Origin of the sequence: Clostridium puniceum (assembly GCF_002006345.1) — a bacterium.
Lineage (GTDB): Bacteria > Bacillota > Clostridia > Clostridiales > Clostridiaceae > Clostridium > Clostridium puniceum.
On the sequence record NZ_LZZM01000187.1, the window covers coordinates 1 to 45,576 of the forward strand.

The window sequence follows — 45,576 nt, forward strand, 5'->3', positions numbered from 1 at the left end:
CTAGTAAGACCCCTTGAAGACTACAAGGTTGATAGGTCAGAGGTGTAAGTATGGTAACATATTTAGCTGACTGATACTAATAGGTCGAGGGCTTGACCAATATATAATCAAGTTGTAAATATACATTGATAGAGAGGAAACTTAGATTTACTAGCGTTTGCTGAGTAAGTTCGAGGAACTAAATATAAAATTTGGACTCTCACTTATATGCAATTTTGAAGGAACATTGTTCTTTCAATAATGACGTTCCGCGATAGCTCAATGGTGGAGCACTCGGCTGTTAACCGATAGGTTGGAGGTTCGAGTCCTCTTCGCGGAGCCATTTTTATTTTATAAAGAAATTTATAGTTTGACTTTTATTTAAACTTGTGTTTACTCAAAAAGTTATAGTTATGAAGAGAATTTTTAGTCGAGGAATCGGCTTTTTTTTATGTTTAAGAAAGGCTAAGAATTTTAAAGCAGATAAAATTTGAGAAATAGAAAATATAAAAAAATAATCTTGAATAGAACATCATATGAAATTTTGTTATATCTAGAAAGTATAAAATTTATAAAGTGAAAAAATTTATTTGAATGTAGCTTTAGGAAAAGATATATAAAGATAAAAACGTAAAAGTTTAAAAATTTTAACTAAAAATCAATATTAAATAGTTACTTTATTGTTGTATAAAATTATAGAAAAACTTATACTATATATAGATAGAGAACAAAATGTTTTAATTTTAAATATTTAATGTTTATATGTTCAAGATACAAGAATAAGAATAAAACAAAGAAAGCATTTTTTTTATTAAGTTGTAGTATAAATAGTAAGATAAAAATATAAATAAAATTGCTTAAAGCATAGGAGTATACAATGAGGTATGATAAAAAAAGTAGAAATAGAGCAAGAAAGATTAAAAGAGCTAGAGCCACCATATTATTTATTATAACAGCTGCATTTGTGATTGGAGGAAGTGCTATAATGGCTCAAAAAATTGCAGAAAGTAAACAATCAGTACAAGCAGCAGAAGTTGTTAATGAGCAAAATAATTTGGATTCAAATAATCAAAATAAGACAACTGATAAAAGCGTACTAAATAATAATTCAAGTAAACAATCCTCCGATAATGATTATACAGAAGATGTAGCTTTTGTTGAAAAATATTTAGGACAGCAAATGAAAGGTCAAATGCCAGATGGTGTTGATGGAAAAAAAGTTGTTTATTTAACATTTGATGATGGACCATCAGAGACTGTAACTCCATCTATATTAGACACACTGAAAGCTGAAAATGTACATGCAACTTTTTTTGTTGTTGGAAAAGCTGTAGATGAAAGTGAAACTAATAAAAATTTACTAAAACGCGAATTAGCCGAGGGTCATGAAATAGGAAATCATACTTATTCACATAATTATAACTATCTATATCCCAAAGGATGTATAAATGTGGATAATACAATGGCTGATATTGAAAAAACAAATCAATCATTAAAAAATGTTTTAGGACAAGATTTTTCTACAAGGGCTATTAGATTTCCAGGCGGACATATGACATGGGCCAAAAAAGATGCTAAGGGGATGGCAGCAATGGACAAAGCTTTAGCGGATAAAGACTATCATCAAGTAGATTGGAATTCATTATCTAAAGATGCGGAAGGTCCTCATAAAAATGCAGCACAATTAAAGCAAGAAGTTATAAATACTATGGGTAGCAAACAAAAGCTAATAATATTAATGCACGATACTTATGGAAAGGAGGAAACAGCAAAAGCTTTACCTGAAATAATAAAGTATTTAAAAGAACAAGGATATGAATTTAAAACTCTAAAATAAAAATATTTATAGATTATGTTAATTTAAGTTATATATTAGAATATTATTGCAACTACGTGTATAATATTAATTATTACTTAAAAAATAGCATAGTCTATTTTTTTATGTATTTGGAGATAAATAAACTAAATATATAAAATATATAAGAAATGAGGAGGAACAATATGTTATCAAAGAATGTTGTAGTAGAAGTATTGGCAAAGTGCTTAGTGACAGGTGGAGATTTTGCTGAAATATTTGAAGAGGATTCAATAAATAATTCTATATCATTAGTAGATGGTAAAATAGATGATGCCATAGGTGGAAGAAGTTATGGTATAGGAATTAGAATTTTTAAAGGCTTAAATAGTGTATATGCTTATACAAATAATAATAGTTTAAGTAGCCTTTTAGATACTGCATATAGATCAGCCTTAGCACTAGGTGAAGTTAAAGAAAGCAGTATAAATGAAATTTTATTAAATGAAAAAAAAATAACTACAATACATCCAATAATTTATTATCCTAAGGATGTAGCTTATGATAGAAAAATATCTGTATTAAAAAGTGCTTATAATGGGGCAAAGAATTTTAACCAGGATATTTCACAGGTAGTTGCAAGTTATGCTGATAGAGAACAAAATGTTTTAATTGCAAATACTGAAGGTTTATATGTTCAAGATACAAGAATAAGAACAAGACTTGGAGTAAGTGCTATTGCATCAAAGGGGTCAGAAAACCAAACTGGTTTTGAAGGTCCAGGAAGACACATGGGAATTGAAATGTTTGATGCTATTGATCCTGAATATCATGGAAGAGAAGCTGCTAGAATAGCGTATACTATGCTTCATGCTAAGAATTGTCCAGCAGGTAATATGACAGTTGCTATAGATAATGGATTTGGTGGAGTTATATTTCATGAAGCTTGTGGTCACGCGTTAGAAGCAAGTGCAGTGGCTAAAGGAAATTCGGTATTTGCCAATAAGCTTGGAGAACAAATTGCATCAGCTAAGGTAACTGCAATAGATGATGGTACTGTATCAAATGCATGGGGATCATTAAATATAGATGATGAAGGTAATAATACTCAAAAAAATGTATTAATTGAAAATGGTATTTTAAAAGGATATTTGATTGACAAGTTAAATGGAAGACGTATGAATATGAAGGCAACAGGCAGCTCAAGAAGACAAAGCTATAAGTTTCAACCAACTTCAAGAATGACTAACACTTATATAGCAGCAGGAAATGATAAACCAGATGCGATAATTAAATCTATGGAAGATGGATTATATGCTAAGAAGTTAGGTGGAGGATCTGTTAATCCTGTAACTGGCGAATTTAATTTTGCTGTTCAAGAAGGATATTTAGTTAAGAATGGAGAAATTCAAGAGCCAGTAAGGGGCGCAAGTCTTATTGGTAAGGGGAGTGAAGTACTTATGGATATAGATATGGTTGGAGATAATTTAGAGGTGGCCCAAGGAATGTGTGGATCATCTTCTGGGAGTATTCCAACTAATGTAGGTCAGCCTATGATTAGAGTAAAGAAAATGACAGTAGGAGGTAGATAGATTATGGATTTTAAATTATTTAAGGAAGAATTATTTAAAGAAGCTAAGAATTTAGGATTTGAAGAATGTGAAATATATTATTCTGATGCTGAAAATTTGAGTTTAAATGTTTATGAAGGTGAAGTTGAAAAGTATAAATTAAACAATGCTTTTGGACTTTCATTTAGAGGAAAAATAAATGGTAAGATGGGATATTCTTATACTGAAATATTAGATGAAGATGCAATAAAAACTCTTATAGAAAATGCAAAGGGAGCAGTACTTGCTATAGAAAATGATGATGTACAATTTATATATGAGGGTGACAAGGTGTATAAAGAGCTTAACGGCTATAAAAAAGAATTAGACAATGTTAAGCCAGATGAGCTTATTTCATTAGCTTTGGAAATGGAAAAGGAATGTAAAAAACAATGCGATAAAATTGTCAATTTTCAAGGTTGTGGAATTGGATATGGCAAATCTACTTATGGAATAATAAATTCAAAGGGACTTAACTTAAGGAATGAAAGAAATAGCTTGACGGCATATGTGGTTCCTATAGTAGAGGAAAACAATGAAAAATATGATGGAATGGGATATGTTCTAGCTAAAACTATCGAAGATATTAAACCAAGTGATTTAGCAAGGCAAGGACTTGAAGAAGCGCTTTCTAAAATTGGTGGAAAGAGTATTCCATCAGGGAAATATAAGATAATTATAAATAATGAAGCAATGGTATCATTACTTGGAGCTTTTTCAGGAATATTTAATGCAGAGCAAGTACAAAAGGGATTATCTTTATTAAAGGGAAAAGAAGGCGAAATCATAGCAGCAGATATAGTAACTTTAATTGATGATCCTCATTTAGAAGATGGACTTGGAACAACTTCTTTTGATGATGAAGGGGTTGCAACTTATAAAAAAGAGATTATAACGAAAGGAAAATTAAATACACTTTTATATAACTTAAAAACTGCGCATAAAGCTGGAGTTAAGTCTACAGGAAATGGATTTAAAGGTTCATATGCATCAACTGTAGGTGTAAGTGCAACAAACTTTTATATTAAGTCAGGAGAAAAATCTTTTGAAGAACTTTGTAGTTACGTGAAAGAAGGTTTAATAATAACAGAATTTGCAGGACTTCATTCAGGAGCTAGTTCAGTAACAGGAGATTTCTCTCTAGCAGCCAAGGGATTTATGATTGAAAAGGGAAAGAAGAGTTTCCCTGTAGAACAAATTACAGTAGCAGGCAATTTTTTTACAATGCTTAAGGATATAGAGAAAGTGGGAAGTGATTTAAAATTCCCTATGAGCAGCATAGGCTGTCCATCAGTTGTTATAAGAGAACTTTCTATAGCAGGAAAATAATTAAGAAATAAAAACTGGAAATAATGAATGATTAAAATCAATGATAAAGGCATAAAATTATAAAAACTTTTAAATATATATCTTTCAACGAATTAACTATATATTTATATAGTATATATGAAATTAGTGTAACAAATTAATTAGAATATATATAATTTAAACTTTAAATCATTTACTGTTGATCATTCATTATTAATTTATAAATAGGCGCTTCAAGGCAGGAGATAAGAATGAATACAATTTATATATATTTTTTTTACTTTATAGTTTATAGCTTTTTAGGATGGGGATGTGAAACAATTTATTGTACTATAATTGACAAAAAGTATGTAAATAGAGGATTTTTAAAAGGACCATTCTGCCCAATATATGGAACAGGTGCACTTATAGTAATTACAATATTAGCTCCAGTTTCAGACAATATTATGCTCGTTTTTTTCTTTGGGATGGTTTTAACAAGCATATTAGAATATTTTACAGGTTTTTTATTAGAAGTAATATTTAATCTTAAATGGTGGGATTATTCTAACTATAGATTTAATATAAAAGGAAGAGTATGCTTATTAAATTCAATTTTATTTGGATTTTTATCTGTTATTACTGTTAATTTTATAGATCCTATTATGGTAAAGCTTATACAAAGAATACAAACTAATACGACTATATTTATTTGTTCGACACTAGCAATAGTTTTTGTTATGGACGCAATAATTACAGGTTATAATATTTTGCAGTTAAGTGAAAAATTACAAGAAATAAATATACTTTATCGAGAACTTAAAGAAAAGAGTGAAATATATAAAGATATTGTACATAAAAATATAGAAAAACTTGATGAATTAATAGAACATGAAAAAATTGCTCATACTAAAGATTTAATTGATAAATTAAAAATTAAATGGGAAGGTGTAATGCTAAAAGACAAATCAGTTAATAAACGTATTATTAAAGCTTTTCCTAATATAAAATCTTTAAAATATAACTATTCTCTTGAACGATTTAAGGAAGAATTAAAGAAGATAAAGAAAAAATAAAATTAAAATATATGCAATAGCCATCAGCTATTTGTAAAATTACATACAAATAGTTAATGGCTATTATAAATGTTTAAACCATATATATTGTTTAATTTGTACAATAGATTTTCAAATAAATTTCACTTTTTATATGTATAAGATCTAATTAAATTGCTAAATCAAAAACATATACAGTAATTAAATATTATGTAGTCTATTTATCGGAACAAATATATATTAATTGTGAGCATAATTTGCACGTATCATTTTATCTGAAATATCTAAGGAGTTTTTGTAAATTTCTTTTTCTTTATCTGTAAGATTTTCTCCGCCTTTAAGGGTTCCGTTAGTTATTACTGCAAAAGATTTTTGTGTATTTAATAAATTTTTACCTAATGCAGAATTTTCATATTTATCTTTATCAATACCAAGTAAATATAGGAGTGTTGGCATTACATCAATTTGTCCACCATATAAATCAAAAGTTTGTCCTTCTTTCAAGGATGGATTATAAATTATTAAAGGAACTACTGGATTTCCAGTGCTTAAATACCAATCTTGTTTATTTGATAATTGATCTATACTACTATTATAATATTTGTGAACTCCAGTGTGGTCCCCCATTATTGCAACTACAGTATTTTCAAGAAGTCCTTCTTTATCTAATAAGTCAAGGAAATTTCCTATTTGCTTATCTGTATAATGGACACTTTCAAAATATCCTCCAAGCTCACTCTTATCTAGCTCAGGGTCAAGACCAAGTTCTCTATATTTTTCAGGTAAATCGAACGGTCCGTGACTAGTTAAGGTTACAGTTTCAACATAAAATGGTGATTTCTTTTCTTTTATCATAGGAACAACTTGCTCGAAATAGGTTCTATCACTAATACCAAGTCCAATTTGCTCATCTGTATTAAAAGAATAATAATCAGTAAACTTATCAAATCCAATTCCAGTTAAGCCATTTGCATAATTCCAAAATGAACCTTTATCAGGATGAATTGCAGTAGTAGAATAACCTTCATCTTCTAATATATTTGGCAATGAATTATAGTTAGTATTAGGATATCTGAAGAATGTACTTCCTTTTCTTAAAGGAAGCATAGAAGCATTAACCATTAAATCAGCATCAGAACTTGTCCCTTCGTTAACTTGCTCAAAAACATTTGGAAAGTAAAGACCATTTTGTGTTAATTTATTTAAATTAGGAGTAATTTCTTTTCCATTAATTTTCTGTCCAATAACAAAGTTTTCTAAAGATTCAACTTGAATGTAAATTAGATTCTTTCCTTTTGCCATGCCAAAGTATTTATTATTAGGTAAGTCTTCTTTCTTTAATTCAAATAATTCTTTAATATCTGATTTATCTTGTTCTGTAAGCTCATATGGTTTAGAGTCATTGTATACTGTATAAAAATCAATAATATGATATCCAATAGGTGAAAAATATCTAGCTGTATTTGACTTATCATAACCATCAAACAAATAAGCATTTTCCACAGATTTGTTGTTAAGTACACTTATACTAAAGGGAACATAAATTACAAATACTATTGATAAAATGAAAGCACATAAGGATGTTTTTATAGCTCTATAATGCTTTGGTGTAAAAGATTTTCTAGTTAAATATACATATATGATTAATATTATGAAATCAAATAAGAAAATAACATCTAATTTACTTAGCATAGAAAGAATACTTCCAGACATATTATCTAAATTAGACATTTGACTTAATACTAATGCTGAAGGAACTGTTAAAAATCCCCTGAAATACCAAATATCAATTAGAATTAATAAGGTTAAAAGTCCATCAATTGCAAAAGTATATATTATTCTGCCTTTTCCTTTAAATAGTAATGAAAAGCTTAAAAATATTAAAGTAAAAGCTATATAATAATTTAAGCATGGCTTAGCAGCATAATAACCAGCAAAAAAATCAAATTTATATGGATCTTGATTTGTAACAAATCCTTGAAATATAATTCCCTTTAAAACTATAGAAAATAAAGGAATTAAGAAAAATATTATTCTTATAACAGTATCTTTTGTTACATTATGTTTTAAAAAATCTTTAACTTTAGAGTTCAAAATAGTCATATTTCACCTCAAACTAATATATTACACATTATAGTATACATAAATTTATAAATTAAACAAACATATAATTTTAACAGGAAGAAGAAATATTTACAAATATAAAACTAATATTAATAATATATATTATCTAAAAATAAGTTACACTAAAATGTGTAACAACAGCTTAATTCATTAGATAATCAAAGTTGCAGCATATATATTAATTTTATACGTAAAAAAACTGTGTTAATGTTAAATAAATTATAAGATATTAATTTAACAGGGTATATTATTAATGTAAGAAAATTTGTATAATAAAAGTATAATAAATTAAATGAATTTAATATATAATTGTCATAAAATCTTAATATATTAAATTAAATATTGTAAAGGAGCTATAGCTATGAAAGAAATAGATTGTAGAGGATTCGCATATTTAAAAATTATAAGAGAAATAAAGAAGTATTTTAATTCAATAGGTGAAGGCGAAGCTATAGTATTAGTAAGCAATGAACTGGAGCGCTCTAATGTTATAAGATATGCAACACATAAGGGATATCATGTAGAACAAGAAGATGAAGAACATAGATTTATAATAAAGATAGAAAAAAGAGGATGCTTAGAACTTGAAGAAGAGGAAAATATTTTTTCTATATTAATAACAAGTGAAAAATTAGGTGAAAGTGATGAGGAACTAGGAATAATTTTAATGAAGGAATATTTTGAACTATTAAATGAATGTGATCAGCTTCCTAGAGAAATTTTATTTTTGAATTCAGCTGTTAAGTTATTTTACAAGGATTCTAAAGTTTTAGAAGAAATAAAAATGTTACATAAAAAAGGAGTATCAATTTTATTAAATGATACTTCAATAAAATATTATAATCTAAAGGAAGAAATCTCCTTTGGAGAGATAGTTAGTATGTATGATATGCTTATTGTTATGAAGAAATCAAGAAAATTGGTAAAAGTATAGTGAAAATACAGAATAAAAACTTATTAGAATAATGGGGGGATTGAAATGCCAAGTTATGATTTGATTGTTATTGGAGCTGGAATAGCTGGAATGACAGCAGCAATGGGTGCTGTAAATTCAGGAGTTAAAAAAATACTTATTATTGAAAAAGAATATTCTGTTGGTGGAATAATTAATCAATGCATTCATAATGGATTTGGAGAGAAATTTTTAGGTGAAAAAGTAACAGGACCAGAATATATTGATTATATACAAAAACAATTAGAAAAATTGTCTATAGAAATAATGTTAAATACTACATTACTAGATGTTACCAGAGAAAAAGTGATTACATATGTAAATTCTGATGAGGGTGTTAAGGAAGTCACAGCTGGAGCTGTAATATTTGCTATGGGTTCAAAAGAAAGATATTCGGGGAATGTTGTAATACCAACTAATGGAATTACTGGCGTATTTACCATTGGAGAAGCACATAGAATAATTAATTTAGAGGGATATCTACCAGGTAGAAATACTTTGATTATAGCTAAAGATAAATGGGGATTTATAGTTGCTAGAAGATTAATAATAGAAGGGGGAAATATAGAAGGCGTAGTAATTGAAAATTCTTATGAAGATATAACTAATTCAGAAATACATAATATAATAGATGGTTTTCATATTCCTATAATTGAAAATTCTAGAGTAGTTGAAATTGAAGGAAATACTAGAATTCAAAAGGTTAAAATTATGAATTTAAAGGATAATAAAATAGAAGAAAAAGAATGTGATTCTTTACTTTTATCAGTTGGTTTTATTCCTGAAAATTCTATGTTAAGAAAATTGAAAATTGATATTAATAGTGAAATTTTAGGTCCAGAGGTGGTAGATTTTAAAACTTCACTAGATGGATTCTTTGCATGTGGAAATATAATATATGGGGAAAATGCTATGTACATGCAAGAAACTGATGGAGTGGAATGTGGAGTAAATGCAGCTGAATATATAAAAAAATATATATACTAAAAGTAGGGGGAAAAATTTTTAAAAGTAGAGAGAGCTTCTTCAAACATTAATGAGTGGCCTAATGATGTAAGGTGAATTCCATCTAAATAAATATCATCGTTATTTGGGGTTATGTCGTAGAAATTAATGAATTTTAATTTATATTTATTGCACAACTTAATAAGCTCATTTTTTAAAATTAAGAGTTCATTTTCAGCATAGTCATACAAATGAGAAGGACAAAAGAGTTCATTTGCCATTTTGCCTATAATTTTAGGTGGTATGCCAATAATTGTTTTTGAATTAATATCTAAAGCATCTTTAATCATTAATTCTATATTATCTATTATTGAACTTACAGATCTTCCAAGAAGAAGGTCATTAGTTCCACACATTATGAAGATTTTAAATGGATTATGGATTAATACATCATTATAGTAACGAGAAAGCATAGAAGTCGTAGTGTCACCATTACATGCTTTATTTAATGATAAAAATGAAAATTCCTGGCTAATTTTATATACCCAGGAATTTTGTTTTGGGACACCATATCCAAAGGTTAAGCTATCACCGAAAAAAATAATATCAAAAGAATCAGTCATAATAAAAGTCCTTTCTATAAGTTTTATATATGATGGATTTTATTTCAATTAAATATTCTAAAATAATTTTTTAAAGCATTTTTTACAGATCAATGTTTTTCCGTTATCAGCTTTTAAATAATCATCTGACAGGATGATTTTATTACAAATATTACAGAAATTGTTATCTTTAGACGCTGTGTTTCTAGAAACTTCCTCAGTTTGTTTCAAACAATTATCTATAGGTTTTGGATTAATTTTATTTTTACCTGTATTAATTGAAGCGTGATTATCAGAGATATCATTTATTACACTCCTTTTTATTGGAGAATATAATTTAGCTTTTGTAGGAACAATTTTTTTTGTGATTTTATAACTAAAATCATATTCACTTTCAGAAAAAAGTTCTAATTCAAATCTAGGATTTTGCTTATCATAATATTCTTCAGTAAAAATTTTAGTTATTTGAGCATCATTAACTATAAGACCGCTTTTTTCTATGCCATCAAATATACTTTTGGTAATGTTAATAGTATCTGGATGACGCTTTTCACTTTTATAATAAACTTTTAATAAAGCGATTAGACTTTCGGAAAAAACTATATCTGGATTTTGACTTCTTGCAAGTAGTGCTATTTCTTGCTCATACAGTGCATATCTATCATGGTATTTTCCAGAACTATGTGGCAAAATTGCACGACCATCTGCATTATGTAATTTGAAATTTGATTTTGTAATCGGTGATCCTTTAATTATTACCTTGGCATAATTAGACATTTAAAATCTCCTTGAATAAAAATTTAGTTAGTAATTCCAATATACAGCATATGAGTTTTTTATACAATAAGCACAATATTATAAATTTTAAACAAAACTTTAATTTTGAACATTATTAATTTTAGATGAATCATAACCTTTTTAAAATATATATTATAATGATTATGCAAATTGCACTTTGATAATATTATATATATAAAGTATAATATTTGGAGACTTGATATAAATAATAAGTTTTTGATGTTGGTATACAACTAAATATTACGAATATATTAAACAATGTCAAAGAATAGAGAAATTATTTATGTTATGCGATAAAATAGATTTAGTAGAAGAAAATATTTCAATTCATTGCATCTAAATATAATAACTTTAAATTAATTTGCTAAATTAAAAATATGTATAATAGCTAAGGAAATGAAGTTTATTTGTTTGAACATATATACATTAAATATTGTTTATCATGGATTGAAGTTAAATAAAAAAAGAGGTAATAAATATGAATAAAAAAATAATTTTAGCAATAGAATCTAGCTGTGATGAAACCTCTGCAGCAGTTGTCGTAAATGGTAGAGAAGTTTTATCTAATGTAATTGCATCACAAATAGATACACATAAAAAATTTGGAGGTGTAGTGCCAGAGGTTGCATCAAGAATGCATATAGAAGTTATAGATAGTGTTGTAAAAGCTGCTCTTGAAGAAGGAGAAGTTTCTTTAAAAGATATTGATGCAATAGGGGTTACTTATGGACCGGGACTTGTTGGAGCACTTTTAGTTGGACTTCAATATGCAAAAGGACTTTCTTTAGGTTCAAATAAGCCATTAATTGGAGTTAACCATATTCAAGGACATATTAGTGCAAATTTTATTGAACATAAAGATTTAAAGCCACCTTTTGTATCTTTAGTAGTTTCTGGTGGTCATACATTTATAGTACATGTAAAAGGATATAGAGATTTTGAAGTTATAGCTCAAACAAGGGATGATGCGGCTGGAGAAGCTTACGATAAGGTAGCTAGAGCATTGGGTCTTGGATATCCAGGTGGTCCTAAAATTGACAAATTAGCTAAGGAAGGAAATGAAAATGCAATAGAATTTCCAAGAGCTAAATTTCAAGATGACACATTAGATTTTTCATTTAGCGGAGTAAAATCTGCAGTATTAAATTACTTAAATAAAGCTAAAATGAAGGATGAAGAAATAAATACAGCTGATATTGCAGCATCTTTTCAAAAGGCAATTGTTGATGTATTAAAAACTAATTTATTTTTAACTTGTGAGAGAAGCGGGATTAAGAGAATTGCTGTAGCAGGGGGAGTTGCATCTAATTCATGCTTGAGGAAAACACTACAAAATGAAGGGGACAAAAGAGGAATTGAGATATTATTTCCATCACCTATCTTATGTACTGATAATGCAGCAATGATTGGAAGTGCAGCATATTTCAATTACCAGGAAGGAATAATATCTGATTTAGATATAAATGCAAAACCTAATTTAAAATTAGGGGAGGAGTAGATTCGAATATGAAGCTATTAGCACACTCTAATGTAGTTCATAAACTTGATAAAGATAAAGTTAGTAAGAGGAAAATTTTAAAAAAAATTATTATCTTCTTTCTAGGATTATTTATTTTAGGAGTTGCAGTACAAATTGTAACTAATTTTATAGATAATGAAAGATTAAAATCACGATTTAAGTATGGTAGAATAGATGGAAAGAAGATGGAGTATAAATTTAAATCTGGTACAGATTATACTGTGGTATTTGATGGGAAATTAGGTAATAATATGTATGAATGGGATAATATATGTAAGTTATTAGAAGATAAGAAATTATCAACATTTATATATAACAGAAGAGGATATGGATTTAATGATGGAGGAGATGTTAGAACTCCGGAAGAACAAGCAAAGGATTTGAAACTTTTACTTAGAAAAGCTGGAGTTTCAGAACCTTATATTTTGGTTGGTGAGGAATATGGAAGTTTAGTTATAACAAATTTCGTTAGTTTATATCCTAATTCAGTTGCAGGCGTTGTTTTAGTTGATCCAATATCAGAAGAAAAAATTAAGACCAGCGAATTTAAAGAAAGTATCAAATGCAAATACTACAGGAGTAAATTTGAGACTATAGGTACTAATTTTAGTTTAACTTCATTATTAAGTAATATGAGGCTAACTATTGAAAATAATACTTTTAAGGAACATTTAGCTGAAAGTGAATTAAGTGAATTTAATAGTTTTGAAAATAAAAAAAATTATAAAGAAGCAGTTTCAAATGAATTAAGAAATTTATATGAAGGTTCATCAAATAGTCAGGTAAATGGTCTTTTAGCTAATAAACCATTTTATTTAATAACTAGTGATGAAGAGGATTCAGCGAAAAAATTAGGGGACACAGCATCTACAACAGTATATAAAAAAGAAACAAGTGATTCGCCAGTTTCATTATTAGATCCAGATATAATCGTTAATGGAGTAAACAACATTATGAAGGAAGCTAAAAAATTAGCTAAGAAGTCATAAGGTTTATAATATGTTGAAAAAAGAAGTTTATATTAAGATTATTTATTATGATTTAATTTTGTGGAAAAATTAAAATGAGAATATATAATATTGTCATTTATTTGACACACAATGAATTTATAATAAGAATATAAAGTAGTAACAATAAAGATAAGCTTTAAGATATTTTAGAACTAAAACATATTATTTTATAGCAGGTTAAAAAATTAATAATTATATAGGAGGAAACTTTTATGAATAATAATGAAAATAATAATAAATTTATTGATGTAGAATCACTTCCAGTAAATGAAGGACAACAAGTTGCTTGGGATGATTGCTTTCAAAATAGTAATTCTGGTGAACCTAGAAAAAGAAAAAGAAAAGGGCTACGTACATTAGGTAAAGTTGCAGGAATTTTATTTATTACAATGATAGGTGGAGTATTCGGAAGTACAATTACCTATTCATTATTAAAAGCAAATAATGTTGTTGCTACAAAGCAAATAGTAAGCTCTATTCCTCAATCATTTACATCAAGTACATCAGATGCCATGTCAGCAGCAGATGCGTTTAATAAAGTAGCACCAGCAGTTGTTATTGTTTCAACTAAAAGTACAGCTAGTAATGGATTTACAACTGGAGAAGTAGACGGCATGGGATCAGGTTTTATTATAAATGAACAAGGATATATTTTAACTAATAATCATGTAATTCAAGGCGCTAAGGAAATTACAGTTACTTTAAGTAATAATACAGAGGTTAGTGCAACCATAATTAATTATGATCAAGAAAAAGATATTGCAATGATTAAGTTAAAAGAAGGAACTAAAGTTCCAGCAGTTGCAGAGCTTGGAGATTCGGATGAAATATATCCAGGTGCAGAAGTTATAGCAATTGGAACACCTCTTTCAAAGAACTTTGCTCAAACTCTTACAAAAGGAGTTATAAGTGGAAGTAATAGAACTATAGAAAGCCAATCTGGAACAAGTGTAAATTTAATTCAAACAGATGCAGCTATTAATCCAGGAAATAGTGGTGGTCCATTAGTAAATTCTAAGGGTCAAGTTATAGGGATTAACTCTATGAAGTTAGGTACTCAAGCTCTAGGGGAAGCTAGTATCGAAGGTATAGGATTTGCAATTCCTATAAATGAAGTGAAGGGAAAAATAAATGTTTTATCTAAACAAATATTAAATTTAGGAATTCAAATAAAAGATATTGATAGTGATATAGCTAAGAAATATAATTTACCAGAAGGAATTTATATTGTTTCAGTTGATGAATTCTCACCAGCTGAGAAGGCTGGATTTAAAATTGGAGATATAATTGTAAAATGTGATGGAAAATCAGTTAAGACAGCTAAAGAACTTAAAGCAATAAAAGAAGATAAAAATGCAGGTGATACTATTAATTTAGAAGTGATAAGAGATAAAAAAAATATTACAGTTTCAGTTGTATTAGAAGAAAAAAATAGTTAAAATAAAATTAGGAGAGACAAATAATGTATAAGTGTCATTCCTAATTTTTGGTGAATATTCACCTATAGTAATAAAATTTATTTCTTATATAATTTTAGATACAATAAATAAGGAAAGTGTCTCCCTTTAAGTAGAGTTCTATAAAATCGGGACACTTTCCTTTTTAAAAGTTCTCCAATATCAGATACACGAATTTTAATTGTTTGATGATTAGGATTGCAAAGCACTAAAGAGTCATATTCTTTGCTCACATTTCTAAGGGATTTTTGCTGATGCTTTGTTTGCTAAATTTATAGCTTGCTTAAGAATTGATTTTCTCAAAAAGATCAATATATAATGCTTCGTTCAATAAAAATGTTGTTTTGGATTCATTTCTGCTTATTTTATCTATATAGTATCCCATTTATAAGTCACACTACCAAAGGAAGTATTTATGTTACGTTTTTGTTTCTTTTTACATCTATAAATTCTTTTATCTCTGCTATTAAATATTTCATCGTCAATGCTTTCTAAAGTGTTTTCAAAAAACATCAGTATCTATTTCATAGAAAAATTTTGTAATTTTTTTTAGTAATATTGAATTTTAAATTGCTATATTCTATACTATTACTCATATAAATCCCTCCATTCAATATGTTTTGTTATTAATTATATTGTAATAGGGATTTATATGTTTAATAAGATATTCTTTAATTATTTAGTATATATTACTTGATTTTTGTCTACAAAAATTTTACGAACACATTTAAATATGTACTTTTCAATGTAAAAATAGGATTTTATTTAACTGATTTAAACAGTTGAATAAAATCCCATCTTTGTTTATCTGAAGCACTGAGAAAGCATATCTTTTTTCAATGGTCTCAAGCTTTATTCCTATATTTTTTCTGAATTACTTATAATTTTCTACACAGCGACATCTACATATGTAGTTGCAACATATCCTGATTTCCCTTTTAAAATTCCACTTGTCACTGTTACTTTATACCAGTAATAACCATCCGATGGACCAAATTCATTTAGTATAAGTACTGTATCTCCTTTTTTTAATTGAACATTATATACATTCCAAGTTTCAATTCCTGGGGTTGTCCTAAGATTTACATTACTAGAAGCTATTGTACCAGTAATATTTGCTAATCTGCGAGTACTGCTAGCAACAGTATTTTCAGTTGTATTAATATTAGTTGAGGCAAATACTGGTGTTGATGTTGTTATTACAGTTGCTAAAATTCCTAAAGCCAATAATTTTATTCCTATTTTTTTCATTCTTAACATCTCCTAAAATTTAGTATAAATTTATTATATATGAAAAATTAGAATAATAATATATATTTTTGTAAATTTAATAAAATATTTATTATTTTTATATTAAAGGTTTGGCGATTAAATCATAACACAGAATAATCATCATGGATTTTCTATTAGCTCAATTTAATTTTACAATGAGTTGATTAATAATGTATTATAGGATACAATTGTAAATTCTAATTTTTTCTTTTAGTTATCCTTTAAAAATTTAAAGAAAAGTAGTAATATTAATTAATAAGGGTAAGGTATCTTTAACTTTATATGTTTTTTTGATGATTAAAGTGAAGAAGGAGAAAATTATGGAAGAAATAATATTAAATATAATAATGCATAGTGGAGAAGCTAGAAGTTGTTCTATGGAAGCAATTTCTTTAGCTAAAACAGGGGATTTTAGTAAAGCAAAAGAATTAATAATAAAAGCTGATGAGGAATTAGGATATGCCCATAGTTCACAAACTAGTTTAATTCAAGGGGAAGCAGCAAATGATAAAATAGACTTTTCCTTACTTTTAATACACGCTCAAGATCATTTAATGACAACAATGACATTTAAAGATTTAGCAGTAGAGTTAATAGATGTACATGAAAAAATAAACTCCATTCATTAAGAGGGATAGAATATGAGAAATAAAATTAAATATGTTGTTATGTTTTTTATTTTCTTGGCATTGGGAATAATAAGCATTAATTTATTCCAGCCTACCAAGGAACAGCAAGTTAAAGGAACTATAGAGCTTTTAGTAAATGAAAATTCTTACGATTATTTAGTTGAATGTGCAAATGATTTTATGAAACTAAATGATAAAACATTAATTAGTATAAAGAAATTAGAAAATTATAATCAAATTGTTAATACATCAGAAAATACTAAAATAAAAACTGCGAATATCGCACAAATTGATAGATTTAATTTTGAACAATTAAAATTAGATGATTATGAATATTATAATAAGCATGATAAGCTTTTAAATAATTATGCCAAGAATTTTTCTGAATATAGGGTAAATCAAGTTAAGTATGGTGATAATTCAATAGGAATACCATTAACGTCTAGACCATTAGCTTTTTATATAAGAGAAGATATGTTAACGCAATATGGATTTAAAAGAGAGAGCATGAATACTTGGGATGATGTTATAAAGATTGGTAAAGATATTTATACAAAAAGTAATGGAAAAGTAAGTATAATAAGTGCAACTGGACAAGATTATGAAGATCTATTAGATTTATTGACTATGGAAACCTTTAATCCAGATAAGAGTGTAGATGATATGAAATTAGAAGTTCAAGCTATGGTTAAAAAGTTAAAGGACAATAACATTTTAAATTTAGCAAATGGAGGAGAATTTTTAGGAAGAATATCTTCAATTAATGCTATGAGCGAAATAATGAAAATTGAAACACCTTGTGAATGGAGTGTTGGAAATGTACCTAGCATTAAACCGGGTGGTAATAAATTTTTCGCAACAGAAGGAGATAATTTATTAGTATTAAATCAAAATGTGGATAATGAAAAGCTAATTGAGAAATTCATAACATATGTAATAACTAATAATAAGCAAACTGTTAAGTATGTAAAGGATGGAAAAATTTTTTCGAGCTATTTATATACTTATAGCACTAAAGAAATTGAGGATAGTGTGAAAAATTTTGCGGGCAAAAGTCCACTTGTAGTATTAAGTAACGTAGAAGAGAAAACTCCGAAAATCAATGACTATAATAAATACATAAAATTAAAGCAAGAACTTAGAGTACAATAGTACTTTGAGTTCTTGTTTTATTTTTATATTGAAAATTCATCTGATAAAGTTTTATAAATTTCTAAGGTAGTTTGGGCAGTTTTTTTCCAAGTAAATTCTAGACTTCTTATATAACCCTTTTGGCTTAGTTCAGTCTTTAACTTTTCATCATTTAAAAGAATTACTAGGGCCTTTTCTAATTCATCTATTTTATAGGGATTTATTAAGATTGCACTATCTTTTGTTACTTCTGGAATTGAAGTTAAATTAGAGGTTATTACAGGAGCTTTGCAGCTCATGGCTTCTAATGGAGGCAATCCAAAGCCTTCATAAAAGGAAGGATAAACAAAGGCATCACACCCACTATAGAGGATAGGTAAAAGTTTATCTTCTAGATACCCAGAAAAAATTATTTTATCCTCCATATTATTTTCTTTAACAAAGTTTAATAATTTCTCTCCTTCATCTTTTAAAGGGCCTCCAATAAGCAACTTATAAGGTTTATTTAAATCTTTATGAACTTTTATAAAGGCTTTAATTAATCCTAAAGCATTTTTTCTTAAACTAAATCCACCAATATAGAGTATATAGGGAGCTTTTACACCATAAGTATTTTCTACATATAGTTTACACGCATTTTTATTTAAGGGTTTAAAATTATTATTTGCAGCAAGAGGTGTCACAAATACTTTATCTTCAGGATAAGAACTAAAAAATTTTAGAATATCTTTTTTTGAGTATTCGGATACAGTTAAGATGCTGCTAGAGTTAGCAATTATGTTTGGCATGTCACGTAAAAATCTTTCTAAATAACTTTTTCCGACAGTGTCAGGCATTATATATGGTATTAAATCATGTATGGTAACTACAGTTGGGATTTCAGTATCAAAATCGAGGCCTATACCATTTTGAGGAATATGATATAAATCAATGTGAGATTTAGTTAATTCATTTGGAATATAATATTTCTCGTAAAAACCGCCATGCTTGCCAGAAGAATATACTATATTAGAATTTTTTTTATTAAATTTTTTACTAAACTTACCAGAACAAAATAAAGTGAATTGATCTTTTGAATTTAAAGAAAGCATTTCAGATATAAGATTTTCGGTATAAGTACCTATACCAGTTCCATGATGTAAATTAGAACTACGAGCATCGATGGCAATTTTCATATGAACACCTCTAAAATACATATATACTATAAAGTATTATAGACTTTTAAATTTTGTGAATATAAATCACAATAAATTATTTAATCACATATAATAAAAATAAATAATAGCTGGCAGGATGTTTTATGGAGAATAATAAGGATATACTTAAAATTAAAAGCTATGTTGAGGAATACTATAGCTTAAAGATAGATAACATAGAAAAAGTAAAAAATAGTTATAAAATTAGTACAAAAGATGGGGGATATTGTTTAAAAGTAATTAAATATGAATTCTCTCATTTTTATTTTATTTTATCTGCAATGAAGCATCTTCAAAGAAAAGGTTTTACGAATATTCCTGAATTTGTTCTGAATAATGAAAAAAAAGAATACGGGTGTATAAATGATAAATTTGTTTATTTAACTAAATGGATTCCATCTAGAGTAAGTAATTACGATAATCCTTTAGAATTAGCAACCGTATCAAGAGAACTTGCAAAATTACATGAATGTAGTAAAGGTTTCACTTTAGAAAAGAATATGAAGGCTAGGATTGGATGGTTCTCTTGGGATAAAGTTTTTGAAACTAGGAAAAATGAAATATTTGACTTTAAAAACAGGATAAGTCAAAAGTCTTACAAATCTAAATTTGATTTATTATATTTAGATAATATTGAAGATCAAGTAAAGAGAGCAGAGAAAAGTATAGAAGGGCTTCAAAAAAACAATTATGTGAAGCTTATGGAAAAGGAGGTTTTTAAAAGAAGCTTTTGTCATCATGATTATGCTCATCATAATATTTTAGTAGATAGTAATAAGAAGATTAATATTATAGATTTTGATTACTGTATACTAGATTCACATCTTCATGATTTATGTTCTTTATTAATAAGAACCATGAAAGATGGAAAATGGGAAAATGAAAAAGCTGATTTAATATTAAAGGCTTATAAGAGTAACATGGAAGTTAAGGAAGAAGAGATTCCTATAATAAGAGAATTCATGAGATTTCCGCAAGCTTTTTGGCAGATAGGTCTACAGGTATATTGGGAACAACAGCCTTGGGGAGAAGATTTTTTTATAAATAAGTTAGAAAAATATTTGGAGGATTGTGAGTTTAGGGAAAAGTTTATTAATAGTTATTTTAATGGGGGAAATTAAATGGATGAATTATTAATTAAGGAGTATTTAAGCAAAAAGGGGATAACTATTATTGGACAATGTTTTCATCATGATAAGGATATTACTCATAAAGATATTATTTCTCAAATTAATTTAATTGTAGAACTTCATAAAATATTAGTTCGATGCAGTTTTTGTGGATTAAGTGGAATAAAGAGCATCATAGGTAAGGAAATTGAAGATTATAAGGTTCAAATGAAGAAATTAGAAAGATATTATGACCGTGTAGTTAACACATCTTGTCATAATGAAGTTGATAGACTTATTTTAGCTAATGGAAAGAATATGTTAAAAAAGGCTAAGGAATCAGTGAATTATATTTATGAACACGATTATTTTGGTGCTATAAGACGTAGTATGAATAGGGAAGAGCTTTGTCTTGAAAAAGTTCAGCCAAGTAATTTAAGAAGAAATGAAGATAAGATTGAAATAGGAGTAATTAAAAATATGACATATAACCTGGTGGAAGAGGATTTATATAATTATATTAAGAAGCTTCAAAGAGCTGAGATTAATATAGATGAAGAGGAATTAATAAAAGTATTTATATATGAATCTCATCTATCATTTAACAGTTTTGATTATTTAAGAGGCCTTTGCAATTATCCAAGGGATTTCTTAAAATTATGGATAAAGTATATAGAGATAAACAGTGGAAGAAATACTTTAATAAACAAAGTAATGATTAATGAGAATCAAATAAATCAGCGGGAAAGCAATGAAATAAATAGGAAGAAGAATAAAATAAATAAGCAAAGAGATAAGTCAATAGATAATGAACAGAATAAAACTAATGAGAAATCTAAAATCAATAGAAAGAATAAAACTAATGAGGAATTATTATTAGAATTTGAAAAGAGTCTAAAGTATGAAAGTAAGAGTTTTATTAAATATAGATAAATTCAAGATGTACTGTTAATCCTAATGTTTAGTTATCAGGAGGATAAAAGTATGAATAAAATTAGGTATTCAGAAAGATCTTATTTATGTGATTATGATTTAAGTTTGAAATTTTTCAATGAATTAGGAGTAAGGGTAAATGATGTTATTCCCCTTAGAAAAGTATTCGTAATATCGACAGATGAAGGAAATAAGATTTTAAAAAAAGTAAATTATGATATAGATAGAGTAAATTTAATAAGTGAATCTTTAGATTATGTAAAGAAAAGTTATAGTAATATAATAACATATAATAAATTTAAGGATAATCTTAGTTATAAGAAGTGGAAAAATCAAATTTATATTATTATGAATATTTTAGATGGAAGAGAAGCAGCTTTTTCAAATCCTGTAGAAATTAATCTTTGTGCGAAAAATATAGCTTTAATGCATAGAGCAGCTAAGGGATTAAGGGAGCATTTAAAAAATAAGTATAATAAGGATTTTTTAGATATTTCTTTGAAAGATAAGTTTAAAAAAGCATTTGATGAATTAATTTGGATGAAAAACTTAGTAAAAAATTATAAATATAAAAATGAATTTGACACATTATTTATAAACAATGTAGATGACTATTTAATTGAAATTGAAGAAGTGCAAAAGGAATTTTATAAAAGTAAATATGAAGATTTAAGAAAAGCTGGAGATACGATTACTATTTGTCATAATGATTTAGCTTATCATAATTTTTTGTTTAAAAACAATGAAATGAGTATAATAGATTTTGATTTTATGACTATAGATTTAAGAATAATGGATATAGGAAATTTTGTATTAAAATCTATAAAAAATGCAGCCTTTGATATAGATAAAACACTAAATTGCATTGATGGATATGAGAATATTTCAATTCTAAAACAAGAAGAAAAAGAATTACTATATATTCTTATTAAATTTCCAAAAGATTTTTATACTATTTCTAGAGATTACTATTATAAGAGAAAAAAGTGGGATTATGAGGTGTATTTAAATAGATTTAAGACAAAGCTGAATAATGAAGAGTTTAGATATGAGTTTTTAAAAGCATATAGAAATAAGGCACAATCAAAAAAATAACAAGTCCATTTGCCAGTATATTTTCCATCATCCTGCGTCGGTAAATTGACCTAATAGGCCCGCTATGAGGGCGATTTGCCTCCTTGCCTGATGAAAAATATTCATGGCAACTTTGGACTTGTTATTTAGTTTCATGTGCCTAAGTTGTCTGAAAATATTAAAAAAATATTTAGAACTATATTTACAAAAAGGGTATTATATTGTAAAATGCTATAAAGGCTAAGAAGAGAAGAGTAAATAAAGTAATTCATTTTAAGAGAGCTCTGAATGGTGGAATAGAGCAATGAATTTTTAGTGAAGAAGATCTTGGAGCTGCACGCTGAGTCTATATGATAGAGGTAGGATGTGACGGGATATCCCGTTATAGATATAAAGTATCTCATTGCATTGATGTACTTGAAGAGGTGTATGCGGCAACACATGCACAAACTGAGGTGGTACCACGAATTTATAACTTTCGTCCTCAAGATTATAAGTCTTGGAGGTGAAAGTTTTTTTATTTGAATTAAGGCACTATCAAAAAAATAACAAGTCAATCCGCTAGTATATTTTCCATTATAGGAAGCTCGACTCGCATACGCTCGCTGAGTACTCAAAGAGTAAGCGACCATCATCAAATCATAGATTTGAGATGTCTACTTAAGCGATTCACACCAAATCACAGATTTGGGTTCACTGCTTCCTTGCCTGATGAAAAATATACACCTATAAAAGTGCGAAGCACAATCAAGAACCTTACATGGCAAATTTGGACGTGTTATTTTTTTCGTGTGCCTAAATTAATCAATAAATAAGTAAAGGTGGTAAAAAAATGTACGAAAAATATGAAAATTTAAATGAACTAGAAAAGATAATGACAAATACTAATGAGTTTATAACAGAAAGAATAAAAAAGTTAAACAAACTTAATGAACTCTGAATAAATCCATATCCTTATAATTATGATTTTAGTAAAATGACTCATACAAAAGAAATCTGTGATGACTTTGATAATATTGATGAGGAAAAGATATTTTCTTTAGCAGGAAGAATAATGTTCCTTAGAAGAATGGGAAATGCAACCTTTGCTAATATTACAGATGAAAAAGGAAATATACAAATATTTTTTAGCAAAAAATTAATTGGAACTGAAAATTATAATGTTTTAAAATTAATTGATGTTGGAGATATTATTGGTTTAGAGGGAACTGTATTTAAGACTCAAACAGGGGAAATAACTATTAGAGTAAATAAATTTGAATTGTTATCTAAAGCTATAAGAACTCTCCCAGAAAAATATCATGGAATTCAAGATTTAGACTTAAGACAAAGACATAGATCCTTAGATATGATAATGAATTCAGAGGTTAAAGAAAGATTTATAAAACGTTCTAAAGCAATTACTGAAATTAGAGAATATTTAAATAATATGAATTTTATTAAATGTGATACGCCTGTACTTGATACTAAATATGGAGGTGGAGAAGCAAAGTCATTTAAAACTTTTGTTAATGATTTAGACTGCGAAGTATATATGAATGTTTCTCCAGAATTATATTTAAAAAGACTTATTGTAGGTGGAATAGAAAGAGTTTATACCTTTGCAAGATCTTTTAGAAATGAAGGAATTGATAGAACCCATTATCCAGAATTCACGCTAATGGAATGCTATATGTCTTATGCTGATTATGAAGAAATGATGAGAATTATGGAAGGTTTATATGAACATGTGTTTAGTCAAATAAATGGCTCAACTAAAATAAAACATGGGGAAGAAGAAATTGATTTTAAAACTCCTTGGAAAAGAGAAACAATGTGTAATCTTGTAAAACTTGATACAGGAATTGATTTAGAACATTTAAGCAAGGAAGAAATTATTAATAAAATTAAAGAGAATTCTCTTTTAATTGAAGAACAAAATGAGGGCCTAAATATAAGCGAAGCATCAAAAGGAGAGTTAATAGTAAATCTTTTTGCATCATATAGTGAGAAAAAATTAATTCAACCGACTTTTGTTATAGATTTTCCAAAAGAATCCTCACCACTTTGTAAAGTCCATAGGGAAAATTCAGATTTAATTGAAAGGTTTGAACCATATGCTTGTGGAGTGGAGCTTGGAAATGCATATTCAGAATTAAATGATCCATTAAGACAACGTATATTATTGCATGGCCAAGCAGAAAAATTAAGAGGTGGACTCGAAACTGCTAGTCCAATGGATGAAGAATTTGCAATAGCTATTGATACAGCAATGCCACCAACAGGAGGCTTAGGTATTGGTATTGATAGAATGATAATGTTTTTAACTGGAGCGAATACAATAAAGGACGTTATTGCATTTCCATTAGTTAAAAGGTAAAGCAGTTAATATAAGAAATAAAAAATACTATTTGCAATAAACATTAATCATATAGAGCAAAATGATAATGTTTATTTGCATTTACTAAAGTAATATAACCATAAATTGAAGATAGGTAAGTTTTAAATTAATTTTTTAGATTAAAATAATATGCAAAAGTTAATTATATGTAATTTACTTATTAGAATATATATAAATTAATATGCAGGTATTTAAATAATAGAAAATATATAACAAATCAATATATAACCTATATAGAGGAGTGAAAAGTATGAAAGACAAAAAATTTAAATTATCAGAGCTTCCTTATGAAAGAATAACAATTGAATCTTTTGAAAAAGAAGCATCTGAAATAATAAACGAATTTAATGCTGCAAATAGTGGTGGGGAACAATTTCTAGTTCATAAAAAATATTACGCTTTAATGGGAAAAGTTCGTACTGCAATGACTTTATCAGGAATGAGACATAATGGTGATGTTTCAAATAAATTTTATGAAGAAGAACAGGAATATTATGATGAAATATCTCCTAAAATTGAAAGCTTTGAAGTAAAATATCAAAAGTTACTTTTTAATTCTCAATATAGAGTTTATCTTGAAAATAAGATAGGACAAGTTCCTTTTAAAGATATAGAAATTAAGTTAAAAGCTTTTGATGATGTACTTATTCCGCTTAAGCAAGAAGAAAACACTCTTACATCAAAATATAATAAATTAATTGCACAAACTAATGTAGAATTTAGAGGGGAAACACTTAGTCTTTCTCTACTTGGAAAATATTTAAAATCTAAAGACAGAGCAACAAGAATTGAAGCAGCAAAAGCTAGAAGTGAAAAGCTGCTTACTATTAAAGATGAATTAGATGACCTATTTGATAAACTTGTAGCAAATCGAAACGAACAAGCAAAATCAATGAAATATGATAATTTTGTTGAACTTGGTTATTATAATATGCAACGTAATTCATATGATAAAAATGATGTGGCTAATTTTAGAAATCAAGTTAAAAAGATTTTTGTACCTATTGCATCTAAAATGCATGAGGAGAGAAGAAAACGTCTTGGTTTAGAAAAACTTGATTATGTTGATGAAGGTATTTACTTCCTAGATGGAAATCCTATTCCTGTTGGAAATGCAGATGATATTTTTGCAGCAGGTAAGAAAATGTATGGTGAATTATCTCCAGAAACAAAAGAATTCTTTAACTTTATGCTAGACCATGAATTATTTGATGTATTAGGAAGACCTAACAAAACGGCTGGTGGATATATGGATATGCTTATGGGATATAAGGCGCCAATTATCTTTGCTAATTTTAATGGTACTAGTGGTGATGTAGATGTTATGACCCATGAATGTGGGCACGCTTTTCAAGGGTATTTAACAAGAAATGATGAAATACAAGAGCATAACAATATAACTAGTGAAACTGCTGAAGTACATTCAATGTCAATGGAGTTTTTCACAGGCAAATGGATGGAATTATTCTTTGGTGATAGAGCTAATGACTATAGGAAAGTTCAACTTGAAGATGCTATTGCATTTATACCATATGGATGTATGGTAGATGAATTCCAAGAAATAATCTATACAAAACCAGAACTTACACCTTCTGAAAGAAGAGAGGTTTGGAAGCAATTAGAAAATGAATATAAACCACATCTTGCTTTTAAAGATGATGAATTCTATGGTGAGGGACGTACTTGGCAAATGCAACAACATGTATATAATAGCCCATTCTATTATATTGATTATTGTCTTGCACAAACATGTGCGCTTCAATTTAAAATAAGAATGGATGAAGATTATAAGGATGCATGGGAAAAATATATTGCATTTTCTTTAGAATCAGCAAAAGATTATTTCCCTAATATGCTTCATAAGGTTGGTCTTAAAAGTCCTTTTGAAGATGGCTTTATAAAAGAAATAGTAGATAAGATAAAATTATAAATTAATAAATTATCTTTACATTGGTATTTTCAAATTGTATAATTGACTTGTATTTTATAAATAATATAATTAAATCATTAAAGATAAGTGCGTTGAAAAAGAAGAGTAAATAGTATTTTAATTTTAAGAGATCTAGGGATAGTGTAAGCCTAGAATTTAAAACTATTGAAGGAAGCTTTGGAGCAATAAATAGAAAGTCGTGAGATGTAGTATATTTGTGGGGTTATTCCCTTAAAGATAATTAAGAGGATTAAGTTGGTCATACAAAGAGTAATAAGTTAGTATGATTAATTAGTGTCATATGGCTAGAGCAGTTAACATAGTTAATGTTATAAGCGCTACGTTGACCTAATTACTAGATTTAATCAATTTAGGTGGTAACGCGGAAGTCAGCCTTTCGTCCTAAGTGTTTTTAGGACGAAAGGCTTTTTTGAATTTATTATTAAATAAAAGATTTCAAATTCATAATTGTAATTTATGATGAATTTAAAAACAATGGATAATTGGAGGAAAGGAAAAATGGAAAGATTAAAATTAGTTCTACCAACATCAGAAGATAAAGAAAAGCTTCTGGATTATAAAAGAGAATTTATTGAAAATGGAGATAACATGGATGGGACTGCAAACTTAGCCAATGCTAAAACCTTTGAAGAATGGTATAGCTTATTTTGCGATAATTTAAACGAAGAAACTGTAAGAGAAGGTTTAGTTCCAGCAACTACATATATGGCTGTTTCTGTTAATGATGACCATTTAATTGGAATGATTGATATTAGACATAGGTTAAATGACTATTTGTTAAATTTTGGTGGAAATATAGGATATAGTATTAGGAAATCTGAAAGACAACAAGGATATGCAACAGAAATGTTATCATTAGCATTAAAAGAATGTTCAAAATTAAACATTAAAAAAGTTTTAATTACTTGTGAAAAAAATAATATTGCATCTGCAAAGACTATAAAAAATAATGATGGAAAATTAGAAAATGAAGTAGCAGAAGGAAACGAAATTACACAAAGATATTGGATAACTTTAGATTAAGATTAATAGAATAATTTACAAATAGGTTAATTATGAATTTTCTTAAATTATATAAGTTTTAATTAATTTTCTAAATTAAAATAAGGTAAAGTGAATTGATACATGTGGTTTATTTATTGGAAGTTATATATTTAGAAAGTGTAATAAAAAATAATTTGATTTAAAACTACATTATGTAGATGTATTTTTAATATAAATGGCTATGACAAGGGGCCTGTAACACCTTGTACACGAGATATAATAAGGAGATGTATAAAAATGAGTTTTGAAAAATTAGCAGATATGATATTTGGAAATATTGAGCATACAACAGAATATTATATTGAAAAATATCCAAAGAGAAATCTTAAAGAAGGTGCAAAAGTTACAAGATATGCACCAAGTCCAACTGGATTTCAACATATAGGTGGAGTATTTTCTGCATTAATAAATGAAAGATTAGCAAGTCAAAGTGAAGGTGTATTTTTTTTAAGAATAGAAGATACTGACCAAAAGAGAGAAGTAGAAGGTGCAATAGAAGATACAATTGCAACTATGCATAACTTTGGCTTAGATTTTAGTGAAGGCATGACAGGACAAGAGACTTCTAAAGGTGAATATGGTCCATATAAACAAAGTGAAAGAGCTGATATATATAATACCTTTGCAAAAGATTTACTTATAAAAGGGTTAGCTTATCCAGATTTTTGCACTCCAGAAGAATTAGCAGAATTAAGGGAAAGACAAATGGCTAATAAAATAACTCCAGGTTATTATGGAGAATATGCTAAGTTCAGAAATATAGCTGAAGAGGAAGCTATTAAGAGAATTGAAAATGGAGAAAAATATATTATTAGATTAAAATCACCTGGAAATCCTGAAAAGAGAGTTGAATTCCATGACTTAATAAAAGGTGATATATCATTCCCAGAAAACAATCAAGATGTAGTGCTTATTAAAGGAGATGGACTTCCAACATATCACTTTGCTCATGCAATAGATGATTTCTTAATGAGAACTACAGATGTAATAAGAGGAGAAGAATGGTTATCATCACTTCCTATACATGTTCAATTATTTGAAGTTTTAGGATTTGAAGCTCCAAGATATGCTCATATTCCAGTAATAATGAAACAAGATGGAGGATCAAAAAGAAAGCTTTCAAAGAGAAAAGATCCAGAAGCAGCTGTATCTTATTATAAGGAAGTTGGATTCCCAACAATAACAGTAATTGAATATTTACTTAATATAGTTAATTCTACCTTCGAAGAATGGAGAGCTGAAAATCCTAAGGCAGATTATCATGAATTTGAAATTCACCTAGAAAAAATGGGTAAGAGTGGAGCATTATTTGATTTAATTAAATTAAATGACGTATCTAAAGATTGCATATCTATTATGAAAGCCACTGATGTTTATGAATATTATGTAGCTTGGGCTAAAGAATTTGATGAAGAAATGTATAAATTAGTTACAAAAAATGAAACTATGACAAAAGAAATCTTCAACATAGATAAAGAAGGTCCAAAGCCAAGAAAAGATTTTGCTAAATGGAATGAAGTAAAAGAAAAAACATTCTATTTCTTTGATGAATTATTTGAGAAAGAAACAGCAGAACAAATAGAATTACCAAAGGGAGTTACATTAGAAGCTGCTAAAGAAGTTGTAGGAACTTATAAGAATGAATTTAACTTCAATGTAGGAATCCAAGAAGTTTGGTTTGAAGATTTGAAAGAAATAGGACTTAAACTTGGATATTGTGCTAATAGAAAAGATTTCAAAGCAAATCCAGATCAATATAAAGGTATGATTTCAGATGTTGCAGGAGCAGTTAGAGCAGCATTAACTCATAGAACTAATTCACCTGATATCTATACGATTATGCAAATTATAGGTGAAGAAAATACTAGAAGCAGATTTGATAAATTTTTAAGTTTATAATACAAAAGGCATAGAACCTAAATTTATTTTTAGAGTTCTATGCCTTTTTGTTTAATTACAGTAAGGTTTGAATAAAAATAATATTTTATGATATTCATACTTAAATATTATATAATAAGCTTTTATGCATAATTATTTTGAGTCTTTATAATTATAACTAAGCTTTTACAAGTTTTAATATAACTTGTCCTGTATATGTTCCAGCTACAATTTCCGTTTTCACTCCGTTAACAGTCATTTCAATCTTATATCCTTCAGGTGCTTTAATATTTGCATCTTCTGAAATAATTAGACTGCCAAGATAAGAATCATTTGTAATTGTCCATGTAGAATTCTTATTAAAGCTTGCACTGATTCCAAAGTTAGCTTTAGCACCATAATAATTTCCGTTTAAATTTGAAATTTTACCTGTTCCATCTGTATAAGAAAGATTGTTAACTTTCCATAAACCATTTGAACCATCAGCAAAGGAACCATTGAAATTAGAATCTGTAAAGTTTACTGTAAGTTTTGATGATCTGCTACTGGTTCTCCCTTCAACATTTCTGTTTACGTCACCTTCATTCCAAATTATACCTTCAGAGTTAGATTTGTTAAAATTAATTATAGGTGCAGAACCGGCTTCGGAAGCTACAAGGTAATTATAATCTTTTTTGTTGGTATTACTAAATTTGCTTTCATTGAAAACAAGATTGATGCCTGATGCTTCAAATTCCATAACTGAACTTACAAGCCCGCCATAAGCGCTTCCGCTTGTTAGATATGGAACATCTGAGAAGTCAGTAGTGCCAGTATATTTACCAGCAGAATAGTTGTAATATGTGTTATCTAAAACACTGTTTCTTAGCATGGTATCAGTTGTATATTTTTTTCCAGCAATTTTACTTAGTTTTTTTATAAGTGTTGCTGAAGCGTCTTTAGAAATACCATAGTTATTACAAAGCGTACCAATAGTCATTGTAGAATCACTCATCATATAATGAATTAAATCTGAACTTCCACTAGCTTCTTTCCACGCTGCAACTGCTTGAGCAGCAGTTTCACCCAAAACATATCCCTTAATATCTTTGTCAGCCGTCAAATTAACTTTGTTAAAAGTGGAGGTTGAATCTGTGTTTATACCGCCACGATTTCTGAAAGCAATTTGACCTATAGCAGAACTGTTATTAACTTTAAAGCTACCTCCAGAAGCAGAAACAAATCCTGCATCCATTTTTGAAAGGAAAGATGAGTCCTCTGCAGTAATGACACCACCACCAATAACATAGGCACCAGCTGAACGATTACCATAAACAGTTGTACGGAAATCTTTTACGTCAACAACACCGTTCCCGAAATCATTTGCTAGTGCAGAAGATTGTCCAACAGAGTAACTTCCTGGAGTACCTGTAACTGATGATATTTTATTTAAGTATGCGTATCCACCATATACTACGTCTGCAACATGATTGTTCCAACCTTTTAAGTTAAAATCAGCATTGTATACATAAGCACTGGAGGTGTCTGATGGTGCAGATTTATTACCTGCTTTAGTTCCAGCTCCACCAGCTATAATACCATTAGTACCATCACCATTAGCAGAAAAAGTACTTTTTTTGCCATTAAGTTCTCCAACAGTAATTTTTCCACCATTTGTGGCATAGAGAAGTGCATTCATTCCCCATTCCATCATGATTTCAACATTATAGGAACTAAGACCTGTTTCGTAAGACATTTTTGCCCAGTTGCCAACAGATGAAGATGCAGCATGGAGCTCATCAACATCAATGGTTCCATAATCATTAGCCCAAAGAATACTGCGATTTTCATTGGCTTTAGCGCCAATAATATCGCCATCACTAGAAGTAGTGGCAGTTAAACTTTTCTTATAAAGGTTATCACCTTCCCCACTTGTTTTTACCACTGAATTTGCAAAGGAAAGGTATATGTTACTTAAGATATCTCTAGCACTTAGACCATTAAGGTTTGTGTTATTACTATAGATTGTAACAGGGTTGTAGGAATAGGTTACGCTGTAAGGAGAATAGTAAAGAATATCAACATCACCATCGCTATCTGTATCTCTGTAAGTAACATATTTATAATGACTGTTAGTTGAAGGGAATTTTCCACTTTTTTCGTCAATAGAAATATTTTCACCAGTTTTTACATCATAAGCAACAGCATTTTTATCTAAATCAACTTTATTTCCGTTGATATAATAGCCTTCTTGAAAATTTAAAAGGGTTTTAACTTTGTTGTAGGAGCTATCATTTGCGATTTTATTATTAAGAGCAGAAGCTTCTTCTGCAGTCAAAGAACGAAATGTTTTGTTCAGTTCATTTTCACTTACATCATTAGTAAAGTTTTTATAAATTTCAATGACTTGCGCTGCGGGAACATAATTATCACCTGTAAATGTAACAGTATTATTGGTGAAGCTTACATCAGAAGTTTTGCCGCTAGCACTTTTACAAATGTTTGCTATAGATGATGCTGTGATTCCGTAACTTGATGAGTTTGTTACATTTAGATAAGCTCCACCGCCAATAGCAGCTGCACTGGAATTATTAATGGAGACACTTATACTTTCAGTATTTCCTGTTACAACAGCTTTTCCACCTGCAGAAGTTTGAGTTGTTCCTGTTGGAAGGTATAGAGCAGCGTTACCACTACTTTGAAAAGCACCTTCTTTAATAGATACACTAGGGTTTGCAAAGGAAAGGATGATAGCAGTATTTAAATCATAAAATGCCCAATCATCAATTTCTGTTACACTATTAGGAACATAAACAGCCATAATTTCACTATGATGGCCAAAAGCTTGTGCTGAAATTTTTGTAACAGGAGCTCCACCTAGTACGCTAGGAACAATAACTACTTGATCTGTTTTTCCTGAATAATAAGTAATAGAGCTAGTTATTGTTTTATTAGTACCAGAAGTTGTTGTTGTAATGTCAAAAGACCAGTCACCCTCAATAGTAGAAATTTTTGTCGTAGATGAGGTATTGCCTCCACCTTGGTCTGGAGGTGGTCCCATATCATCGACTTCACCAGAGGTTACACCTTCTGGAAATTCTGGGGGCTGTTCTGCGGCTATAACATTGAGAGAAAAACAGGTTGTTACCATAGACAGTGTTAGAAGCAGGGTTAAAATTCGTTTTTTTAGTTTCATATTTATCCTCCTATTTATATAAATTTGTTATTCATGGTGTATTTTAACATATGAACCTTTAATGAACCTTAAACTAATTATGCTTCATAAACTTATATTTATATAAAATGCTATGATAATTAATCTTTTATAAGAAAATAATAGAAAATTTAACTATTTAGGATTAGAATTAAATTACATCATTTTTATCAAAAGCAACTTCAAGTTGTCAATTTTGTTATACTTAATTGGTAGAAGCATGGTAATATTTTCGATATACTGATATTAGAGGTGGTTAAACAATGAGTTTTCAAGAACAATTGCAAACACTTAGAAAAGCAAAAGGCCTATCACAAGAAAAATTAGCTGAGTTTTTAGGTATATCAAGACAAGCGGTCGCAAAATGGGAAGTAGGGCAGTCTTATCCTGATATTGCAAGATTAATTGCATTAAGTGATTTCTTTAAAGTAAGTATTGATAAGTTAGTTAATGATTATGAAGAAAATTGCCGCTTATTTATAGAAGAAAATAAAGTCAACTATGTAAATGAAGATATAATCAATTTCTTGTGCAAGGCAAAAAAATGCACATATGCTGGAAAGGGATCAGAGTGTAGACCTTCAAGACCTAATTCTCATGATTTAGAATATGTAGAAGGAAATTTAAAATACATTGATACATATTTAGGTGGAGAAAGATTTTCGGGGGAAGAAGCTTTGTGGAAAGATGATATTCCATTTTGGTCAATGAATTATATTGGAAGAGTTTTAGATGAAAGATTTTCAGGAAGTTTTTTGAAGGAAGCCTTGAGTTTAGTAAGTACAGAAAATCCTTATCGTGGGCCTGTTATTTATCAAAATGGACAGTATAAATATCATTGTATTATTAGTGGTGAGTTCAATTGGTTTCAAGGTCGTGAAGAAATTTATTTTGATGATATTAAGGTTTATGAATGCTTTTTTCATGGTGGATTAATTAAATAGTAAGGATGAATATATATGGAGAATAATATTATGATGTTAAATAGAAATGATTTATGTTGGTGCAAAAGTGGATTAAAATATAAAAAATGTCATTTGGAATTTGATGAAAAGTTAGATCGCTTAAGAAGAAAAGGGCATATAGTACCAACAAGAAATCTTATAAAAACAAAAGATCAAATTGAAGGAATAAAAAAGAGTGCTAAGATTAATAATGGTATTCTAGACTTAATTAGCGAAAAAATTAAAGAAGGAATGGCGACAGAAGATATAGATAAATTAGCTTATGACTATACAATATCTAATGGTGCAATTCCAGCAACTCTTAATTATGAGGGATACCCTAAAAGTATTTGTGTATCAATAAACAATGAAGTATGCCATGGAATACCAAGTAAAGAGGTTATTCTTAAAAGAGGTGATATTGTAAATGTAGATGTAACAACTATACTAAACGGATATTATTCGGATGCATCAAGAATGTTTATGATTGGTGAAGTAAATGAGGAAGCTAAAAAATTGGTTCAGGTAACTAAGGAATGCTTAAAGAAAGGTTTGCAAGCAGTTAAACCTTGGGGATTTTTAGGTGATATTGGAGCTGTAATTCAAGAGCATGCAGAAAGTAATGGGTATTCAGTAGTTAGAGAATTTGGAGGACATGGAGTTGGATTAGACATTCATGAAGAGCCATTTGTTTTTCATTTTGGAAAAAGAGGAACAGATATGGTTTTGGTACCGGGGATGGTATTTACAATTGAACCTATGATAAATGCTGGAAATTATGAAGTGTTTATTGATGAGAATAATGGGTGGACTGCATTAACAGTTGATGGTTCTCTTTCAGCACAATGGGAACATACTGTTCTTGTGACTGAAAATGGTGTGGAAGTAATTTCAAAATAGTAAAAATAATAGTAAAAGAGTTGCAGCTATGGTTGTATATTATCCTAATATTTATATAGCAAGTATTGTATTGAGAAATAAAACTTGCAATGTTTAGGAACTTCACTGGAAAGTAGAACAGGAATTATTAAAAGATTTATTAGCTTATTAGGCTATGGAATGACAGGAGAAGAAATACAAGGTATCTCAGAGGTCACAGAAGAACAAGCAACATCTATGCTTAATTGGATTAATAACAAGTATGCTCCAGTAATTAAATCAGATTTAGACTCTAGAGGCATAACATTAAAGCAAAATGAATTCGATGCATTAGTAAGTTTTGCATATAATTGCGGTACTGGTGGTTTATTAAATTCAACATTATATAGGCGTATATGTGAAGATATTAGAGATTTTAGTTTAATTGCTAATTTTCAAGCTTGGTCAAATGGTGGCGGAAGAAGAATAGAAGGTCTTTACAGAAGGAGAACTAAAGAAGCAGCAATATTCTTAAATTCTGACTACACTGGAAATGTATAATGTGATATAATTCATTTGGTTAAATTGTACAATAGCTAAATAATTTAGAGGATATGGCAGTTAATTAACTGCTGTATCCTTAATTTTTTTGTCTAAAAATAATTATATTAACAATACTAATTTAATATACAATAACATATCAATTGAGATCTAAACAAAATCAAAAGGGCCACATACTACGTGAGGGGCAACAGTAAGGGAGTATGGATTGAGACTCAATGTATACCAATAAGTAAGTGTGAAGAATTAAAGAATACACTGGGTTCATGGTTTTATGAAATAAAAAAGCAGAACGTAATGATTTAGTTATTATAATTATCAATATTAAATGAGATTTAACAATAATTAAAATGAGGGTTCTGTGCGTGTCACTTCCATCATAAAACTCACGAAAGTCTAAAATTTGGATTCTTGTAGATTTGTTATATTTTAAAGAAAATTAATAGATGTAACCATTAAAAACATACTGATGTAATTATTATATAATTGGTTAGAACCAAATAAGTGCTATCAAAAATAGTTTGAATTTTTCGTAGTTTTATAGGATTTCAATTTTATAATAATAAGTTAAAAATTAGTAAATGATTATACTATTTTTAAAAGTATGTACGGTAATCTGAAGTATGAATACTTAAGTTTATATTTGTGATAAAATGTATTTAGTAAAAATGAGCTTAATAATAATGAAGGAAGGTAACTATTATTATGAATATTCATCGTCTTAAATTAATTGATTCTTTGTTCAAAATTATGGAATATACAGATTTAGGTGATCCGGATAATGTGATTGCAACATATTTTCTGAAAAATTATTCTAGATTGGGAAAGTTGAATATTTACGATGTTGCAGATGAATGCTTTGCATCTCGGAGTAGTATCCGTCGATTTTGTAAGCGAATTGGATTTGAAAATTTTCTGGATTTAAAAAATGAATTTAAAGCGTTTGATTACCAATACAACTATTTTATGAAATTGCATGAAAAGATAAATTATAGAGAGTGGTATGCAAAAGAAATTAATTCAGCAATTAGTGAAATAGATGAAATGATTACTAATGAAAAAGTAGAAGAGATTGCACAGCATATTTATCAAAGCTCTAGAGTTATTTTTTTATCTTCATATTCGTCTGCTCAAATTATTATGGAATTTCAAAGACCATTAGTTTTGTTGAATAAAGTGGTTCAAGTTATGACAGATACTAACTATAATGTAGAAGTGTTAACATCTCTACAAGAAACTGATTTAATTTTTCTAGTGTCTACTATGGGGAATGTAGCTAAAGCTAATTTGAAAATACTACCATTATGCAAAGCTCAAAAATTATTGATTACTACTTGTAGAGAAAAGAGCTTTGAAAAAAGTTTTGATGATATTTATTATTTAACCAAAGAAGATTATACCAATATTAAAAGTGTTCAAGGAAAGTATGGGCTAGCATATTTATTTGATATCTTATACAATGTTTATTTAAAGAAATATGGAGGAAACAAAAAATAGGGAGCAAAGATTGCCCCCTATTTGTTTATTTATTTTGATAAAATAAAGTTGTAATGAGAACGGTTACTAAAATAAATATAATCATGGAAAGGAAGATATATATGCATTATACTCACGATCCAATATTTCCAGAAAATTTCTTTTGGGGAGCTAGTTCAGCAGCTTGGCAGGTTGAAGGAGCGACACGTGAGGGTGGAAGAACACAGGCTGTAATTGATTTAAACTCACAAAAAAAGAAACCATTTGCAGATAATTCTATTGCATCAGATCATTATCATCATTATAAAGAAGATGTTGCTTTAATGGCGGAATGTGGTTTTAGTTCTTACCGATTTTCGATGTCATGGTCTAGAATTATTCCCCATGAAGATCGAAAAGTAAATCCCGATGGAATTGCTTTTTATAATAATCTAATTGATGAATTATTAAAGTACAATATCACACCAATTATAACATTATATCATTATGACTTACCATGTTGGATTGAAAAGAAATATGGAGGTTGGCTTAACCGCTCTGTTATAGAGGAATTTGAATATTATTGCAAGATTTGTTTTAATAATTTTGGGGATAGAGTAAAGTACTGGTTATCAATAAATGAGCAAAATATGCAGATTGTATATGGTGATTGGTTAGGTGTTTCTAAAGGATGTAATAACTGGTTTGAACAAAAGTGGCAGATTAATCACATTATGAATTTATGTCATGCTAAAGCAGTTCTTGCTTGTCATGAACTAGTTGATGGTGGGAAGATTGGTCCAGTACCTGGAATGGTACCGATTTATCCAGCAACATGTAAGCCTATGGATCAAATTGGTGCAATGAATGCTGAAGAGTTCACTGAAAAGATATGGAATGATACGTATGTTTACGGCGAATATAGTAATTTCGTTAAAAATTATTGGAAGAATCATAACATTAATCCAGAAATTAAACCAGAAGATGAAGAGCTGATGAAAAAAGCGAAGATCGATTTCTTTGGAGTCAATTGTTATCGAAGTAATGTAGGAAAAGATGCGCCATTAGATTTGGAAGCCAAAGAGTATTTATTAAATAAAGATGGAAAAAAGGGAAATCTTCAATTTCCAATCAATCCAGGAGAGTTTGCTTTAACGGAGAATCCATATGTAGAAACAACAGATTGGGATTGGGAAATTGATCCAGTATCACTGAGATATACTTTACGTTATATGTGGGATCACTATCATTTACCAATGATAATTACTGAAAATGGATTTGGAATGCATGAATCTATAGGTAATGACGGTTATATTCATGATAAAGAGCGTATCAATTTTTTGAGAGATAACATTTACCAAGTTGGTTTAGCAATTGAAGATGGTTGTGAAGTGTGGGGATATAATCCTTGGTCATTTACAGATTTACTTTCAACTGGTAATGGAATGGCAAAGCGTTATGGATTGGTATATATTGACGTAACAGATGAACAGTTAAACAAAATTAATGACGCATCGAAGTTAAGTATTAAGAGAATTAAAAAAGACTCTTTCTATTGGTATTCAAAGCTAATTAAATCAAATGGAAAAGAGTGGGGAAGGGAGAAAGAATAGTTATGGCAAAAGATTATGTGAAAATAACAAAATCAATTCTTAAAAATTGTGGTGGTGCTGAAAATATTGTAAGTGTAAGTCATTGCATGACGCGTCTTCGTTTACAGATTAGAGATGAAAGTAAATTCGATACTGATTCAATTAAGAAAATTCCGGGTGTTCTAAATGTAGTAGTTCAAAATGGAGAATATCAAATAGTTATTGGGCAAGATGTGCCTAATTTATATGCAGAGTTTCAAAAGATAGATGGAATTAAAGGTGGAGGATCAGTTGAGGATGCGAATTCTTTAAAGGAAGATGGAAAAAAACAAAAGGGAAGTATTGCAAATGCAGTAATGTCATTTATTGGAGGTACCTTTTCTCCTGTAATTCCGATATTAATTGCTGGGGGTCTTACTGGTGCAGTATTGACACTATTAACAAATTTTTTTGGAGTAACAAAAGATTCTGGTACTTATACAATTATTTATGCAATTAATCAAGCAACATTTTATTTCTTACCTGTATTCATTGGATTTTCAGCTGCAACCAGATTAAAATCTAATGGCTATCTTGGAGCATTCCTAGGTGCAATTCTTTTATATTCGACTATAAATAATGGTCAAGGATTGTCGTTTTTAGGATTGCCTGTAGCTCAGGTTGCATATAATTCTACAGTATTTCCAATTATTTTAGGTGTATTGTTTATGTCTGTAATTTACAAATTATTACAAAAATATATACCTGTTGTTTTAAGAACAATTTTTGTTCCGTTACTTACAATTTTGATTACAGTTCCTATAACATTGATTATTTTGGGACCAATTGGTAATACCGTGGGAACATGGTTAGCCTATGGTGTATATTCAATGTATGAAACAGCTCCAGCGATTGCTGTAATGATTGTGGGTATTACAACGCCTTTAATGGTTTTCTTTGGCATGAATAACGCAACTTACCCAATATGTTTTGCTTTGTTGGCACAGGTGGGTTCAGATCCTTTAATTGTTACTGGAATGACACCTGCTAATGTGGCTGTTGGTGGAGCATGTTTGGCTGCTGCATTGATTTCAAAAGAACTAAATGAGAAATCTGTTTCTATTTCTGCTGGAGTTACAGCTCTTTGTGGAATTACAGAGCCTGGGGTATATGGTGTGTTGTTTCCTAAAAAATACCCTTTAATTGGAGCAATGATTGGTGGCGGAATTGGTGGATTTATTGCAGGTTTTTTTGGAATGACTCAATATGTTATTTCAACTCCAGGCTTTATGTCTATTCCAGCTTATATCAATCCGAATGGAACTAGTAATAATTTGATTATATCTTTAATTGTTATGGTTATTGCCTTAGCTGCGGGATTTGGATTTACGTATTTATTTGGCAAAAAGGGATTACTAAATAAATCTAAAAATTGTTCGGATAATGAAATTATAGCTATCGCAGATGCAGAACAAATTCCAATTGAAGAAGTAAAAGATGATATGTTTGCTCAAAAAGTAATGGGAGACGGCGTTGCTTTTAAACTTGAACAAGGGATGATTTGTTCGCCAGTTAATGGAACTCTTTCTGTATTGTATCCGACAGGGCATGCGTTTGGAATAACAATGGATAATAATGTTGAATTATTATGTCATATTGGAATAAATACTGTAAACAGTAAAGGTAAAGGATTTAAGATAATAAGCAAACAAGGCAATATAGTTAAAGCTGGTGATCCAATTGTTCAAGTTGATTTAAAGACTCTTGAAAAAGAATATGATATGACAACTATGTTGATTGTTACAAATACAAATGAAAAAAAGGTGGTTTTTAATAATCAAGGTAAAATAAAAAAAGGTCAGAATATTGGGAGTGTATCTCAGTAAGACAAGGAGTAATTATGAATAAAAATAAATTTCCAAAAGGTTTTTTATGGGGAGCTTCAACAAGTGCTTATCAAGTAGAAGGGGCAGCCTATGAAGATGGTAAAAAAAAATCACAACAAGATATTCTTAACGAAGAATATTATAACAAGTATGGTTTTGCAACAGCTGAAATAGCAAGTGATCATTATCATCACTATAAAGAAGACATTGCATTAATGAAAGAAATGGGATTCACGACATATCGTTTTTCTATCTCATGGTCACGGGTATTTCCTGATGGAGTTGGAGAAGTAAATCTTAAAGGTATAGAATTTTACCATAATTTAATTGATGAATTGTTAGCTAATGGTATAGAGCCAATTGTTACTATATATCATTATGATCTTCCTTGGGCATTAATAGAGAAATACAATGGCTGGTTAAATAGACAAATAGTTTCGGATTTTGAGTATTATGCAAGATATATTATTACTGAGTTTAAAGATAAGGTTAAATATTGGACTACAATTAATGAGCAAAGTATTATTGTTCAATATTGGACAAAAAAGAATTACATTCCAGAGGAATTGCGTTCAGATGATCAATTACGTTATCAAGCTAATCATTATATGAATTTAGCACATGCTATTGCTTGTAAGTTAGTTCATGAAATTGTTCCAGGGGGAATGGTAGGTTCAGCTATTGGATATTCACCAGTTTATCCTTTATCAAGTAGAGCAGAAGATGTAATGGCTGCACAAAATGCAAATGATTTACACAATACTTACTACTTAGATATTTATTTTAAAGGCATTTACACAAAATCAGCTATGACTTATTTGGAATCAAATGGATTAGCACCTATAATTGAACCAGGGGACATGGAACTTATTAAAGAAGGAGAATCTGATTTCTTAGCTTTAAACTACTATTTAAGTGAATGTGCTAAAGCTTGCTCAAATGATGGTCAAAGACGTTTTATGGGTGTAAATATAACTGGGGTGAAAGGAGCTATTGATGGATTTGAAAGACAACCAGGGTTTTATCAAATGTGTAAAAATCCTAATTTAGACACCAATGATTGGGATTGGCCAATTGATCCTACAGGTTTAGAGTATATTCTTAGGGATATTTATACTCGTTATAACAAACCATTGATGATTACAGAAAATGGGTTGGGAGCATATGATGAATTTACTTCTGATGGAAAAATTCATGATTTATACAGAATTGATTATTTGCGTAATCATATTAAGTCAGTGAAAAAAGCAATAGATTACGGTGTAGAAGTGATAGCATACTGCCCTTGGTCAGCAATTGATTTGTTGTCTACTACAAATGGTGTAAAGAAACGTTACGGCCTAGTTTATGTAGATAGAACAGATGAGGATGCTAAAGAGTGTAAAAGGATTAGAAAAGACTCATTCCATTGGTATAAAAAAGTAATTGAATCAAATGGAGAGAATTTAGATTAATCAAAAAGTAAGATTGTTAAATGAAGTGAATTTGTTAATGAAGAATATATAATAATAGAAATTTTGCAAATTGAAAAATTGATATTTTTCCATAAATATATTTTTAGTTCTCAAAATAGAAAGTATATTTATTAATGTTAAAGTTAAAATATTTAATTGGCGTATATATAATCAACCTAAGATTTTGATTTATACATTTAATGATTTTCTGTTTTTACTAGATTTTGAATGATGTATATTTCAAGTTTTTGAATTGGATATATATAGGGTTCACCATTGATAATTACATATATTGCAGTATTTAGAATGAGTAATACCGTGATAAATTTAGCTAGTATAAGATTAATTATCATTGGGTAACCCTATACAATACTGAACCAAAATAAAAGCTAAATATATATTATAGTCATGTAATAAAGATAAGGAATACTTAAAGCAATTTAAAGTTTTGAGTATTCCTTTTTCATATTTTGAGTCCAGCTAAGAAATGTCAATAAGAAATAAAAAAATAATTATTATTTCTATGAGTCTAAAAAAGGGTAACTTTAATAAACCTTTTGACTAACTGTCAAAAAAAGTTATTTCTATGGAATTACACTACGCAGCGAAGCCGCATCTCGCTTGGTGATAATTCTTTTGATGTTCTTCTGGTGTGATGATTTCAAACTCCTTTTCATCACGAAGAATTACGAATACAATATTGCAAACTTTATGCATAACAGCTCCTAGAGCAACCATTTTAGGCTTACTCTGACATTTCAAAAGATAGTAGTCTCGGAGTACAGGATTTTGGGCAGAACCATTTCTGTTTTTATTGATGCTGACTAAAGCCATGGTATGAATAACTCTTCTAGCAATTCGAGAACCTCGTTTTGACATACTGATTTTCGTACCATTAAATTTACCAGATTGTTTTACAGCTGGATCTAAGCCAAAGTAAGCAAAAAGTTGCTTGGGTGAATTAAACGCAGAGAAATCTCCGATTTCTGCCATAAGACTTGCGGCAGAAAGAAAGCCTGCACCTTTATATGACTCAATCAAGTGAATTTGCTTCACAAAATCAGTGGTTTTATTTGCATCGACAAGTTCATGCATGTCAGAAAGTATTGAAGAAATCTCTTCATCATACTTTCGAATGAAGCTTATGTATAAGCGAATTCGTTTAAAGTTACTACTTACAGCATGACCAAAAGTATTGGCATCATTAGCGGCCTCAATAATGGCATTATAATTATCATAAGCATATGTAAGTCCAAAACGAGCAGTACGCCGGATGGAATCGATGATTTCATCTTTCGGAGCAGATAAAAATGCATTCGGAGAAGTATATTTCTCAAGTAAGGTCATTGCCGTATTCGTAGTTATTTTAGAAAAAATTTTTAAATACTGTGGAAATACCATTCGAAGTTCACCTTGAAGCTTATTAACATAAGCGGAACGGTTGTCCATCAGATCGTAATATTCTCTTGAAAGATTTCTTAAATTAAGAGCAAGGTCCGATGGCATAAGAGAAACTTTCAAATCAGGCTTTAAGCCTATTAAGGCAGCTTTTTTTGAATCAAATCTGTCATTATGCACTTTTCTGATGTTAATGTTTGTGCTATTCTTAGTGATGATAGGATTAATAACGTGAACATTAAATCCCTTATCACGAAGATAGCAGAAGAGTGGGTAATGATAAATTCCAGTGGATTCTAGGAAAATGCGACTTTCCAAAGAATACAGCTCTTCTGCTTCTTTTATTTTAGAAACAGCTATAGCAAGGGAATTTAAATCAGAATGTAGGATTTTAAATGGTTTTCCTACGAATGTTTGGTTGGGAAGTGCAATAGACATCCAACTGAAGTCTGCACCGATATCAATTCCAACCGAGATAAATAAATCATATTTTGTAGTGTTTAACATGAGCAATAGCTCCTTTCTGATAGGAATCCATTTCCAAGCAATGAGTACACATCCTAGCATGTGATACGGGGATAGCCAGAGGCTCCCAACCAGCTAATCATAAAACCTCATTGAATGGACTAATTGACTCAATTATAGGTATAGGTCAGTAGTAACTGACTTCCCAAGGAGGAAAACATTCTTTATCCTATCCTTTAAGAGATTATACTTTATGAAAAGTCTGGAGTCTATCGGGAACCGTCAGACATATTAAATTATAGAAGTAACATCTGATGAAGGAAGAGATCCTTCTTCCGTTACTTATTTTAGAAATTTACTAAGAAAGGGATAGCCCTTTGTGGCTATATCATAATTATACTAGTATTCCTGTAATAAAGAGTTTTAGACTTTATAAGAAATAAAAAAACTGATATAAATATATTGTGTGTCACTTGCAAGACGACAAAACATTTATATCAGGAGGTTAACTTAAATGAATAATATAATAATGGTTCCCAATACTTTAATCTTAGGAATAGACATTGCAAAGGATAACCACTACGGTCAATTCATAGTGAATGGTGAATATATTAAAAAACCATTCTTAATAAAGAATACCAAAGAATCTTTTGATTGTCTATTTGAAATAATGAAAGAATTGACTGAAAAGTATGGAACAGTTCATACTCTTGTAGGGATGGAACCAACAGGTCATTACTGGAAGAATATCGCCTGCTATTTGAAAAATAGAGGCATAAGCTTATGTTTAGTGAATCCTTATCATGTTAATAAAACAAAAGAATTAGAAGACAATAGCCCGACTAAAAATGATAAAAAGGATGCAAAAATCATTGCTAAATTGATATATCAAGGTCAGTATCTCACATGCATGTTCGAGAAAGAACTATATGTCAATTTAAGAATTAGTAGCAATAACAGACAAGATTTAAAGAAGCAATTAATAAAAGAAAAAGTAAGACTAATAGCGCTATTAGATGAATATTTTCCGGAATTAAGAGATTTATTTTCTAATGTTTTAGGTAAATCATCGTTGGGAATATTAAAAAACTGTCCATTTCCGAAGGATATATTAAACATTGGAATTGAAAAAGTAACTGAAATTTTAAAAAAGGCTACTAAAAATAGAGTTGGAATAAAGAAGGCATCTTTAGTATATGAAGCTGCTGAAAATTCAATAGGTATCCCTGTCGGATTGGATGGAGCTAGATATAGATTGAATCTTATCATTAGAAATTTAGAAAAGCTTCAAGAAGAAATTGATGCTGTTGAGATTCTTATGAATAAGTATTTATTTGAAACAGGTTATTCAGACTACTTATTAAGCATTCAAGGAGTAGGAATCGTAACAGCGGCCAGCTTTTTAGCTGAGATAGGTGATATATCAAAATATGATGATTATAAGCAGATTCAAAAGATTGCAGGATTAAATTTAAAAGAAACTAGTTCTGGCATGAAAAAAGGAAAAACAAAAATAAGCAAAAGAGGAAGACCTAATTTAAGAAATATTTTATATCAATCATCAATGATTATGGTTGCTAAGAATGAAGCATTTAAGGAGATATATGGGCATCTTACAAAAAGACAGAAAAATAAACTTACAGGAAAACAAGCAGTAGTAGCGTTAAGTGTAAGGCTAATTAAAGTTATGTACACGTTATGCACTAAAAAAGTAATGTATTCTCATGCTAAAGTTCATGGGTTAGATAGTTATCAACAGGTAGCGTAAATAGAAATTTGAATTGTTGTATTGGAGCGATAAAATGTTCTTTAAATAATGAGTAAGGTTAAGCATGCAAAAACCCCCATAAGGGCTTAAATGACCCAGTATACTAGGATTAACGCAACACCTGTATAAATGATACGATAAGAATGTAAGGAAATGATCATATAATAATGTACAATTTAGTTTTTATAAATTATAATTACTCAAGATTTAACGGAGGTAATTATGATTATACAAACAAATATTTATTCAGAACTTAAAATTAATACTTTAGAAGATCTTCATAAAATAAAGCT

General features: G+C 28.9%; 33 protein-coding genes, 1 tRNA gene, 1 rRNA gene, 1 pseudogene and 2 other annotated features. Of the genes and pseudogenes, 28 read left to right on the forward strand and 8 right to left on the reverse strand.

Features of this window, described 5'->3' with window-relative positions:
* The 6 genes from CLPUN_RS16620 to CLPUN_RS16645 all read left to right on the forward strand — a co-directional run.
* Positions 1-100, forward strand: a 23S ribosomal RNA gene (locus tag CLPUN_RS16620); the annotation flags it as partial.
* A 147-nt stretch (positions 101-247) separates the two neighbouring features.
* A tRNA-Asn gene (locus CLPUN_RS16625) sits at positions 248-322 on the forward strand.
* A 534-nt stretch (positions 323-856) separates the two neighbouring features.
* Complete coding sequence (locus CLPUN_RS16630) at positions 857-1,816, forward strand: polysaccharide deacetylase family protein (protein ID WP_077848365.1); 960 nt, start codon at positions 857-859, stop codon at positions 1,814-1,816.
* A gap of 164 nt (positions 1,817-1,980) precedes the next feature.
* Positions 1,981-3,366, forward strand: a complete 1,386-nt coding sequence (locus CLPUN_RS16635) for a TldD/PmbA family protein (RefSeq protein ID WP_077848366.1) — start codon at positions 1,981-1,983, stop codon at positions 3,364-3,366.
* 3 nt (positions 3,367-3,369) lie between these two features.
* Complete coding sequence (locus CLPUN_RS16640) at positions 3,370-4,713, forward strand: TldD/PmbA family protein (RefSeq protein WP_077848367.1); 1,344 nt, start codon at positions 3,370-3,372, stop codon at positions 4,711-4,713.
* Between the two features lie 230 nt (positions 4,714-4,943).
* Positions 4,944-5,747, forward strand: a complete 804-nt coding sequence (locus CLPUN_RS16645) for a putative ABC transporter permease (RefSeq protein ID WP_077848368.1) — start codon at positions 4,944-4,946, stop codon at positions 5,745-5,747.
* 219 nt (positions 5,748-5,966) lie between these two features.
* On the opposite strand, the gene CLPUN_RS16650 is transcribed toward CLPUN_RS16645, so the two are convergent.
* A complete protein-coding gene (locus CLPUN_RS16650; protein WP_077848369.1) occupies positions 5,967-7,829 on the reverse strand; it encodes an LTA synthase family protein in 1,863 nt (620 codons plus the stop codon).
* 382 nt (positions 7,830-8,211) lie between these two features.
* Between CLPUN_RS16650 and yedF the strand changes: the two genes are divergently transcribed.
* Positions 8,212-8,784, forward strand: coding sequence for a sulfurtransferase-like selenium metabolism protein YedF (gene yedF, locus CLPUN_RS16655; RefSeq protein ID WP_077848370.1), 573 nt, complete (start codon positions 8,212-8,214; stop codon positions 8,782-8,784).
* A gap of 45 nt (positions 8,785-8,829) precedes the next feature.
* Entirely contained in the window at positions 8,830-9,789 is a 960-nt protein-coding gene (locus CLPUN_RS16660; RefSeq protein WP_077848371.1) for an NAD(P)/FAD-dependent oxidoreductase, read from the forward strand.
* On the opposite strand, the gene CLPUN_RS16665 is transcribed toward CLPUN_RS16660, so the two are convergent.
* Positions 9,786-10,370 carry a GDSL-type esterase/lipase family protein gene (locus tag CLPUN_RS16665; RefSeq protein WP_077848372.1) on the reverse strand — a complete coding sequence of 195 codons (585 nt, stop codon included), beginning with the start codon at positions 10,368-10,370 and terminating at the stop codon, positions 9,786-9,788. The two genes, CLPUN_RS16660 and CLPUN_RS16665, sit on opposite strands and share 4 nt — an antisense overlap.
* Before the next feature lie 57 nt (positions 10,371-10,427).
* Positions 10,428-11,126: a RusA family crossover junction endodeoxyribonuclease gene (locus tag CLPUN_RS16670; RefSeq protein ID WP_077848373.1), complete on the reverse strand. Its 699-nt coding sequence runs from the start codon at positions 11,124-11,126 to the stop codon at positions 10,428-10,430.
* A 499-nt stretch (positions 11,127-11,625) separates the two neighbouring features.
* Between CLPUN_RS16670 and tsaD the strand changes: the two genes are divergently transcribed.
* From tsaD to CLPUN_RS16685, 3 genes are all read left to right on the forward strand, one after another.
* The gene (gene tsaD, locus CLPUN_RS16675; RefSeq protein ID WP_077848374.1) at positions 11,626-12,645 is read left to right on the forward strand and encodes a tRNA (adenosine(37)-N6)-threonylcarbamoyltransferase complex transferase subunit TsaD; all 1,020 of its coding nucleotides are present in this window, start codon (positions 11,626-11,628) and stop codon (positions 12,643-12,645) included.
* Between the two features lie 8 nt (positions 12,646-12,653).
* Positions 12,654-13,655, forward strand: a complete 1,002-nt coding sequence (locus CLPUN_RS16680) for an alpha/beta fold hydrolase (RefSeq protein WP_077848375.1) — start codon at positions 12,654-12,656, stop codon at positions 13,653-13,655.
* Positions 13,656-13,888: 233 nt separating this feature from the next.
* Entirely contained in the window at positions 13,889-15,115 is a 1,227-nt protein-coding gene (locus CLPUN_RS16685; protein WP_077848376.1) for a S1C family serine protease, read from the forward strand.
* Positions 15,116-15,502: 387 nt separating this feature from the next.
* Here the strand turns inward: CLPUN_RS16685 and CLPUN_RS27185 are convergent, their stop codons facing one another.
* Together CLPUN_RS27185 and CLPUN_RS16690 are read right to left on the reverse strand one after the other, a co-directional pair.
* Positions 15,503-15,646, reverse strand: a complete 144-nt coding sequence (locus tag CLPUN_RS27185) for a UPF0236 family transposase-like protein (protein ID WP_143329075.1) — start codon at positions 15,644-15,646, stop codon at positions 15,503-15,505.
* A gap of 375 nt (positions 15,647-16,021) precedes the next feature.
* A complete protein-coding gene (locus CLPUN_RS16690; protein ID WP_077848377.1) occupies positions 16,022-16,384 on the reverse strand; it encodes an SH3 domain-containing protein in 363 nt (120 codons plus the stop codon).
* Positions 16,385-16,725: 341 nt separating this feature from the next.
* On the opposite strand from CLPUN_RS16690, the gene CLPUN_RS16695 reads away from it, so the two are divergent.
* Positions 16,726-17,034 carry a PTS sugar transporter subunit IIA gene (locus CLPUN_RS16695; protein WP_077848378.1) on the forward strand — a complete coding sequence of 103 codons (309 nt, stop codon included), beginning with the start codon at positions 16,726-16,728 and terminating at the stop codon, positions 17,032-17,034.
* A gap of 12 nt (positions 17,035-17,046) precedes the next feature.
* Positions 17,047-18,186 carry an ABC transporter substrate-binding protein gene (locus CLPUN_RS16700; protein ID WP_077848379.1) on the forward strand — a complete coding sequence of 380 codons (1,140 nt, stop codon included), beginning with the start codon at positions 17,047-17,049 and terminating at the stop codon, positions 18,184-18,186.
* Between the two features lie 23 nt (positions 18,187-18,209).
* Here the strand turns inward: CLPUN_RS16700 and CLPUN_RS16705 are convergent, their stop codons facing one another.
* Positions 18,210-19,340, reverse strand: coding sequence for a glycosyltransferase family 4 protein (locus CLPUN_RS16705; protein WP_077848380.1), 1,131 nt, complete (start codon positions 19,338-19,340; stop codon positions 18,210-18,212).
* A 125-nt stretch (positions 19,341-19,465) separates the two neighbouring features.
* Between CLPUN_RS16705 and CLPUN_RS16710 the strand changes: the two genes are divergently transcribed.
* The 7 genes from CLPUN_RS16710 (at position 19,466) to gltX (ending at position 29,751) form a co-directional block, all read left to right on the forward strand.
* The gene (locus CLPUN_RS16710; protein ID WP_077848381.1) at positions 19,466-20,482 is read left to right on the forward strand and encodes a CotS family spore coat protein; all 1,017 of its coding nucleotides are present in this window, start codon (positions 19,466-19,468) and stop codon (positions 20,480-20,482) included.
* On the forward strand, positions 20,483-21,403 hold the full coding sequence (locus tag CLPUN_RS16715) for a spore coat protein (RefSeq protein WP_077848382.1): 921 nt from the start codon (positions 20,483-20,485) through the stop codon (positions 21,401-21,403).
* Between the two features lie 51 nt (positions 21,404-21,454).
* A complete protein-coding gene (locus tag CLPUN_RS16720; protein ID WP_077848383.1) occupies positions 21,455-22,498 on the forward strand; it encodes a CotS family spore coat protein in 1,044 nt (347 codons plus the stop codon).
* A gap of 212 nt (positions 22,499-22,710) precedes the next feature.
* Positions 22,711-22,966 (forward strand) — a binding site (T-box leader).
* Between the two features lie 451 nt (positions 22,967-23,417).
* Positions 23,418-24,836, forward strand: coding sequence for a lysine--tRNA ligase (gene lysS, locus CLPUN_RS16725; RefSeq protein ID WP_278281665.1), 1,419 nt, complete (start codon positions 23,418-23,420; stop codon positions 24,834-24,836).
* A gap of 271 nt (positions 24,837-25,107) precedes the next feature.
* On the forward strand, positions 25,108-26,787 hold the full coding sequence (locus CLPUN_RS16730) for a M3 family oligoendopeptidase (RefSeq protein WP_077848384.1): 1,680 nt from the start codon (positions 25,108-25,110) through the stop codon (positions 26,785-26,787).
* 83 nt (positions 26,788-26,870) lie between these two features.
* Positions 26,871-27,195: a binding site (T-box leader), on the forward strand.
* Positions 27,196-27,306: 111 nt separating this feature from the next.
* A complete protein-coding gene (locus CLPUN_RS16735) occupies positions 27,307-27,831 on the forward strand; it encodes a GNAT family N-acetyltransferase (RefSeq protein WP_077848385.1) in 525 nt (174 codons plus the stop codon).
* Between the two features lie 258 nt (positions 27,832-28,089).
* Positions 28,090-29,751: a glutamate--tRNA ligase gene (gene gltX, locus CLPUN_RS16740; RefSeq protein ID WP_077848386.1), complete on the forward strand. Its 1,662-nt coding sequence runs from the start codon at positions 28,090-28,092 to the stop codon at positions 29,749-29,751.
* A gap of 157 nt (positions 29,752-29,908) precedes the next feature.
* Here the strand turns inward: gltX and CLPUN_RS16745 are convergent, their stop codons facing one another.
* Positions 29,909-32,905: a leucine-rich repeat protein gene (locus CLPUN_RS16745; RefSeq protein WP_077848387.1), complete on the reverse strand. Its 2,997-nt coding sequence runs from the start codon at positions 32,903-32,905 to the stop codon at positions 29,909-29,911.
* A gap of 281 nt (positions 32,906-33,186) precedes the next feature.
* Between CLPUN_RS16745 and CLPUN_RS16750 the strand changes: the two genes are divergently transcribed.
* The 7 genes and pseudogenes from CLPUN_RS16750 (at position 33,187) to CLPUN_RS16780 (ending at position 41,652) form a co-directional block, all read left to right on the forward strand.
* Complete coding sequence (locus CLPUN_RS16750) at positions 33,187-33,867, forward strand: DUF5680 domain-containing protein (protein ID WP_077848388.1); 681 nt, start codon at positions 33,187-33,189, stop codon at positions 33,865-33,867.
* A 30-nt stretch (positions 33,868-33,897) separates the two neighbouring features.
* Complete coding sequence (locus CLPUN_RS16755; protein WP_077848394.1) at positions 33,898-34,767, forward strand: methionyl aminopeptidase; 870 nt, start codon at positions 33,898-33,900, stop codon at positions 34,765-34,767.
* A 147-nt stretch (positions 34,768-34,914) separates the two neighbouring features.
* A pseudogene (locus tag CLPUN_RS16760) lies at positions 34,915-35,286 on the forward strand (lysozyme); the annotation flags it as partial.
* A 705-nt stretch (positions 35,287-35,991) separates the two neighbouring features.
* A complete protein-coding gene (locus tag CLPUN_RS16765; protein WP_077848389.1) occupies positions 35,992-36,783 on the forward strand; it encodes a MurR/RpiR family transcriptional regulator in 792 nt (263 codons plus the stop codon).
* Between the two features lie 101 nt (positions 36,784-36,884).
* Positions 36,885-38,354 carry a glycoside hydrolase family 1 protein gene (locus CLPUN_RS16770; protein WP_077848390.1) on the forward strand — a complete coding sequence of 490 codons (1,470 nt, stop codon included), beginning with the start codon at positions 36,885-36,887 and terminating at the stop codon, positions 38,352-38,354.
* A 2-nt stretch (positions 38,355-38,356) separates the two neighbouring features.
* Positions 38,357-40,198 carry a glucose PTS transporter subunit IIA gene (locus CLPUN_RS16775; protein WP_158078791.1) on the forward strand — a complete coding sequence of 614 codons (1,842 nt, stop codon included), beginning with the start codon at positions 38,357-38,359 and terminating at the stop codon, positions 40,196-40,198.
* Between the two features lie 14 nt (positions 40,199-40,212).
* A complete protein-coding gene (locus tag CLPUN_RS16780; protein WP_077848391.1) occupies positions 40,213-41,652 on the forward strand; it encodes a glycoside hydrolase family 1 protein in 1,440 nt (479 codons plus the stop codon).
* Between the two features lie 597 nt (positions 41,653-42,249).
* On the opposite strand, the gene CLPUN_RS16785 is transcribed toward CLPUN_RS16780, so the two are convergent.
* A complete protein-coding gene (locus CLPUN_RS16785) occupies positions 42,250-43,557 on the reverse strand; it encodes an IS110 family RNA-guided transposase (protein WP_077848392.1) in 1,308 nt (435 codons plus the stop codon).
* A gap of 472 nt (positions 43,558-44,029) precedes the next feature.
* Here CLPUN_RS16785 and CLPUN_RS16790 point away from each other — a divergent pair, with 472 nt between their 5' ends.
* Positions 44,030-45,283 carry an IS110 family RNA-guided transposase gene (locus CLPUN_RS16790; protein ID WP_077848393.1) on the forward strand — a complete coding sequence of 418 codons (1,254 nt, stop codon included), beginning with the start codon at positions 44,030-44,032 and terminating at the stop codon, positions 45,281-45,283.
* Positions 45,284-45,576: the final 293 nt, after the last annotated feature.

Excerpts from the sequence above, each read along its gene's own strand:
- tsaD (WP_077848374.1), top strand. The coding sequence starts at position 11,626 with ATGAATAAAAAAATAATTTTAGCAATAGAATCTAGCTGTGATGAAACC.
- CLPUN_RS16750 (WP_077848388.1), top strand. The coding sequence starts at position 33,187 with ATGAGTTTTCAAGAACAATTGCAAACACTTAGAAAAGCAAAAGGCCTA.
- CLPUN_RS16635 (WP_077848366.1), top strand. The coding sequence starts at position 1,981 with ATGTTATCAAAGAATGTTGTAGTAGAAGTATTGGCAAAGTGCTTAGTG.
- gltX (WP_077848386.1), top strand. The coding sequence starts at position 28,090 with ATGAGTTTTGAAAAATTAGCAGATATGATATTTGGAAATATTGAGCAT.
- CLPUN_RS16755 (WP_077848394.1), top strand. The coding sequence starts at position 33,898 with ATGATGTTAAATAGAAATGATTTATGTTGGTGCAAAAGTGGATTAAAA.
- CLPUN_RS16780 (WP_077848391.1), top strand. The coding sequence starts at position 40,213 with ATGAATAAAAATAAATTTCCAAAAGGTTTTTTATGGGGAGCTTCAACA.
- CLPUN_RS16710 (WP_077848381.1), top strand. The coding sequence starts at position 19,466 with ATGGAGAATAATAAGGATATACTTAAAATTAAAAGCTATGTTGAGGAA.
- CLPUN_RS16735 (WP_077848385.1), top strand. The coding sequence starts at position 27,307 with ATGGAAAGATTAAAATTAGTTCTACCAACATCAGAAGATAAAGAAAAG.
- CLPUN_RS16790 (WP_077848393.1), top strand. The coding sequence starts at position 44,030 with ATGAATAATATAATAATGGTTCCCAATACTTTAATCTTAGGAATAGAC.
- CLPUN_RS16690 (WP_077848377.1), bottom strand. The coding sequence starts at position 16,384 with ATGAAAAAAATAGGAATAAAATTATTGGCTTTAGGAATTTTAGCAACT.
- CLPUN_RS16665 (WP_077848372.1), bottom strand. The coding sequence starts at position 10,370 with ATGACTGATTCTTTTGATATTATTTTTTTCGGTGATAGCTTAACCTTT.
- CLPUN_RS16695 (WP_077848378.1), top strand. The coding sequence starts at position 16,726 with ATGGAAGAAATAATATTAAATATAATAATGCATAGTGGAGAAGCTAGA.
- CLPUN_RS16730 (WP_077848384.1), top strand. The coding sequence starts at position 25,108 with ATGAAAGACAAAAAATTTAAATTATCAGAGCTTCCTTATGAAAGAATA.
- CLPUN_RS16685 (WP_077848376.1), top strand. The coding sequence starts at position 13,889 with ATGAATAATAATGAAAATAATAATAAATTTATTGATGTAGAATCACTT.
- CLPUN_RS16650 (WP_077848369.1), bottom strand. The coding sequence starts at position 7,829 with ATGACTATTTTGAACTCTAAAGTTAAAGATTTTTTAAAACATAATGTA.
- CLPUN_RS16785 (WP_077848392.1), bottom strand. The coding sequence starts at position 43,557 with ATGTTAAACACTACAAAATATGATTTATTTATCTCGGTTGGAATTGAT.
- CLPUN_RS16645 (WP_077848368.1), top strand. The coding sequence starts at position 4,944 with ATGAATACAATTTATATATATTTTTTTTACTTTATAGTTTATAGCTTT.
- CLPUN_RS16765 (WP_077848389.1), top strand. The coding sequence starts at position 35,992 with ATGAATATTCATCGTCTTAAATTAATTGATTCTTTGTTCAAAATTATG.
- CLPUN_RS16680 (WP_077848375.1), top strand. The coding sequence starts at position 12,654 with ATGAAGCTATTAGCACACTCTAATGTAGTTCATAAACTTGATAAAGAT.
- CLPUN_RS16715 (WP_077848382.1), top strand. The coding sequence starts at position 20,483 with ATGGATGAATTATTAATTAAGGAGTATTTAAGCAAAAAGGGGATAACT.
- CLPUN_RS16720 (WP_077848383.1), top strand. The coding sequence starts at position 21,455 with ATGAATAAAATTAGGTATTCAGAAAGATCTTATTTATGTGATTATGAT.
- CLPUN_RS16700 (WP_077848379.1), top strand. The coding sequence starts at position 17,047 with ATGAGAAATAAAATTAAATATGTTGTTATGTTTTTTATTTTCTTGGCA.
- CLPUN_RS27185 (WP_143329075.1), bottom strand. The coding sequence starts at position 15,646 with ATGTTTTTTGAAAACACTTTAGAAAGCATTGACGATGAAATATTTAAT.
- CLPUN_RS16770 (WP_077848390.1), top strand. The coding sequence starts at position 36,885 with ATGCATTATACTCACGATCCAATATTTCCAGAAAATTTCTTTTGGGGA.
- CLPUN_RS16630 (WP_077848365.1), top strand. The coding sequence starts at position 857 with ATGAGGTATGATAAAAAAAGTAGAAATAGAGCAAGAAAGATTAAAAGA.
- CLPUN_RS16660 (WP_077848371.1), top strand. The coding sequence starts at position 8,830 with ATGCCAAGTTATGATTTGATTGTTATTGGAGCTGGAATAGCTGGAATG.
- CLPUN_RS16705 (WP_077848380.1), bottom strand. The coding sequence starts at position 19,340 with ATGAAAATTGCCATCGATGCTCGTAGTTCTAATTTACATCATGGAACT.
- CLPUN_RS16745 (WP_077848387.1), bottom strand. The coding sequence starts at position 32,905 with ATGAAACTAAAAAAACGAATTTTAACCCTGCTTCTAACACTGTCTATG.
- CLPUN_RS16640 (WP_077848367.1), top strand. The coding sequence starts at position 3,370 with ATGGATTTTAAATTATTTAAGGAAGAATTATTTAAAGAAGCTAAGAAT.
- yedF (WP_077848370.1), top strand. The coding sequence starts at position 8,212 with ATGAAAGAAATAGATTGTAGAGGATTCGCATATTTAAAAATTATAAGA.
- CLPUN_RS16670 (WP_077848373.1), bottom strand. The coding sequence starts at position 11,126 with ATGTCTAATTATGCCAAGGTAATAATTAAAGGATCACCGATTACAAAA.
- CLPUN_RS16775 (WP_158078791.1), top strand. The coding sequence starts at position 38,357 with ATGGCAAAAGATTATGTGAAAATAACAAAATCAATTCTTAAAAATTGT.